The 55938-nt window shown below is 73.0% G+C and carries 51 protein-coding genes and 1 pseudogene (1 of these 52 running past the window's edge); 29 read left to right on the top strand and 23 right to left on the bottom strand.

Features of this window, described 5'->3' with window-relative positions:
- Positions 1-78: 78 nt before the first annotated feature.
- Complete coding sequence (locus ACZ4FH_RS11120) at positions 79-1503, bottom strand: SWIM zinc finger family protein (protein WP_467303915.1); 1425 nt, start codon at positions 1501-1503, stop codon at positions 79-81.
- Positions 1500-4403 carry a DEAD/DEAH box helicase gene (locus tag ACZ4FH_RS11125; RefSeq protein ID WP_467303916.1) on the bottom strand — a complete coding sequence of 968 codons (2904 nt, stop codon included), beginning with the start codon at positions 4401-4403 and terminating at the stop codon, positions 1500-1502. The genes ACZ4FH_RS11120 and ACZ4FH_RS11125 overlap by 4 nt, the downstream gene beginning before the upstream one ends.
- 253 nt (positions 4404-4656) lie before the next feature.
- Here ACZ4FH_RS11125 and ACZ4FH_RS11130 point away from each other — a divergent pair, with 253 nt between their 5' ends.
- The 3 genes from ACZ4FH_RS11130 (at position 4657) to ACZ4FH_RS11140 (ending at position 6580) form a co-directional block, all read left to right on the top strand.
- Positions 4657-5727 carry a fatty acid desaturase family protein gene (locus ACZ4FH_RS11130; RefSeq protein ID WP_467303918.1) on the top strand — a complete coding sequence of 357 codons (1071 nt, stop codon included), beginning with the start codon at positions 4657-4659 and terminating at the stop codon, positions 5725-5727.
- A 110-nt stretch (positions 5728-5837) separates the two neighbouring features.
- Positions 5838-6020 (top strand): hypothetical protein, encoded by a 183-nt coding sequence (locus ACZ4FH_RS11135; RefSeq protein ID WP_467304029.1) that lies wholly within the window; start codon positions 5838-5840, stop codon positions 6018-6020.
- 17 nt (positions 6021-6037) lie between these two features.
- Positions 6038-6580 carry an MOSC domain-containing protein gene (locus ACZ4FH_RS11140; RefSeq protein WP_467303919.1) on the top strand — a complete coding sequence of 181 codons (543 nt, stop codon included), beginning with the start codon at positions 6038-6040 and terminating at the stop codon, positions 6578-6580.
- 67 nt (positions 6581-6647) lie between these two features.
- Here ACZ4FH_RS11140 and ACZ4FH_RS11145 read toward each other — a convergent pair whose 3' ends face one another.
- Both ACZ4FH_RS11145 and ACZ4FH_RS11150 read right to left on the bottom strand, forming a co-directional pair.
- Complete coding sequence (locus tag ACZ4FH_RS11145) at positions 6648-7514, bottom strand: hypothetical protein (protein ID WP_467303920.1); 867 nt, start codon at positions 7512-7514, stop codon at positions 6648-6650.
- A gap of 119 nt (positions 7515-7633) precedes the next feature.
- Positions 7634-7930 (bottom strand): hypothetical protein, encoded by a 297-nt coding sequence (locus ACZ4FH_RS11150; protein ID WP_467303921.1) that lies wholly within the window; start codon positions 7928-7930, stop codon positions 7634-7636.
- A 92-nt stretch (positions 7931-8022) separates the two neighbouring features.
- Here ACZ4FH_RS11150 and ACZ4FH_RS11155 point away from each other — a divergent pair, with 92 nt between their 5' ends.
- Positions 8023-8925 (top strand): oxygenase MpaB family protein, encoded by a 903-nt coding sequence (locus ACZ4FH_RS11155; RefSeq protein WP_467303922.1) that lies wholly within the window; start codon positions 8023-8025, stop codon positions 8923-8925.
- Positions 8926-8964: 39 nt separating this feature from the next.
- Here ACZ4FH_RS11155 and ACZ4FH_RS11160 read toward each other — a convergent pair whose 3' ends face one another.
- Positions 8965-9564: a class I SAM-dependent methyltransferase gene (locus ACZ4FH_RS11160; RefSeq protein ID WP_467303923.1), complete on the bottom strand. Its 600-nt coding sequence runs from the start codon at positions 9562-9564 to the stop codon at positions 8965-8967.
- 159 nt (positions 9565-9723) lie between these two features.
- Between ACZ4FH_RS11160 and ACZ4FH_RS11165 the strand changes: the two genes are divergently transcribed.
- From ACZ4FH_RS11165 to ACZ4FH_RS11180, 4 genes are all read left to right on the top strand, one after another.
- Positions 9724-10572, top strand: coding sequence for an MHYT domain-containing protein (locus tag ACZ4FH_RS11165; protein WP_467303924.1), 849 nt, complete (start codon positions 9724-9726; stop codon positions 10570-10572).
- Between the two features lie 101 nt (positions 10573-10673).
- Positions 10674-13223, top strand: a complete 2550-nt coding sequence (locus ACZ4FH_RS11170) for a sensor histidine kinase (RefSeq protein WP_467303925.1) — start codon at positions 10674-10676, stop codon at positions 13221-13223.
- Entirely contained in the window at positions 13220-13657 is a 438-nt protein-coding gene (locus ACZ4FH_RS11175) for a roadblock/LC7 domain-containing protein (protein ID WP_467303927.1), read from the top strand. Before ACZ4FH_RS11170 ends, ACZ4FH_RS11175 begins: the two co-directional genes overlap by 4 nt.
- A gap of 16 nt (positions 13658-13673) precedes the next feature.
- Entirely contained in the window at positions 13674-14087 is a 414-nt protein-coding gene (locus ACZ4FH_RS11180; RefSeq protein ID WP_467303928.1) for a DUF742 domain-containing protein, read from the top strand.
- A gap of 20 nt (positions 14088-14107) precedes the next feature.
- On the opposite strand, the gene ACZ4FH_RS11185 is transcribed toward ACZ4FH_RS11180, so the two are convergent.
- Positions 14108-14617 carry a MarR family winged helix-turn-helix transcriptional regulator gene (locus ACZ4FH_RS11185; RefSeq protein WP_467303929.1) on the bottom strand — a complete coding sequence of 170 codons (510 nt, stop codon included), beginning with the start codon at positions 14615-14617 and terminating at the stop codon, positions 14108-14110.
- An 81-nt stretch (positions 14618-14698) separates the two neighbouring features.
- On the opposite strand from ACZ4FH_RS11185, the gene ACZ4FH_RS11190 reads away from it, so the two are divergent.
- Positions 14699-16813 carry an MMPL family transporter gene (locus tag ACZ4FH_RS11190; protein WP_467303931.1) on the top strand — a complete coding sequence of 705 codons (2115 nt, stop codon included), beginning with the start codon at positions 14699-14701 and terminating at the stop codon, positions 16811-16813.
- Between the two features lie 63 nt (positions 16814-16876).
- Here the strand turns inward: ACZ4FH_RS11190 and ACZ4FH_RS11195 are convergent, their stop codons facing one another.
- Both ACZ4FH_RS11195 and tatA read right to left on the bottom strand, forming a co-directional pair.
- Positions 16877-17452 (bottom strand): TerD family protein, encoded by a 576-nt coding sequence (locus tag ACZ4FH_RS11195; protein ID WP_467303933.1) that lies wholly within the window; start codon positions 17450-17452, stop codon positions 16877-16879.
- Between the two features lie 102 nt (positions 17453-17554).
- Positions 17555-17818, bottom strand: a complete 264-nt coding sequence (gene tatA, locus ACZ4FH_RS11200; protein WP_467304031.1) for a Sec-independent protein translocase subunit TatA — start codon at positions 17816-17818, stop codon at positions 17555-17557.
- 194 nt (positions 17819-18012) lie between these two features.
- On the opposite strand from tatA, the gene ACZ4FH_RS11205 reads away from it, so the two are divergent.
- A complete protein-coding gene (locus ACZ4FH_RS11205) occupies positions 18013-19488 on the top strand; it encodes an LCP family protein (protein ID WP_467303934.1) in 1476 nt (491 codons plus the stop codon).
- A gap of 22 nt (positions 19489-19510) precedes the next feature.
- Here ACZ4FH_RS11205 and ACZ4FH_RS11210 read toward each other — a convergent pair whose 3' ends face one another.
- The 3 genes from ACZ4FH_RS11210 to ACZ4FH_RS11220 are packed head-to-tail and all read right to left on the bottom strand — an operon-like array spanning position 19511 to position 23119.
- Positions 19511-20053: a GNAT family N-acetyltransferase gene (locus tag ACZ4FH_RS11210; protein WP_467303935.1), complete on the bottom strand. Its 543-nt coding sequence runs from the start codon at positions 20051-20053 to the stop codon at positions 19511-19513.
- On the bottom strand, positions 20050-22770 hold the full coding sequence (gene mgtA, locus ACZ4FH_RS11215) for a magnesium-translocating P-type ATPase (protein WP_467303936.1): 2721 nt from the start codon (positions 22768-22770) through the stop codon (positions 20050-20052). The genes ACZ4FH_RS11210 and mgtA overlap by 4 nt, the downstream gene beginning before the upstream one ends.
- A complete protein-coding gene (locus tag ACZ4FH_RS11220; RefSeq protein WP_467303937.1) occupies positions 22754-23119 on the bottom strand; it encodes an ArsR/SmtB family transcription factor in 366 nt (121 codons plus the stop codon). The genes mgtA and ACZ4FH_RS11220 overlap by 17 nt, the downstream gene beginning before the upstream one ends.
- Positions 23120-23511: 392 nt before the next feature.
- Here ACZ4FH_RS11220 and ACZ4FH_RS11225 point away from each other — a divergent pair, with 392 nt between their 5' ends.
- The 5 genes from ACZ4FH_RS11225 to ACZ4FH_RS11245 all read left to right on the top strand — a co-directional run bounded on the left by ACZ4FH_RS11225 (position 23512) and on the right by ACZ4FH_RS11245 (position 27203).
- Positions 23512-24135: a GTP-binding protein gene (locus ACZ4FH_RS11225; protein ID WP_467303939.1), complete on the top strand. Its 624-nt coding sequence runs from the start codon at positions 23512-23514 to the stop codon at positions 24133-24135.
- Between the two features lie 117 nt (positions 24136-24252).
- Positions 24253-24663 (top strand): roadblock/LC7 domain-containing protein, encoded by a 411-nt coding sequence (locus ACZ4FH_RS11230; protein ID WP_383636232.1) that lies wholly within the window; start codon positions 24253-24255, stop codon positions 24661-24663.
- A gap of 122 nt (positions 24664-24785) precedes the next feature.
- Positions 24786-25898, top strand: a complete 1113-nt coding sequence (locus tag ACZ4FH_RS11235) for a DUF6397 family protein (RefSeq protein WP_467303940.1) — start codon at positions 24786-24788, stop codon at positions 25896-25898.
- Positions 25873-26361 carry a GNAT family N-acetyltransferase gene (locus tag ACZ4FH_RS11240; protein ID WP_467303942.1) on the top strand — a complete coding sequence of 163 codons (489 nt, stop codon included), beginning with the start codon at positions 25873-25875 and terminating at the stop codon, positions 26359-26361. Before ACZ4FH_RS11235 ends, ACZ4FH_RS11240 begins: the two co-directional genes overlap by 26 nt.
- Positions 26362-26573: 212 nt before the next feature.
- Positions 26574-27203 (top strand): LAETG motif-containing sortase-dependent surface protein, encoded by a 630-nt coding sequence (locus ACZ4FH_RS11245; RefSeq protein ID WP_467303944.1) that lies wholly within the window; start codon positions 26574-26576, stop codon positions 27201-27203.
- An 83-nt stretch (positions 27204-27286) separates the two neighbouring features.
- On the opposite strand, the gene ACZ4FH_RS11250 is transcribed toward ACZ4FH_RS11245, so the two are convergent.
- Positions 27287-29518: a SpoIIE family protein phosphatase gene (locus tag ACZ4FH_RS11250; protein ID WP_467303946.1), complete on the bottom strand. Its 2232-nt coding sequence runs from the start codon at positions 29516-29518 to the stop codon at positions 27287-27289.
- Between the two features lie 218 nt (positions 29519-29736).
- On the opposite strand from ACZ4FH_RS11250, the gene ACZ4FH_RS11255 reads away from it, so the two are divergent.
- Positions 29737-30804 carry an enoyl-CoA hydratase/isomerase family protein gene (locus ACZ4FH_RS11255; RefSeq protein WP_467303947.1) on the top strand — a complete coding sequence of 356 codons (1068 nt, stop codon included), beginning with the start codon at positions 29737-29739 and terminating at the stop codon, positions 30802-30804.
- Between the two features lie 48 nt (positions 30805-30852).
- On the opposite strand, the gene ACZ4FH_RS11260 is transcribed toward ACZ4FH_RS11255, so the two are convergent.
- The 6 genes from ACZ4FH_RS11260 to ACZ4FH_RS11285 all read right to left on the bottom strand — a co-directional run bounded on the left by ACZ4FH_RS11260 (position 30853) and on the right by ACZ4FH_RS11285 (position 38224).
- The gene (locus ACZ4FH_RS11260) at positions 30853-32397 is read right to left on the bottom strand and encodes a rhamnulokinase (RefSeq protein ID WP_467303949.1); all 1545 of its coding nucleotides are present in this window, start codon (positions 32395-32397) and stop codon (positions 30853-30855) included.
- Between the two features lie 16 nt (positions 32398-32413).
- Positions 32414-34459, bottom strand: coding sequence for a bifunctional aldolase/short-chain dehydrogenase (locus ACZ4FH_RS11265; protein WP_467303950.1), 2046 nt, complete (start codon positions 34457-34459; stop codon positions 32414-32416).
- A 125-nt stretch (positions 34460-34584) separates the two neighbouring features.
- The gene (gene rhaI, locus ACZ4FH_RS11270) at positions 34585-35751 is read right to left on the bottom strand and encodes an L-rhamnose isomerase (RefSeq protein ID WP_467303952.1); all 1167 of its coding nucleotides are present in this window, start codon (positions 35749-35751) and stop codon (positions 34585-34587) included.
- A gap of 188 nt (positions 35752-35939) precedes the next feature.
- Positions 35940-36167 (bottom strand): hypothetical protein, encoded by a 228-nt coding sequence (locus ACZ4FH_RS11275; protein WP_467303953.1) that lies wholly within the window; start codon positions 36165-36167, stop codon positions 35940-35942.
- 123 nt (positions 36168-36290) lie between these two features.
- Entirely contained in the window at positions 36291-36770 is a 480-nt protein-coding gene (locus tag ACZ4FH_RS11280; RefSeq protein ID WP_467303955.1) for a hypothetical protein, read from the bottom strand.
- An 86-nt stretch (positions 36771-36856) separates the two neighbouring features.
- Complete coding sequence (locus ACZ4FH_RS11285; RefSeq protein WP_467303956.1) at positions 36857-38224, bottom strand: FAD-binding oxidoreductase; 1368 nt, start codon at positions 38222-38224, stop codon at positions 36857-36859.
- A gap of 306 nt (positions 38225-38530) precedes the next feature.
- Between ACZ4FH_RS11285 and ACZ4FH_RS11290 the strand changes: the two genes are divergently transcribed.
- Positions 38531-39325, top strand: a complete 795-nt coding sequence (locus ACZ4FH_RS11290) for a pentapeptide repeat-containing protein (protein WP_467304033.1) — start codon at positions 38531-38533, stop codon at positions 39323-39325.
- A gap of 100 nt (positions 39326-39425) precedes the next feature.
- Complete coding sequence (locus ACZ4FH_RS11295) at positions 39426-40790, top strand: radical SAM protein (RefSeq protein ID WP_467303958.1); 1365 nt, start codon at positions 39426-39428, stop codon at positions 40788-40790.
- A gap of 33 nt (positions 40791-40823) precedes the next feature.
- On the opposite strand, the gene ACZ4FH_RS11300 is transcribed toward ACZ4FH_RS11295, so the two are convergent.
- Positions 40824-41741: a LysR family transcriptional regulator gene (locus ACZ4FH_RS11300; protein ID WP_467303959.1), complete on the bottom strand. Its 918-nt coding sequence runs from the start codon at positions 41739-41741 to the stop codon at positions 40824-40826.
- 115 nt (positions 41742-41856) lie between these two features.
- Between ACZ4FH_RS11300 and ACZ4FH_RS11305 the strand changes: the two genes are divergently transcribed.
- Positions 41857-42729 (top strand): oxidoreductase, encoded by an 873-nt coding sequence (locus tag ACZ4FH_RS11305; protein ID WP_467303961.1) that lies wholly within the window; start codon positions 41857-41859, stop codon positions 42727-42729.
- A 93-nt stretch (positions 42730-42822) separates the two neighbouring features.
- Here ACZ4FH_RS11305 and ACZ4FH_RS11310 read toward each other — a convergent pair.
- A pseudogene (locus ACZ4FH_RS11310) lies at positions 42823-43503 on the bottom strand (NADPH-dependent F420 reductase); the annotation flags it as partial.
- 173 nt (positions 43504-43676) lie between these two features.
- Here ACZ4FH_RS11310 and ACZ4FH_RS11315 point away from each other — a divergent pair.
- The 8 genes from ACZ4FH_RS11315 (at position 43677) to ACZ4FH_RS11350 (ending at position 52087) form a co-directional block, all read left to right on the top strand.
- Entirely contained in the window at positions 43677-44231 is a 555-nt protein-coding gene (locus ACZ4FH_RS11315; protein ID WP_467303963.1) for a glycoside hydrolase family 25 protein, read from the top strand.
- Positions 44232-44392: 161 nt separating this feature from the next.
- The gene (gene adhP / locus ACZ4FH_RS11320) at positions 44393-45418 is read left to right on the top strand and encodes an alcohol dehydrogenase AdhP (protein WP_467303964.1); all 1026 of its coding nucleotides are present in this window, start codon (positions 44393-44395) and stop codon (positions 45416-45418) included.
- Positions 45419-45479: 61 nt separating this feature from the next.
- Positions 45480-45950, top strand: a complete 471-nt coding sequence (locus tag ACZ4FH_RS11325) for a MarR family winged helix-turn-helix transcriptional regulator (RefSeq protein WP_467303965.1) — start codon at positions 45480-45482, stop codon at positions 45948-45950.
- A gap of 35 nt (positions 45951-45985) precedes the next feature.
- A complete protein-coding gene (locus ACZ4FH_RS11330) occupies positions 45986-46255 on the top strand; it encodes a hypothetical protein (protein WP_383636287.1) in 270 nt (89 codons plus the stop codon).
- 253 nt (positions 46256-46508) lie between these two features.
- Positions 46509-47645: a multiple monosaccharide ABC transporter substrate-binding protein gene (gene chvE / locus ACZ4FH_RS11335; RefSeq protein WP_467303966.1), complete on the top strand. Its 1137-nt coding sequence runs from the start codon at positions 46509-46511 to the stop codon at positions 47643-47645.
- On the top strand, positions 47642-49210 hold the full coding sequence (gene mmsA, locus ACZ4FH_RS11340; RefSeq protein WP_467303967.1) for a multiple monosaccharide ABC transporter ATP-binding protein: 1569 nt from the start codon (positions 47642-47644) through the stop codon (positions 49208-49210). Before chvE ends, mmsA begins: the two co-directional genes overlap by 4 nt.
- Positions 49211-49216: 6 nt before the next feature.
- Positions 49217-50452, top strand: coding sequence for a multiple monosaccharide ABC transporter permease (gene mmsB / locus ACZ4FH_RS11345; RefSeq protein ID WP_467303969.1), 1236 nt, complete (start codon positions 49217-49219; stop codon positions 50450-50452).
- A gap of 84 nt (positions 50453-50536) precedes the next feature.
- A complete protein-coding gene (locus ACZ4FH_RS11350) occupies positions 50537-52087 on the top strand; it encodes a carboxylesterase/lipase family protein (protein ID WP_467303970.1) in 1551 nt (516 codons plus the stop codon).
- A gap of 22 nt (positions 52088-52109) precedes the next feature.
- Here ACZ4FH_RS11350 and ACZ4FH_RS11355 read toward each other — a convergent pair whose 3' ends face one another.
- On the bottom strand, positions 52110-53141 hold the full coding sequence (locus ACZ4FH_RS11355; RefSeq protein ID WP_467303971.1) for an SCO7460 family lipoprotein: 1032 nt from the start codon (positions 53139-53141) through the stop codon (positions 52110-52112).
- A 306-nt stretch (positions 53142-53447) separates the two neighbouring features.
- On the opposite strand from ACZ4FH_RS11355, the gene ACZ4FH_RS11360 reads away from it, so the two are divergent.
- Entirely contained in the window at positions 53448-54611 is a 1164-nt protein-coding gene (locus ACZ4FH_RS11360; RefSeq protein WP_467303972.1) for a S1 family peptidase, read from the top strand.
- Between the two features lie 83 nt (positions 54612-54694).
- Here ACZ4FH_RS11360 and ACZ4FH_RS11365 read toward each other — a convergent pair whose 3' ends face one another.
- Positions 54695-55144 (bottom strand): GNAT family N-acetyltransferase, encoded by a 450-nt coding sequence (locus tag ACZ4FH_RS11365; RefSeq protein ID WP_467303973.1) that lies wholly within the window; start codon positions 55142-55144, stop codon positions 54695-54697.
- A gap of 123 nt (positions 55145-55267) precedes the next feature.
- On the opposite strand from ACZ4FH_RS11365, the gene ACZ4FH_RS11370 reads away from it, so the two are divergent.
- On the top strand, positions 55268-55561 hold the full coding sequence (locus ACZ4FH_RS11370; protein ID WP_467303974.1) for a DUF2087 domain-containing protein: 294 nt from the start codon (positions 55268-55270) through the stop codon (positions 55559-55561).
- Positions 55562-55589: 28 nt separating this feature from the next.
- Here the strand turns inward: ACZ4FH_RS11370 and ACZ4FH_RS11375 are convergent, their stop codons facing one another.
- Positions 55590-55938: the 3' portion of a nitroreductase gene (locus tag ACZ4FH_RS11375; protein ID WP_467303975.1), read on the bottom strand. Its footprint extends 317 nt past the window's final position; only the last 349 of its 666 coding nucleotides appear in the window; its start codon lies off the right edge, out of view; the stop codon is at positions 55590-55592.

Consider the following 55938-nt stretch of genomic DNA (forward strand, 5'->3'; position numbering starts at 1 on the left):
TCCAGTTGAACTCCGGGGCGGAACGCGACGACGGGCGGGGGCCGCACCGCGCGGCCCCCGCCGTCGTCGTTCCTCCGCTCAGACGTCCACCGCGTCGGTGGCGGCCGCGTCCGCCCACGCCGCCGCCGGATCCTCGTCCGAGGGCCCCGCCGGAACCCAGCGGCCGTCCTCCTTGCGGAACGGGTACCAGCGTCCGTCCCGCCCGTAGCGCACCTGCACCCTGCCGTCCGCCGAGGTCCACCGGTTGCGCTCGGCGCGCAGCCGGGGCGCCTCGTCCTCGTCCCAGGCACCGGCGAGACCGGCCCTGGCCCGGACGAGCGCCGGGCCGTCCGGCGTCCACTCCTCGTCGAGCACGGCCAGCGCGGCCGCCCCGCCGTACCGCCAGGCCGCCACCGCCGCAGGCAGGGCGGCGCGCGGCCGGCCGGATCCGGTCGCCAGCCGGCCCGCGATCCACGGCTCCGGCCGGGCCTCGGCCGCCAGCCGCACCGCGTCCTCCCGCGCGTTCGGGGCCTGGGGCACCGGGTGCTGTCCGTGCCCCGCCGACAGCGCCTCCACGAGCATCCGGTGCGCGCGCGCCGCGGCGTCCCGGGCCAGCAGCTCCAACGCCGAGGGATCCACGCCCGGTTCGGGGTCGGTCTCCGTGTCCAGCGAGGGCGCCGGGCCCGGGGCGTCGGGAACCTCCGGCACCGGCGGGAGCGGCGGCAGGACCGCCGCGTCCGCGTACGCCTCCTCCGCCGGCACACCGGGCGCTCCGTCCCCGGCCTCCTCGCGGGCGTCCGGGATCCCTTCGGGGTCCGGCCCGGTGCGCCCGCCCGCCCGTGCGGCGATCCGCACCTGGAGCTCGTCCAGCAGCCGCCGCTCACCGCGCCCCCGCAGCAGCAGGAGGACGAACGGGTCCTGGTCCAGCAGCCGGGCCACCTGGTAGCAGAGCGCCGCGGTGTGCGGACAGTGGTCCCAGGCCTCGCAGGTGCACTCCGGATCCAGATCGCCGATCCCGGGCAGCAGTTCCACCCCGGCCGCCGCCGCGTCCTCGACCAGATGCGGCGGCATCTCCCGGTCCAGCAGGGCGGCGATGTGCCCGGCCCGGTCGACCGCCATGTCCAGGAAGCGGTCCCACTGTTCGTCGCTGAGCTCCTGGAGCAGGACGTCGCTGCGGTGGCCGCCCGTGTTCCGGTCCCGCACCACGGCGGTGATCCGGCCGGGCCGCACGGACACCGCGCCGACCCGGCCCTCGCGGGCGAACCGGCGGCCCGTCTTGAGCTGCTGGTTGTCCAGCGCCGTGTCCTCCAGCGCCTTCAGCCAGGCCCCGCCCCACCAGGACGTCGCGAAGCCGCGGCCCGGGGCGGGCGGCAGCGGGGCGAAGGTGCGCTCGGGACCCGAGGCCGCCCCGCCGGTCCCGTCGCCGGACCCGCCGTCCTCGCCGTCGCCGAACTCCTCGTCGTCGTAGCCCTCGTCCTCGAACGGATCGGGCTCGTAGTCGTCCTCCGGATATCCGTGTGTCATCGTGCGCCCCCTCGCAGCTCGACCAGATCGGCCAGTTCGGCATCGCTCAGCTCGGTCAGGGCGCTCTCGCCGGAGCCGAGCACGGCGTCGGCGAGCCCCTGTTTGCGGGCCAGCATGTCCGCGATGCGATCCTCGATCGTGCCCTCCGCGATCAGCCGGTGCACCTGGACGGGCTGGGTCTGGCCGATGCGGTAGGCCCGGTCGGTGGCCTGTGCCTCGACGGCCGGGTTCCACCAGCGGTCGAAGTGCACCACATGTCCGGCCCGGGTCAGGTTGAGCCCCGTCCCGGCCGCCTTGAGCGACAGCAGGAAGACCGGGGCCCCGCCCGACTGGAAGCGGTTGACCATCGCCTCGCGCTCCGCCACCGGCGTACCCCCGTGCAGGAACTGCGTGCTGATGCCGCGCGCCGTCAGATGCCGCTCCAGCAGCCGCGCCATCTGCACGTACTGGGTGAAGACCAGCACACCCGCGCCCTCCGCGAGCATGGTGTCCAGCAGTTCGTCCAGCAGCTCGACCTTGCCCGAGCGGTCCGCGATCCGGGGCTCCTCCTCCTTGAGGTACTGCGCGGGATGGTTGCAGATCTGCTTGAGCGCCGTCAGCAGCTTCACCACCAGACCGCGCCGCGCCATGCCGTCCGCCTCGGCGATGGCCGCCAGGGTCTCGCGCACCACCGCCTCGTACAGCCCGGCCTGTTCGGGCGTGAGCGAGACCGCCCGGTCCGTCTCGGTCTTCGGCGGCAGCTCCGGCGCGATGCCGGGATCGGACTTGCGGCGGCGCAGCAGGAAGGGCCGCACCAGCGCGCCGAGCCGTTCGGCGGCGGCCGGGTCCCCGCCCTCCGCCGCCCGCGCGTAGCGGGTGCGGAAGGTGCCGAGCCGGCCCAGCAGGCCCGGGGTGGTCCAGTCGAGGATCGCCCACAGCTCGGAGAGGTTGTTCTCCACGGGCGTGCCGGTGAGCGCGACCCGCGCCTGTGCGCCGATGGTGCGCAGCTGCCGGGCCGTCGCCGAGTACGGGTTCTTCACGTGCTGGGCCTCGTCCGCGACGACCATGCCCCAGCGCACCTCCGAGAGCCGGGGCGCGTCGAGCCGCATCGTGCCGTACGTGGTGAGGACGAACGCGTCGTCGGCCAGGTCCTCCAGGCTGCGCGAGCCGCCGTGGAAGCGGCGGACCGGGATGCCCGGGGCGAACTTCTCGATCTCCCGCTGCCAGTTGCCCATGAGCGAGGTCGGACAGACCACCAGGGTCGGTCCGGCCGCGCCCTCCAGGGCCCGGCGGTGCAGATGCAGGGCGATCAGGGTGATGGTCTTGCCGAGGCCCATGTCGTCGGCGAGGCAGCCGCCGAGCCCGAGCGAGGTCATCGTGTGCAGCCAGTTCAGTCCGCGCAGCTGGTAGTCGCGCAGGGTCGCGGCGAGCGCGGCGGGCTGTCCGACGGCCGTCTCGCCCTCGGGCCGGGACTCGGGGTCGGCGACCCGCTGCCGCAGACGCTCCAGCCACCCCGTCGCCGAGACCTCCACACGCCGGCCGTCGACCTCCGTGGAACCGGTCAGCACGGCGCCCAGGGCGTCGATGGGGGTGACCTTGCGGTCGTGGGTCTCGCGGGCCCGGCGGGCCTGCTCGGGGTCGATGAGCACCCACTGGTCGCGCAGCCGCACCAGCGGCCTGCCCGCCTCGGCGAGCCGGTCCAGTTCCTCGCGTCCGAGGCGCTGCCCGCCGAGCGTGAACGACCAGGTGAACGAGAGAAGGGCGTCGGAGGAGAGCAGCGGAACGGCGTCCGAGGCATGGAACGCGCGTCCCCCGGTGCGGCGTTCGCCGTCCTCGGGGTCGGCATCCGCGTCCGCCGGACCGATCACGGCACGGGCCGTGAGGGTGCGGGCGAGCTCCCGGGGCCAGTGCACCTGGACCCCGGTGGCGGCGAGCGCGGCCGACGCCGGGCCGAGCAGTCCGGCGATCTCCTCGTCCGCGGGCTCCACGGCGTCCGGCACGGCGGCCGACAGCAGGGGGGCCAGCGGCGGCCAGGCCCGCGCGGCCCGGCGCAGCATGAGGAGTGCGTCCATCCGGGCCCGCGGTCCGAAGGCGGCGGCGGCCGGACCCGAACCGGCCCAGATCTCGGCCGCGTCGGCGACCAGCGTGGGATCGCCGACGCCGTGGATCTGCGGTACCACGCGGAACGAGGGGCCTTGCGCGCCGTCGGCCTCCGGCACCGCCCGGTCGAGCCCCGCCACCTCGACGCGCAGGGAGAGGCGGACGCCCGCGTCGTGCACGGCGGCCACATCGGCGAGCCAGGCCCGTTGACCCGGCACGTGCTGCGGCTCCTCGGCGGCGAACGCCGGACCGCCCGCGGCCTGCGGGGCCGCCGGGGTGCGCGGCAGACCGTCCACCACCGCGTCGAGGAACGCCCGCAGGAGCCGCTCCGGTTCGGGCAGGAGCAGGGGCTGCGCCAGGGCGTCGACCGGGACCGCGTGCGCGGTCGGGGGCATGGACGCGGCCAGGGAGCGGATCCGGGTCTGCTCGTCGGCCGTCAGCGGGCCGGCCCGCCAGCTGTCGTGGTCGGTCGCGCTGAGCCCCGGCAACAGCAGTCCGCGCGCCGCGAACTGAAGAGCGAGCAGCCCGGCCGCGCCCCAGAACAGCGCGGCGGGCGAGGCGTGGGAGGCCGTCCGGGCGCGGGTGAGGACGGCGAGGGCGTCGCGGACGGGGAGGATCCGGGCCGGTACGAGCCGGGGCGTCGCGTCGGGACCGGCCACGGTCAGCTCCTCGACCGTGCCCGGCGCCTCCGGCGGACTGCTGCCGTCCGGATACCAGAAGGCGACCCGGCCGGTACGGGAGGGATCCGCCGGCAGGAAGACCACGGAACAGCCGGCCAGAGCGGAGATCTCGGAGAGCGATGCTGCGGGGAGGCGGTGCACAGCGATGGCAGAGTCCTCAAATTTGACTAGTGGAAGGTCGCCGAGGATAGCCCACCGATGAGCCAGAGGGAAGAGCGTCTGGCGTGATCTGCGTCACTTGTAAATGTCCTCTATGTCTGCCCGGTGGTGCCAGCACCCCCATGGGGCGAGGGGGCTGGCACCAGGGAACCCCGGGTGGTGACTCCATGGCTCCGCGACTCCCGCGAATCGTACGTTTTTTCAGGTCAGACAGGCCCAGAAGACCGGAGACGCCATGCCTCAGGCCGCGACCATCGCCGTCGTACCACCCCGTGAGGGCGCCGCGCGCACCACGAACCCCACCGGGGGCCCGGGTGCGGGCAGCGACTTCGCACCGCTGCTGCGGACCGTCAAAGAACAGGGCCTCCTCGACCGGCGCACCGGCTGGTACGCCGCCGGCATCACCGTCAACCTGCTGGCCCTGGGCGCGGTGCTCACCGGCGTCGTCCTCCTCGGCAACACCTGGTGGACCCTGCTGCTGGCGCTTCCCCTGGCCGTCCTCTGGTCCCGCACCGCCTTCTTCGGCCACGACGCCGGACACGCCCAGATCACCGGCGACCGGCGGGTGAGCCGCGTCATCGGCCTGTTCCACGCCAATCTGCTGCTCGGGATGAACGAGGCGTGGTGGAACGACAAGCACGTACGTCACCACGCCCACCCGAACCACGTGGACAAGGACCCGGACGTCGGGGTCGGCGCCCTCGTCTGGACCGCGAAGCAGGCGGCCCAGCGCGAGGGGTTCGCCCGCTGGCTCACCCGTAACCAGGCCCGGCTGTTCTTCCCGATGCTGCTGCTCGAAGGCATCGCGCTCAAGATCTCCGGATTCCAGTACCTGCGACGCCAGCCCGTTCGCGAACGCGCCCTCTCCGCCCTGCTGCTCACCGCGCACCTCGGACTGTACGCCGCCCTGCTGCTGACGGTCCTGTCCCCGGGCAAGGCCGTCGTCTTCGCCCTCGTGCACCACGCGCTCTTCGGCCTGCACCTCGGGATGTCCTTCGCGCCGAACCACAAGGGCATGGAGATGCCCGACCCCCACGGGGACCGCTGGGGCCACCTCCAGCGACAGGTCCTGACCTCGCGCAACGTCCGGGGCGCGGTCCTCACCGACTGGTTCCTCGGCGGACTCAACTACCAGATCGAGCACCACCTCTTCCCGAGCATGCCGCGCCCCCACCTCAAGCGGGCCCAGCCGCTCGTCCGGGCCCACTGCGAAGCGCTCGGCATGCCCTACACGGAGACCGGGCTCATCGAGTCCTACCGGCAGGCCCTGGAGCACATGCACGAGGTCGGCGCCCCGCTGCGCTGACGGGCGGGCGGGACGCCTCGCCCAGGGTTTCCCGCCCGTGAGGAACCGTGGAGCACGCACAGGCGTTCTTCCATCAGAAGCGGCCACGGGCCGCGGAGGAGGCGTGGACGATGTCGAACACAGCGAAGATCGCCATCGGAGGAGTTGTCGTCGCGGTCGTCCTGATGCCGTTCATCGGCTTCTGGCTGTCCCTGCTGGTCCTCGTCGGGGTCCCCGCGATCGCCTACCTGGCCCTGGACCCCGGCCAGCGGCGCAGGCTCCGTAGGATCACTCGTAAGGAAATAGGCCGCTGAGCAAGGGGACCCGCACCGTGAGTGGCACCGTCACCGCCGTGAGCCGGAACGAGACGTACAGCTTCACCAAGCCCAACCGGGACAGCGTGACCCTGCTGACCGGTCTGGGAGTGGAGGGCGACGTCCATGCGGGCGTGACCGTCAAACACCGCTCCAGGATCGCCCAGGACCCCACCCAGCCCAATCTGCGCCAGGTCCACCTCATCCACGCGGAGCTGTTCGACGAGCTGCGCGAGGCGGGCTACGAGATCACCCCCGGGGATCTCGGGGAGAACGTCACCACCCGGGGCATCGACCTGCTGGCGCTGCCGGTCGGCACCCGCCTCCACCTCGGGGACGAGGCCGTCGTCGAGGTCACCGGGCTGCGCAACCCCTGCCTCCAGATCGACACCTTCCGGACGGGACTGCTCAAGCGGGTCGTCGGCCGGGACGAGACCGGTGCCGTCGTCCGCAAGGCCGGGATCATGAGCGTGGTCGCCGTCGGCGGTGTCGTCCGGCCCGGCGACCGGATCGAGGTCCGGCTGCCGGCCGAGCCGCACCGCCCGCTGGAGCGCGTCTGACACACCCGCACGCGTGGTGCCCCGGACCGCCGGTCCGCGGCACCACGCGTGTACGGGGCGGCCGGGGTCAGGACGGCCGCACGGCCATCGCGTCCAGCGCCGTGAGCAGCTCGGGCAGCTCCGTGCCGCGCTTCACGGTCATGATCTCGCCGGGCACCTCGTCCAGCAGCAGGAAGGCGATGTCGTCGGTCCGGGCGACCATGGACCAGCCGGGGCCGTCGGCGCGGATCATCCGCGCGTCCCCCGGGGCGAACGAGGAGCGCACCCGGCCGGGCGGCGGCGGACTCGTCCGGTACGCGTCGGCCTCGGCCAGCGCCCGCCGCACCCCGGGATGCCCGCCGCCGGTGGCGGACGCGTCCGCGCCGTCGCCCTCCTCGGCCCGGGAGGCGTCCGGCCGCCCGCCGTCTCCGCCCTCGGCCCCGTCCTCCGTGTCCTCGTCGTCGACCTGCTCCCGCCAGACCGCCCACTGCGAGGCGATCGCGTCCGCCCCCAGCCGGCGCTGGGCGGGGCCCCAGGTGTCGGTGTCCGGCGGGGAGAGCGGTGCCAGGGGCTCGCCCTCCACCTCGGGGTCGGGCCCCGGATCGTGCGGCGCGGGCAGACCGGGGGCGGCGACGGCCACGGCGAGCGGCCAGCCGGGCAGCGCGCAGACCACCGAGCGGTCGTCCGGCGACAGGTCGTACTCCATCCCGCAGTCCCAGGACGCGATCGCCACGGCCACCAGGGACACGTCGTCCACGACCACCGTCCAGCGCGCCCCGTCGCCGTCCTGGCCCATGACCAGGCCGTACCCCTCCGCGTACGGTTCGAGGCCCAGGGCCGCGCAGGCCGCCGGATAGTCGTCCCCGAGCACGCTCGGGAACTGCGCGGGAGTCAGCAGGACCGCGGTCAGCACATACAGCGCGTCGTCGGCGACAGCGTCGTCCGTCCCGGCCACTGCACCCTCCTCTTCCGTCACGGTTGTCGTCGGCGCACCTTAACCAGTGGGTAACCCACCCGTCGAGGCCCTGACAAGGCCGGTCCCGCCGCTCCCGGTGGTGTGCCGCCGGGCCCGGGTCAGTCCTCGGAGAGACCCAGCAACGTCCGGGCGGCCTGTTCCGGTGTGACGCCGCGCTCCCGCGCGAGCGCGACGACGGCCCGGCAGGCCAGCTCGCTCACACCGAAGGACAGCGCCTCGGGCGACACCCAGCCGCTCGCCTCCTCCATCCGGTCCTGGTCGTTCTCCGCCGAAGCCCCCACATACGTGGCCGCCGCCTCGAACAGGTTGTGCTGCCGGCGCGCCGGAGCGGTGGACGCTCCGCCCGCGCGCAAGGGGGTCACGGCTCTGCGCCACAGGTGCTTCACGCCGGTCATGGGTACCGCCTTTCGGGTTGTGCGTACGTACTCACCGTCCTGCCCACACACGTAGGCTGGGACACTCGACCTGGACAGAGGGGGACGGTGCGGTGAAGCGCTACGACCGGCTGAAGGAGATCCAACGCCTCGATCCGGAACGGGACTTCCTGGAGATCTACCGGATCACCGCGACGTACGAGTTCCCCTGGGACATTACCCGCGCCCTGGAACTCGCCCTGTACCGCACCTATGCCGTGCCCTCGATCGGCAGACTCCTGGCCGAGACAGCCGAACTGACGGATCGTTCGCAGAAGCGGTACGACGACACCGCGCTGCTCCTGGACACGGTGGTCGAGCACGGCTTCGACAGCGATCCGGGACGCACCGCCATCCGCCGCATCAACCGGATGCACCGCAGCTACGACATCAGCAACGACGACATGCGCTATGTGCTCTGCACCTTCGTCGTCAGCCCGAAGCGCTGGCTGGACGCGTACGGCTGGCGCCGGCTGTCCGACCACGAACTGCGGGCGTGCGCGGCCTACTACCGGACCCTCGGCGCCCATATGGGCATCAAGGACCTGCCCGCCACGTACGAGGAGTTCGAGCACACCCTCGACAGCTACGAGGCCGCGCACTTCGGCTGGGACGAGGGGGCGCGCGCCGTCTCGGACGCGACCCTGGCGCTGATGGCCTCCTGGTATCCGCGCCCGCTCGCGCCCCTCGTCCGGGGAGCGAGCCTCGCCCTCCTCGACGACGCTCTGCTGCGCGCCTTCCGCTATCCGGCCCCGGGGCCCGCCGCCCGCGCCGTCACCCGGGGCGCCCTGCGGCTCAGGGCGCGCGCGGTCCGGCTCCTCCCGCCGCGCCGCACCCCGCACTACGCCCGGCAGAACCCCGAGATCAAGGGGTATCCGAACGGCTACGAGGTGTCCGCGCTCGGCACCCACCCGGTCCCCGGCACCGGCGGCTGCCCGGTCCGCCACCTCCGGGACGCCGAGACCGAAACGGCGTGACGCGCGGGCCGGCGGACCGGCCCGCGGGTGCGCCCCGACTCAGCCGGAGCGCTCGGCCAGCGCGAGATAGCGGGCGTCCTCGTCCGCGTACGAGACGAGGCGCCAGCCCGAACGGGCCAGCAGCGGGCGGAGGTTCGGTTCGGCCCGCAGATCGCCGTCGGTGATCCGGCGGCCCTGGCGGGCCGCGAGCGCCGCGCGCCCCACGGGGTGGAACAGCGCCAGCAGCCCGCCCGGCCGTACCACCCGGGCGAGTTCCGCGAGATCCGGCCCAGGCCGCGACAGATGGGAGATCAGCCCCGCCGCGAACACCGCGTCCAGCGCGCCCGGACGCACCGGCAGCCGCGCGACATCGGCCAGGACCAGCCGGCCGTCCCGGTCCCGCCCCGCCCGGACGGCCGCCTCCAGCATGGCGGGCGTGAGGTCCGCGCCCAGCACGGTCCCCTCCGGCCCGACCGCCTCCCGCAGCGCGGGCAGGGCCCGTCCCGTGCCGCACCCCGCGTCCAGCACGGCGTCCCCGGGCCGCAGCCCCAGCGACGCGACGGCCGCCGCGTAGGCCGGACCGTCGTCGGGGAAACGGGCGTCCCAGCCCGCGGCCCGCGCCCCGAAGAACTCCTGGACATGTGTGTGGTCATCGGTCATACGGACATGATCGCGCAGCCCCGCGGCGAACGAAACGCCATAAAGCGGCGTACACGTTCGACCACGGTGCGATCGTTCGGGAACATCTCTCTGTCATATACCGGCAGCTTTCGAATGCGCCGGGGGTGCGCGCCCCGGCGCGACTAGCGTCCCCGAGTCATGGGACACCTGGACCACGCCAGCTTCGGCTGGCTCACCCCCGTGCTGTCGTACGCGATGGCCTGCATCGGCGCCGCGCTCGGTCTGAGCTGCACCGTGCGCGCCCTCGACACGACCGGACGCTCCCGGCGCAACTGGCTGATCACGGCCGCCTCCGCCATCGGCTCGGGCATATGGACGATGCACTTCGTCGCGATGCTCGGCTTCGGTGTCTACGGCACCGACATCCGCTACGACGTGCCGCTCACCCTCGTCAGCCTGCTCGGCGCCATGGTCGTGGTCGGCGGAGGCGTCTTCGCCGTCGGCTACAGCCGCGACCGCACCGGGGCGCTGCTGCTCGGCGGTCTCGCCACCGGACTCGGCGTCGCCAGCATGCACTACCTCGGCATGGCGGCCCTGCGACTGCACGGCACGGTCCACTACGACCCGCTGCGCGTCGTCCTCTCCGTCGTCATCGCGGTCATCGCCGCGACGGCCGCGCTCTGGGCCGCCCTCAACATCCGCTCGACCCGGGCCGTCGCGCTCGCCTCGCTCGTCATGGGCGCGGCGGTCAGCAGCATGCACTACACCGGCATGCTGGCCGTGAGCGTACGGGTCACCCCCTCGGCCGAGCCGCTGCCCGGCGCCACCGCCATGCAGTTCATCTTCCCGCTCGCGGTCGGCCTCGGCTCCTACCTCTTCCTCACCTCCGCGTTCGTGGCGCTCTCGCCCACCGCGCCGGAACGGGCCGCCTACGCCCGCGCCGGACGCGACGAGCCGGCCCCGGTCACCCCGCCCGCCCCGGAACCGGCCCCCGCCCCGTGGAACACCTCCCGCCGCCCGGGAACCGCCCCCGCCGGAAGGCGCTGACCGGCCGGCCCGATCCCCGCCCCCTCACCGGCGCCACCGCCCCCCCCGACTCACCGCCCCCCCGTCCCCACCACCCACACCCGACCCGGAACGAGGAGGCCATGCGCCCATCCCGCACGACCCCGGAGACCGGTGCCTCCGGCGCCCGGCCAAGCACCCCGCCGGCCCGAGGCCGCCGCGCCCACGCCGGACCCCCGGCCGACGAGAGCGCCGAACGCGCCGCCGTACGGCCGGAGCCCGGACCGGCTCCCCGGGGAGCCCTGCGCCTGCGCCCCAGGACCGTCCGAGCGAAGATCATCTCGCTGCTCATGGTGCCGGTCGTGTCGCTGCTCGCGCTGTGGGGGTTCGCGACCGTGTCCACGGCCCAGGACATGGCCCGGCTGCGCCAGTTGCAGCGGGTCGACGACGAGGTCAGGGCGCCCGTGGCCGCGGCGGTCGCCGCGCTCCAGGCCGAACGCGGGGCGGCCATGCTCCAGAAGGCCGACCCGGACGCCGCCCACGCCGCGGCCCTCCGGGCCCGCGCCGCCCGCACCGACACCGCGCTCGACGCCCTGCGCCTGGACGACGGCCACACCGTCGCCGACACCGGCAAGCTGCCCGGGGGCGTGGCCGGGCGACTCGACCGGTTCCTCGCCGGCGTCGCGGCCCTCCGGGCCGGGGACGGCGCCCGGGACGGCGTGGACACGGTCTACGACCGCTACACCTCGGTGGTGACCGCGGCCTTCGCCGTGTCGGGTGCCGTCACCGGCATCCAGGACGACGCCCTCGGCTCCGACGCCCGGGTCCTGCTCGAACTGGCCCGCGCCGACGAGATGCTGGCCCGCGAGGACGCGCTGCTCACCACCGCCTTCCGCACCGGCCGGCTGGAGGGGCGTCCGCGGCGCCTGTTCACCGGGGCCGTCGAGACCCGCCGCGAACTGATCGCGACGGCCGGCGCCGATCTGCCCGCCGCCGAACGGGCCGCCTGGCACGCGCTCACCGCCCGGCCCGCCACCCGCGCCGTCGGCGCGGCCGAGGACGCCGTGCTCGCCGCCGAGCCCGGCCGGGCCGCCGCCCGTGCCGTGCCCGCCGCCGACTGGCGGCACGCCTCCGACGAGGTCCGCACCGGACTGAACGGCATCGCCGCCGGGGCGGGGGAACGCGCGGCCGACCGCGCCGACCCGCTCGCCCACGCGGTGTTCAGCCCCTCCGGGGCCGCCGTCGTCTTCGGCTTCGTCGCGGTCGCCGCCTCGCTCGTGGTCTCCGTACGCATCGGGCGCGCCCTCGTCGTGGAGCTGGTCAGCCTCCGCAACAGTGCCCTGGAGATCGCGCGGCGCAAGCTCCCGCTGGCCATGCGCCGGCTGCGGGCCGGCGAGGAACTGGACATCCGGGCCGAGGCGCCGCCCGGCCTCGCCTCCCACGACGAGATCGGCCAGGTCGGCGAGGCCCTGGGCACCGTGCACCGGGCCGCGCTCAGTGCCGCCGTGGAACGCGCCGAACTCGCCGACGGGATCTCCGGCGTCTTCGTCAACCTCGCCCGCCGCAGCCAGGTGCTGGTGCACCGCCAGCTCAATCTGCTCGACAGCATGGAGCGGCGCGCCGACGACCCGGACGAGCTGAGCGACCTCTTCCGCCTCGACCACCTCACCACCCGCATGCGCCGCCACGCCGAGAGCCTGATCATCCTGTCCGGCGCCGCGCCCGGCCGGGCCTGGCGGATGCCGGTCTCCCTCACCAACGTCGTCCGCGCGGCCGTCTCCGAGATCGAGGACTACGCACGGGTCGAGGTGAGCCGGCTCCCCGAGGGCGCGGTCAAGGGTGCCGCCGTGGCCGACCTCACCCATCTGCTGGCCGAACTGGTCGAGAACGCCGCCCAGTTCTCGCCCCCGCACACCAAGGTGCGCATCACCGGCGAACCCGTGGGCAACGGCTACGCCCTGGAGATCGAGGACCGGGGCCTGGGCATGGGCCCCGAACTGCTCGGCGAGGCCAACCGCCGCATCGAGCAGGCCGAGGCCCTCGACCTCTTCGACAGCGACCGGCTCGGGCTCTTCGTCGTGAGCCGGCTCGCCGTCCGCCACCGCATCAGGGTCCATCTGCGCACCTCCGCCTACGGCGGCACCACCGCGGTGGTCCTGCTGCCGACGGCCCTCCTGCAGGGCGCGCTCCCGCCGGGCGAGGAACCGCCCGCGCCCGCACCGGACGCGGCGCCCCGGCGTGAGGAACCCGACCGCGCCGGCCTCGGACCGGCCCACCGGGCCGCCCGGCCCCGCACCACGTCGTTCCCCGCCCCCGTCGCCGTTCCGGCCCTGGACAGCGGAACCGGACCCACCGCCCAGGTCACCTCCCTGCGCCCGCGCCGGACCGCGCACCGGGCGGAGAGCCCCGCCCCGGCGCCGTCCCCGGGCACGGACGGGGACGAGGGCGAGCTGCCCCGCCGGGTCAGGCAGGCGAGTCTCGCCCCGCAACTGCGCGAGCGGCCCCGCCCCGAACCGCCGCCCGCCGCCGCACCGGCCGACGGCCCCGCCCCGCGCACCCCCGAAGAGGCCAGGGACCGGATGTCCGCCTACCGCGCCGGCTGGCTGCGCGGCGGCGGCTCCGCCCCCGGCGCCCCGGTGCCCGCCCCCCGTGTCCCCGCACCACGCCCGCTCAGCGAAGGAGACCCCGCATGATCGCGAACGAGAGGACCGGGGTGCCCCGCCGATCCGGCGAACTCGACTGGCTGCTGGACGATCTGGTGACCCGTGTCGGCGAGGTCCGGCACACGGTCGTGCTCTCCGGCGACGGACTCGCGGTCGGCGCCTCAAGCGCCCTGAGCCGCGAGGACGCCGATCACCTCGCGGCGGTCGCCTCCGGCTTCCACAGCCTCGCCAAGGGCGCCGGGCGCCACTTCGGGGCCGGCGACGTGCGCCAGACGATGGTCGAGATGGACGACGGCTTCCTGTTCGTCGCCGCGGCGGGGGAGGGCTCGTGCCTCGCCGTGCTCAGTACGGCCTTCGCCGATATCGGCCTGGTCGCCTACGAGATGGCCCGTCTGGTCAAACGCGTCGGCGAGCATCTGCGTACCCCGGCCCGGTTCGCCGCCCACCCCACGGCGACCGGCTGAGGGGAGGGAGAGCACCATGTCCACGACGGACACCGACCCGTACGAGCTGCCGGGCAGCCAGTGGTACGACGCCGAGGCCGGTCCGCTGGTCCGGCCGTACGCCATGACGGGAGGACGCACCGACCCGGGGCCGGGCGCCGCGCACTTCGACCTGATCGCGCTCGTCACGTACGACGACACGGCGTCCGGCAGCGGAGAGGACGCGCTGCTCGGCCCGGAGCACCACACGCTGCTGGAGCTGTGCCGCACCGAGACGCAGTCCGTCGCGGAACTCGCGGCGGACGCCGATCTGCCGGTCGGTGTCGTCCGGGTCCTCCTCGGCGACCTGCTGGAGTCCGGCTATGTGACGGTCAGCCGTCCGGTGCCCCCGGCCCAGCTCCCCGACGAACGCATCCTGCGCGAGGTGATCAACGGACTGCGCGCCCTGTGAACCGGACCGGGCGGCGTCCGCTACGGGCGGTTCCCGGCCCCGCGCAACAGCGTCAGCTCGTCGTTCATCGCCTCCAGGAAGCGCACCACGACGCGCAGTTCGGCCTCGTCGAACTGGCGCCGGGCCGCGTCGGTGCCGGCCGCCAGCGGCTGGAAGAAGTCGCGCGCGACGCGCTTGGCCGGCGCCGCGTAGTGCAGATGCACCACCCGCCGGTCCCCGGTGTCCCGGACCCGGCGGATGTGCCCCGCACGCTCCAGCCGGTCCAGACACGCCGTCACCGCGCCCGAGGTCAGATCCAGCTGGTCCCGCAGCCGGCCGGGCGTCATCGCGCCCTCCGCGCCGCCCCGCTCGGCGTCCAGGATGGCGATCAGGGCCTGGACGTCCGTGGCGTGCAGCCCCTGGGTCTGCGCGAACTCGTGCGTGATGCGGTTGAACTCGCTGTTCATCCGGCGCAGCAGCACCGCGAAGGACTGGAGCCCGGTGGGGTCGTCGCTCATGCCTCTGTCCGGGCCGGTGTCTGCGGTGTGCATCCCCCCAGAGTAATATCTCTCAATCATTGAGATAGTCGATGATCGAGAGATATCTGTCGTGTACCGACCTCAGGGGAAGCAATGAAGCCCGCCTCGCACCACCGCCTGCTCCGCTGGCTGGTGCCCGTGACTCTGCTCGTCGTCTGGCTCGGGATCGGAGGAGCCCTCGGACCGTACGCCGGAAAGCTCGGCGAGGTCGCCACGAACGACCAGGCCGCCTTCCTGCCGCGCAGCGCCGAATCCACCCGGGTGTCCGAGGAGCAGAAGGCCTTCCAGACCTCGCAGACCGTGCCCGCGATCGTCGTGTGGACGGGCCGGGACGGCGCGCTTCCCGACGGCGGGCAGCGGTCCGCGACCCGCGCCCTGGCCGCGCTGGAGGGTCAGCCCGGCGTCGTGGGCGCGCCCTCGCCCGCACTCCCCTCCGACGACGGCCTGGCCCTGTCCGGCGTCGTCCAGCTCCGCTCGGACCTCGGGGACGCCCTGCCCGACACCCTCGACCGGGTGCGCGCCGCGGCCGCGGTGCCCGGGACCGCGGTCGGCATCGCCGGACCCGCGGCGGCGCAGGCCGATCTCAAGGACGCCTTCGCCGGCATCGACGGACTGCTCCTCGGTGTGGCCCTGGCGGCCGTCCTGGTGATCCTGCTGCTCGTCTACCGCTCCCTGCTGCTGCCCTTCCTGATCATCATCGGCGCGGTCCTCGCCCTCGGTCTCGCCTGCGCCGTCGTCTACGTCCTCGCCGACCACGACGTCGTCCGCGTGGACGGGCAGGTGCAGGGCATCCTGTCCATCCTGGTGATCGGCGCGGCCACCGACTACGCGCTGCTGCTGACCGCCCGCTTCCGCGAGGAACTGGCCCGCCACGACGACCGGGGCGCCGCCGCCCTCGCCGCGATCCGCCGCTCCTTCGGGGCGATCACCGCGAGCGCCGCGACCGTCGCCCTCGGCCTGCTCGCGCTGCTGCTCAGCGATCTGACGAACAATCGCGCCCTCGGCCCGGTCGGTGCCATCGGCATCGTCTGCGCGGTCCTCAGCACCCTCACCTTCCTGCCCGCCGTACTGGTGCTGTGCGGCCGCGCCGCCTACTGGCCCGCCGCCCCGCGCCCGGCGGACGACGCGGCCCAGGGGCACGGCGTGTGGCGCCGGGTCGCCGCCCGCGTCGACCGTGCCCCGCGCACGGTCTGGGTCTCCACCACGCTGGTCCTCGTCGCCTGCGCGGCCTTCGCCCCCACCCTCAGCTCCAAGGGCGTGCCGCTGGACGAGATCTTCGTCAACGACGCCCCCTCCGTCTCGGCCCAGGCCACCCTGGGCAAGCACTTCCCGGGCGGCTCGGGCAACCCGGCCGTGATCCTCGCGGACGCGGACCGGGCGGACCGCGTGACCGCCGCGGCGGCGGGCACCGAGGGCGTGGCATCGGCGGCGCCCGTCACCGCGTCGGGCCGCCCCGGCGGCGGACCGCCGCTGGTGGTCGACGGGCGGGTCCGGATCGACGCGACGCTGGACGACGCCGCGGACAGCGACGCGGCCAAGGCCACCGTGCAGCGGCTGCGCGCCTCGGTGCACGCGGTCGACGGGGCCGACGCCCTCGTCGGCGGCTACACCGCCCAGCAGGACGACACCCAGCGCACCGCCGCGCACGACCGGGGCATCATCGTGCCGGTGGTCCTGGCGATCATTCTGCTGATCCTGATGGGGCTGCTGCGCTCCGTCCTCGTCCCGGTACTCCTGGTGGCGACCGTGGGCCTCAACTTCCTGGCGACGCTGGGGGTCTCGTCGCTGGTCTTCACCCATGTGCTGGGCTTCAGCGGCACGGACGCCTCCGTTCCGCTGTACGGCTTCGTCTTCCTGGTGGCGCTGGGCGTCGACTACAACATCTTCCTGATGTCGCGGGTCCGCGAGGAGGCGGAGGTGCACGGCGCCCGGCAGGGCGTGCTGCGGGGGCTGGTCAGCACGGGCGGGGTCATCACCTCGGCGGGTGTGGTGCTGGCCGCCACCTTCGCCGCGCTGATCGTGATCCCGCTGGCGTTCCTCGCCCAGATCGCGTTCATCGTCGCCTTCGGCGTCCTGCTGGACACCCTGGTGGTGCGGTCGCTGCTGGTGCCCGCCCTGGTGGTGGACATCGGCGCGCGGGCCTGGTGGCCGGGCCGGATCAGCCGGACGGGTCGCGGCGAGGCGGTGTCTGCGGGGAAGGACGGATGACGTGCGAGGGCCCCGGCCCGCACCGCTGAACGGTGCGGGCCGGGGCCCCCTGCTGCCGGTCCGTCAGACGTTCACGCCGTAGTCCGAGGCGATGCCGGCCAGGCCGGACGCGTAACCCTGGCCCACCGCGCGGAACTTCCACTCCGCCCCGTGCCGGTACAGCTCGCCGAAGACCATCGCGGTCTCGGTGGAGGCGTCCTCGCTCAGGTCGTAACGGGCCAGCTCGACGTTGTTCGCCCGGTTCACCACGCGGATGAACGCGTTGCGCACCTGGCCGAAACTCTGCCCCCGGGCCTGGGCGTCATGGATGGACACGGGGAAGACGATCTTCGCCACGTCCGCCGGCACGGTCGCCAGGTCCACGTTGATGGACTCGTCGTCGCCCTCGCCCTCACCGGTCAGGTTGTCGCCGGTGTGCTGGACCGATCCGTCCGGGCTGTTGAGGTTGTTGTAGAAGACGAAGTGGAGGTCGGAGAGGACCTTGCCGGTCGCCGAGCACAGCAGCGCGCTGGCGTCCAGGTCGTGATCGGCCCCCGTCGTCGTCCGTACGTCCCAGCCCAGGCCCACGGTCACCGCGGTCAGGCCGGGCGCCTCCTTGGACAGGGAGACGTTGCCGCCCTTGGCCAGGCTCACACCCATGAACTTCCTCCAAATGATCCGGTGATCGCGTCGATCAGCGTGTCTTCGGCCGCCATCGAGGAGGACGGCGGCCCCGTGCCTACGGTTCCCAGCTTGCGCAGGTCATGAAGTGGCGGCGGTGCCGCCGTTGGCGGGTGCCGCCTCCGGGGCGGACCCGGCGGCCGTGCCCGTGCCGGTGGACCCGGTCCCGCCGGAGACGATCCCGGGGGCCGCCTCCTCCTTCATGGCCTTGGTCTCACTCTTCAGGATCCGCATGGACTTGCCCAGGGCGCGGGCGGTGTCCGGCAGCTTCTTCGAGCCGAACAGCATCACCACGACGATCACCACGATCAACAGGTGCCAGGGTTCGAGGCCGTTGCGCAGCATGCGCGTCACGCCCCTTTCTTCGGGTCCGTTCCGGTCAATGTGTGCGGCAGGGGCTCGCGGACGCCGGTTGGGGCCCAGGATGGACGGGGCCGTTGATCCAGGCGGACACGGACACTTGCTACATTGCGCAACTGTACAACCATGGGGGACCGGGCTCACGGCCTCCTCCGTGGCAGCGAGGAACGGGGAGTTCGATGGCAGGGAGCCACAAGGGCGCGGCGGCCCGGGGGAGGGGAGGCCGGCTGCGGCGTACCGCACTGGTCGGATGCTCGTTCCTCGTCCTGCTGGTGGCGGGGGTCGGCTGGGGCTACCTCAAACTCACCGGCAGCATCGACACCTTCGGCGCCGACGGCATCTCCGGCGACCGCCCGGACGGCTCCGGCGGGCAGAACGTCCTGGTCATCGGGTCCGACTCGCGCTCGGGCGCCAACAGCGGACTCGGCGGCGGCACGGGTGCGGTCGGCCGCTCGGACACGGCCTTCCTGCTGCACGTCTACGCCGACCGCCGGCACGCCGTGGGCGTGTCCATCCCGCGCGACTCCCTCGTGACCATCCCCGCCTGCAAGAAACCCGACGGCACGTGGACGGCTCCGCAGCGCAACACCATGTTCAACGCGGCGTTCTCCGTCGGCGAGACCGCCGAGGGCAACCCGGCGTGCACCCAGAACACCGTCGAACACCTGACCGGACTCCGGGTCGACCACACGGTCGTCGTGGACTTCGCCGGCTTCTCGGCCCTGACCTCCGCCGTCGGCGGCGTCCCCGTCTGCCTCCCGCAGGACATCTACCAGAAGGACCTCAACCCCAAGCGCGCCACCCGGGGCGAGCGGGTCTTCGCGAAGGGCCCCCAGAAGGTCTCCGGCCAGCGTGCCCTCGACTACGTACGCATCCGGCACGGCATCGGCGACGGGTCCGACATAGGGCGTATCAAGCGGCAGCAGGCCTTCATCGGCTCGCTCGTCAAGACGGTCAAGTCCCGCGGGCTGAACCCGACCACGCTGCTGCCCCTCGCCAACGCGGCCACCGACGCGATGACCGTCGACCCGGGCCTCGGCTCCGCCGACAAACTCCTCAGGTTCGCCCTGTCGATGAAGAACATCGACCTGCACAACACCAAGTTCGTCACCGTGCCCTGGCGGTACGAGGGCGCCCGCGTCGCCCTCGTGGAGTCCGAGGCGAACGCCCTCTGGGCCGCGCTGAAGGCCGACCGCACCATCGACGGCAAGAACGCGAACGGCAAGGGCGACGCGAAGGACGCCCCCGCTGCTCCCGCGCCCACCGCACCCGTCTCCGGCACCGGCATCCAGGTCGCCGTCTACAACGGCACCACCGTGACCGGCCTCGCCGCCCAGGCCGCCGGCCTCCTGCGCGACCACGGCTTCACCGTCACCGGGGCCGCCACCGCCAACGCCCAGGACCAGGCCACCACCGTCGTCACCTACGGACCCGGGAAGCAGAGCGAGGCCGAGACGACCGCCCGGCTGTTCGGCGGCGTACGGATCAGCGCCTCCACCACCGCCGGGGTCCAGGTGATCGTGGGACGCGACTACGCCACCGACCCCTCACCCGCCCCCGGACCCGTCCGCAGCGCCTCCACCGTCCCGGCCGACATCGCCGACGGGGCCCGCTCCGCCGACGACGACGTGTGCAGCGACCTCTCGTACGGCTGAGACGCGGCCGGGGGAAGGCGGCTCAGCCCGCGGGAGGGGCCTCCCGTTCCGGCCTGAACTGGAGGTACGGGAAGCGGGGCGGGGCGAAGCCGAAGGCCTCGTACAGCGCCGAGCCGTCCCCCGTCGCGTTCAGCCCCACCACCGGGACCGGGGTCTCGTCCCGGAACCAGGCGAGCAACGCGTCCATACAGGCGCGGGCATGACCCCGCCTGCGCCGCCGGGGATCGGTGCACACATTGGAGACATGGCCGTACAGCCCGCTCGGCCCGGCCGGACCGGGCGCGTGCGCGTCGCACGCCCCCACCGCGCAGGCCACGACACCCAGCTCCGGATCGTCGACGACGAACGCGGCGAACTCGTCGCCCCGGACCATCCGCTCCGCGAACCAGTCCGCCGCGGCCGAACGCCACACGGCGTCCTCGTCCCCCACGTCCACGCCCATGTCGGTCAGCATCAGCGCCCGCAGCCGGACCAGCGCTCCGATGTCATCGGCGGTCGCCCTGCGCACCCGCCCCCGCCCGGCCCCCTCGGCCGCACCCCGTTCCCCGCCCACCGCGGTCGTCATGCGTTCCTCCGTCCACGCTCGTAGCGCCTGCGCGCCCAGCTGAGACCGCATGCGTACAACGCGAGGACCGAGCCGAGCAACAGGTAATAGAGCGGCGGCAGGGCGCTCATCCCCAGCAGCGGGCCCGCCGGGGAGAGCGGCAGCAGCACACCGACCGCGGCGAGACCGGCCGCGGCCGCCCGCAGCGGACCCCCGCCGCGTCCCTCGGCCGCGCTCCGGCCGCTGCGCAGGAGCACCATCACCAGGGCCTGGGTGAGCAGGTTCTCGGTGAACCAGCCGGAGTGGAAGCCCGTCGGACCGTCCGGCGCCGCACCGTGCAGGGCCAGGGCGAGGGCCCCGAAGGTCGCGAGGTCGGCCGCCGCGTTCAGCAGTCCGAATCCGGTGATGAACCGGAGGAAGTCCCGGGGCCGCAGCACCGCGGGGCGCCGCAGCACGGACGGCGAGGGCCGGTCGAAGGCGAACGCCAGCTGCGCCGCGTCGAAGCACAGGTTCTGCACCAGCACCTGCCCCGGCAGCATGGGCAGGAACGGCAGCAGCAGACCCGCGGCGAGCATCGCGAGGACGTTGCCGAGGTTGGACGAGAGCGTGATCCGCAGATACGTGGCGATCGTGCCGCTGCTGAGCCGGCCCGCGCCGATCGCATGGGAGATCGCCCCCAGGTCCTTGTCGGCCAGCACCACATCGGCGGTCTCCCGCACCACGTCCACCGCGTTGCGCGGACAGAGCCCGACGTCCGCCGCGTGGAGCGCGGGCAGGTCGTTGACGCCGTCGCCGAGGAACCCCGTCGTGTAGCCCGCGGTCCGCAGCGCGTCCACGATCCGCGCCTTGTGCGCGGGCGTGCACCGGGCGAAGACCGCGGTGCCCCCGGCCGTCGCGGCCAGCCGCTCGTCGGAGAGCGCGTCGACCTCCTCGGCGGTCATCACCCGACCCGGGGCGAGCCCGAGATCCCGGCAGGCCCGTGCCGCGGTGCCGGGATGGTCCCCGGTCAGCAGCTTCACCGAGACGCCCCGGTGCGCCAGGACGGTGAGCGCGTCGGCGGCACTGGGCGCGAGCGCGTCGCGCAGGGCGACGAAGCCGAGGAAGACCAGCCCGCGCTCGTCGGCCGGGGTGTACGGACCGAACCCTGCCCTTCGTTCACGGCGCGCGACCGCGAGCAGCCGCAGACCGTCCGCCGCCTCGCGCGCCGCCAGGGCGTCCAGCCGGGCCCGCTCCCCGGGCTCCAGCGCGCACCGGTCGAGAACGGCCTCGACCGCCCCCTTCACGACCAGGACATGGGTGCCCGGCCGTCGGGGATGGCGCACCACGGCCGTGGCCAGCCGGCGTTGCGGGTCGAAGGGCAGCACCGCCACGGCGTCGTACTCCTCGATCGGAAGGTACGACTCCGGTTGCGGCCCGGGGAGCGGTTCCCAGGCGTCGAGGACCGCCTCGTCGAGCGCGTCCGGCTCGGGCAGCTCCGCCAGCTGGAGCGTCCACAGGGCGTTGACCGCGGCCCAGTGCAGCGCCTCGGGGCCAGGGTCCCCGTCCGGTCCGTACGTCCGGTGCACGACCGGCCGGTCCTGGGTGAGGGTGCCCGTCTTGTCCAGGCAGAGCACGTCCACCGCGCCCAGATCGTGCAGCGCGGGCAGCCGCTTCACGATCACCGCGCGCTCCCGGGCCAGCCGGGCGGCGCCCCGGGCCAGCGCCGTGGTGACGATGACGGGCAGCATCTCCGGCGTCAGACCGACCGCGACCGCCACCGCGAACGGCAGCGTCTCCAGCCCGCGCCCGCGCAGCGCCGCGTTGGCCATCAGGACCAGCGGCGGGGTGAGGAGCATGAACCGGATCAGCGTCCAGGAGATCCCCTGGACGGACCGGTCGAAGGCGCTCGCGCCCCGCCGGCGCGCCGAACGGTCGTAGGCGGCGGCGAACCGGGTCGCGCCCCCGGTCGCCACGACCACCCCGGTGCCGCTCCCCGTGGCGACGCTGCTGCCCTGGAAGCAGGCCTGGGGCCGGTCGAACACCCCGTCCCCCTCGCCGGACACGGGACGCGGTCCGGGGAGCGCCCCGTGCGCGGGGCCGGCACCGTCGGGATGCTTGGGGACGGGTACGGACTCACCCGTCAGCGCGGACTGGTGCACGGTGAGGCCGCTGGCCCGCAGCAGATGGACGTCGGCCGGGACGAGATCGCCCGGCGCCAGCCGGATCACATCGCCCGGGACGAGCTCCCCTACGGGTATCTCGCGGACCCGGGGCGCGTCGTCCGGCCCGTCCCGGCGCAGCACCGTCGCGGTCGTCGCCACCAGCTCGCGCAGCGCGGCCGTGGCCCGGTCCGCCCGGTGCTCCTGGGTGGACCGCAGCAGACAGCTGACGACGACCAGCACCGCGATCACGGCGGACGTGCCCCAGGAACTGACCAGCGCGGAGACCAGCCCCAGGCAGAGCAGCACCGAGGTGAAAGGATCCCGCAGCGTACGCAGGAAGCGCGTGGGCCGGGCGACGGGGCGCCGGGCGGGCAGCGTGTTCTCGCCGAACCGGGCCAGCCGCTCCTGTGCCTGCGACTCCAGCAGCCCGCGCGGACCGCTGTCCAGCGAGCGGAGCGCCTGGAGCGCGGTCGGTGAGGACGGCGGCCGTACGGACGGGGGAGCGGACGCGGCGCCGGGCAGCTCGATCACCACGGCCGACCGCTCGCCGGGGGCCTCGGACCCCTCCGCCGCAGCGCTCTCAGGCACCGAGTTCATGGAGGCGCGCGGGCGGCTCGGACGGATGCCCGGCCCGCTCGGCGAGCTGCCCCACGATCAGCCGCACCACGGTCACGACACCGGGGTCGTCGACCAGATAGACCTGGCGGCGGCCCTCACGGCGGGACCGGACGAGCCCGGCCAGTTTCAGTTTCGTCAGATGCTGGCTCACCGCGGGAAGCGTGCCGCCGACCCGCTCGGCCAGACCGGTCACATCGCTCTCGCCCTGGGCCAGCGCCCAGACGATGTGCAGACGCGCGGGCGCCGCCAGTAGACCGAACGCGGCAGCCGCCTCGGCCAGCACGTCCGCGGGCGGATCCTGGAACCCGCCGCCGGCACCTGTCGACACTTCTCCGCTCCCGTCCGCGTGCACCGCATCGCACTCGGGCCGGGACCGGAGAGGACGTGGTCCGTCCTCCTCCGTTCGACCGGGTCCGGTTCCCGCACCCGAGGCGACCAGTGTAGGCGGCGTTCCCGGGGCCCCGGGATGCGCCGGGTCGGGGCCGACGCCGAGAAGGAGCCACGGAATGGCTGACAATCACACCGCGTTCGGTCCCGTTCCTGGCATCGAACGGACCCAAACAGTCACATCCTCAAAATAGCGATCGCGTCGCCCGGGGCGGGTTCCGCTTTGCCATGCTGTCGCCGTACGCGCGCCGACGACCCCCGGATCCGATCCCCGAAGACACCACTGACCTGCGTCGTCGACGTCCCGAGACCCACTGGTGAGAGAAGTGATCGATGCCGACCGACCACGCGGACAGCACACGGGAGACGACCGGAACCACCGCCCCGGCCGACGCCCTGGCCCTGAAGATCCTCGTCGCGGGCGGGTTCGGGGTCGGCAAGACGACCCTGGTCGGCGCGGTGAGCGAGATCCGGCCGCTGCGTACGGAGGAACTGCTCAGCGAGGCGGGGCAGACGGTCGACGACACCGACGGTGTCGCCCACAAGACCACGACCACCGTGGCGATGGACTTCGGGCGCATCACCATCCGCTCCGGGCTCTCCCTCTACCTCTTCGGGACGCCGGGCCAGGACAGGTTCTGGTTCCTCTGGGACGAGCTGTCCCAAGGGGCGCTGGGCGCCGTCGTGCTGGCCGACACCCGCCGGCTGGAGGACTGCTTCCCGGCCGTCGACTACTTCGAGCACCGGCGGATCCCCTTCGTCGTCGCCGTGAACTGCTTCGCCGGCGCCCGCGCGTACGGGGAGGGCGACGTCTCACGGGCCCTCGATCTCGATCCGGGGACCCCCGTGGTGCTGTGCGACGCCAGGGACCGCGACTCCGGCAAGGAGGTCCTGATCCGCATGGTCGAGTACGCGGGCCGGATGCACACCGCCCGCATGCTCGACACCGTCGGCTGAGCCAGGTGGCCTGATCCCGCCCGCTCTTGCGCAGAGGAGTGCTTGCCCCCGCGTGACCGGTACGCAAGGCTTGCGCACAAGCGGGGCACGGGGAACGTATGAGCGGGGAGGAACAGAATGGCGCTGGACAGGGGACTCGACTGGCTGCTCGACGATCTCACCAGCCGGGTGGAGCACATCCGGCACGCTCTGGTGCTGTCGAACGACGGCCTGGTCACGGGGGCGAGTACGGGCCTGGCCCGCGAGGACGCGGAGCATCTGGCCGCGGTCTCGTCCGGGCTGCACAGTCTCGCGCGGGGTTCGGGGCGGCACTTCCGGGCGGGCCGGGCCCGTCAGACGATGGTGGAGTTCGACGAGGCCCTGCTGTTCGTCACCGCCGCGGGCGACGGCAGCTGCCTGTGCGTGCTGAGCGAGGCCGATGCCGATGTGGGGCAGGTGGCGTACGAGATGACGCTGCTCGTCAACCGGGTCGGCGAGCACCTCGCGGTGGCCGCGCGGCAGGACGGCGGTGTGGCGCACCGGATCTGACCCGGTGCGAAGGACGCGCACGCCGCCCGGCCCGGGAGTTATCCACAGGGCCGGGCGGCGTTCTGTCGCTCCGGGTTACCGTGATCACGGAGAGTATTCGTGTCTCACGGGGGAGAACCATCATGTCGATGACGGACGCGGTGCGCGACGGCGGCGTGCCCACACTCGCGGCAAGCCGTGCGGCGGCCGAACTGGAGCTGCGACGCGGCGAGTTCGATCTGGCGGTCCATCTGGGGATCGTCCGGCCGGACGCGCCCGGACCGGGCAGGCTCCGCTTCCGCCGCACCGAGATCGAACGCCTGCGGGAGCAGCCCGGCTTCCCGGAAGCATTGCGGGAGCAGGTGCGGACCGTGGGGACGGCGGAAGGGGCCCGGCTGCTCGGGATCACCCCCGTGCGGTTCGCGCGACTGGCCAGGGCCGGCTGCGTCACCCCGATCGCCTTCTACCTGAACCGCTACCGGGCGGTGGTCTGGCTCTACCTCGCCCGGGAGCTGCGCGCACTGGCCGAGCGCTCGCCCGAGCTGCTGACGGGGGTGAGCCCGGCGTGGATCCGCCACCGGGTGGAGGAGGGCGACGACTTCCGCGCGCGGAACTGGCGGTCGCGCCGTATCGAGCGCCTGCTCGCGCTCACCGAGGAGCCGTGGGCGCGCGCGGCCGTGGTGGCGCAGGCGCTCGACCCGCTCCAGCTCGCGGAGGTGGTCGACGATCCGTACGAGCGCGCCCATCTCGCGCGCTCCCGCCCCGGATCCGCCCTCGGGCACCCCGGCTCACCCGCCGGCCGCGACGCGTTCGCCCGTCTGATGCTCGCGGACGACCCGGACGAGATCCTCTGGCGGCGGATCGCCCTGCTGATGGAGCTGGATCACGCGCGCGAGCGGTGCCCGGCGCCGCGCCCCGGGGACGCGGCGGGGCCCGCACCGCGAGAGGAGGGTCCGGTTCGGGGTGCGGAGCCATGCCCGCCGGAGGCCGTGGAGCCGAGTCCGCCGCCGGGACCGGTGGAGGAAGCCGAGCCGTCGTGCGCGCCGGAGCCCCGGAGGACGGAGCCGGGCCCGTCCGGAGCGCGGCGCAGGGGAGCGGGGCGCGGGCGTTCCGGCATCCTCGCGCGGCTGTGGCCGAGGGCGGCGCGTTCCGGCAGGCGCCCTCGCGGGAGCGGCCCGGGGCGACGCAAAGAGTTCGCTTCGGCCGCCCGGACCAGGCATTCTGACCGCCATGTTGATCAGGGAAGCAACTTCTGAGGACTGGCCCGCCATCTGGCCCTTCTTCCACGAGATCGTCGCCGCGGGCGAGACGTTCACCTACCCGCTCGACCTGGGCAGGGAACAGGCGGCCGGCTGGTGGCTGCTGGAGCCGCCGCATCGCACGGTGGTCGCCGTGGCCGACGACGGGACCGTGCTGGGCACGGCCAAGATGAACGCCAACCACATGGGCAACGGCGCGCACATCGCCAGCGCCAGCTACATGGTCGACCCCCGTCACTCCGGCAAGGGCGTGGGGCGTGCCCTCTGTACGTACACGATCGACTGGGCCCGGGCGGCGGGGTTCCGGGCCATGCAGTTCAACGCCGTGGTGGAGACCAACACCGCCGCGGTCGGGCTCTACCGTTCGCTGGGTTTCGAGGTGCTGGGGACCCTGCCGGAGGGCTTCGAGCACCCCGAGAAGGGGTTCGTCGGGCTGCACATCATGTACCGGCCGCTCTGAACCGGGCGGGCCGTCCCGGACGGTCACTTCACGCCAGTGAACGAACGGACCGGGCCGGGCGGGATGTGTCCGGGTTGCCCCAACCGGCTATGAAGTGCGGCCGGTTGTGACGTCACAAGGTCTGTGGGGCGGGTGCACGCACGGGGGAGTGGAGCAGTACTGTGCGCCCCACCGCCATTCAGGCGTTGAAACCTTTGCGGAGGAAGAATCCCATGACCATACCCAGGAGATCGCGGCGCGCGGCGGGGACCCTCGCCGCCGCCGCGATTGCCGGCCTGACCGGAGTGGTTCTCACCGCCGGTCCGGCCGCAGCTCACACCCCCACCTGGGACGTGACCTGTAACGAAGTGAGCCTGCACCTGACCGCGTACAACAGCGGTGTGACCAACCAGGTGACCGTCACCGTCGACGGAAAGGACCTCCTGCCCACGGAGTCGTTCGGCAAGAGCTTCGACAAGAAGCTCGCCCTGCCGGACCACGACAAGGAGCTGACGGTCCGTCTGGTCGTCAAGGCGGGCGACGGCGACCAGTACTCGCGCGACGAGACCAAGCAGGCGCCGGTCTGCGAGGGCCGCACGCCGACCCCGACTCCGAGCGAGACGAAGCCCTCCGGGACGCCCACCACGGCGACTCCCTCCCCGGAGAAGCCCGCCCCGAGCGAGACGCCCAGTGAGTCGTCGCCCGCGCCCGCCGCTCCGGCGCCGAGCCCCAGCTCGCCGGATCTGGCCGAGACCGGTTCGTCGTCCGCGACGCCGATCATCGCGGGTGCGGCCGTCGCCGTGCTGCTCGCCGGTGGCGGCATCATGTGGTCCGTGCGCAAGCGCCGTACCGCGCAGCAGTAGTCGAGCGGGCCGGTGACCGGGCGCTTCGGCGCTCCGATCGCGGGCCGGGGGTGTGCCGTGCCCGGGTGGGCGCGGCACACCCCTCAGCTTTTCGGCGTCCTGCCGTTCCTGCCGTTCGTGCCGTACGGCGTTCCGCGCTCGGGCACCGGGGATTCCGGGAGCTTCGAGGATTCCGGCGGGTCCGGGTCCGGGGCGGTATCGGGGTCAGATGGCGCCGTCGTCGGCGGGACCGCCGGGCCGATCTCGCACCAGACGGCCTTGCCCTCGCCGCGGGGCTCGATCCCCCAGCGGGTGGCGACGGCGTCCAGGAGCAGCAGGCCGCGCCCCGAGGTCGCGGTCTCGCCCGGCGTTCTGCGGCGCGGCCAGGCGCTGGAGCGGTCCTGCACCGACAGACGGACGCGGCGCACCGGCTCGGGCAGCACCTCCAGGGTGAGGACCGCGCCGCCCTCCGTGTGCAGGAGCACATTCACCAGCAGCTCGCCGGTCACCAGTTCGGCGTCGTCCGCGAGTTCGGCCATGTCCCAGTCGGTGAGCGCCTGGCGCACGATGGTCCGTGCTTCGGAGAGCCCCTCCGGGTCGGCCTGGTGGATGTACTGGTGCAGCCGGGGCGCGCGGGGCGAACCGGGGTCGGGGCTGCGCCGCAGGACCAGGAGGGCGACGTCGTCGCCCGAGCCCCAGCGTTCCCACAGCCGGTCCGAGAGATGGTCGGCCAGCGCCTCGGCGCCCGCGGGTCCCGCGCTGACCTCGGCGATCAGGGTGCGCACCCCGGCCTCGATATCGGCTCCGGGCTCCTCCACCAGCCCGTCCGTGTAGAGCACCAGGGTCTCGCCGGGGACCAAATCCAGCCGGGTCTCCGGATACTCCTCGTCCCCGAAGTCGGTCGAGATGCCCAGCGGGAGACCGCCGCGCACCTGCGGGGTGCCGACCCGGCCGTCCGTGTGCCGGATCAGCGGGCCGAAGTGCCCCGCCCGCACCACGCGCACGGTTCCGGTCCCCAGGTCGACCTGGGCGTACGCGCAGGTGGCGAACCGGTCGGTGTCGAGTTCGGAGAGGAAGCGGGAGGCGCGGGCCAGCACCGTGGACGGAGGATGCCCCTCGGCCGCGTACGCGCGCAGCGCGATGCGCAACTGGCCCATGATGGCCGCCGCGTGCGTGTCATGGCCCTGGACGTCGCCGACCACGATGCCGAAGCGGTCCTTGGGCAGGGCGATCACGTCGTACCAGTCACCGCCGACCTGGCGCCCGCTCCAGGCCGCGTGGTAGCGGACGGCGATCTCGCCGCCCTCGATGTCATGGATGCGGCGCGGCAGCATCGCCGACTGGAGCCCCGTGGCGAACTCGCGCTCCTCGTCGAAGAGCGTGGCCCGCTGGAGGGACTGGGCGATGATCGCGGCCAGCCCCAGGCAGAGATTGCGCTCATCGGGGTTGAAGGCCGTCCGCTCCCGGTAGAAGAGCGCCAGACCGCCCAGCGTGCGGGCCTGCGCGACGAGCGGCAGATACGCCGCGGCCTGGAACTTCAACTGCCCGACGAACGGCTCCAGCACCGGATAGCGGCGGGTGAGCGCGCCCAGCGAGCTGACGAACCTGGGACGGCCGCTCAGTACCGTGTCGGCCAGCGGGAACTTCGGGTCCAGCCGGCCCGAGCCCAGCTCGTCCACGACCTCCAGCGAGTCCCCGCTCAGCGCGATGACGTTCAGCGCCGTGTTGTCGAGCAGGCCGAGCGCGAGCCCGTCCGCCCCCAGGCGCGCCAGGCCGCCCGGACCGGTGAGCGCGGCCGTCACATCGTCCACGGTCACCGCGCGGGACAGAGCGCTCGTTGTGCGTTCAACGATGTCGGTCTGGCGTTGCCGGCGTTTTTCCAGAGCCAGGACGAAGGCCGAATGGGTGACCTCGGCCGTCGCGTCCCGCACCAGACCGATCACCCGGTGCGCCTGTCCGTCGTTGTGCCGCAGGATGCGCGCCTGGACGTGGGTCCACTGGTCGCCGCCCGCGACCGGCACCCGGACGTGCACGCTGTAGGAGGCGCTGCCGCTCTTGATGGCCTCGTCCACGGCCTCCTCCAGCCGCACCCGCTCCGGCGGCTCCAGCCGCTCCAGCAGCGTCTCCGGCCGGGAGTCGAACGTCTCCGGATCCAGGCCGAAGACCAGCAGCCCGGCCTCGTCGACGTCCACCGTCCGGGCGTCGAGGTCCCACTCGAAACTGCCCGTCCGGTTCAGGGCAAGCCGCTCGTCCGTCCCCGTCTCCCCGCCCTGCGCCTTGTCGATCAGCAGGCGGGGCGGGACGGGAACGCGCGGGGGCCGGTCGTGATCGGTCATTCCTGGCTCCGAGGATCGTCCGGCGGGCTGCCGTACGGCGTGACTCAATTGTCTGGCTGCTCCGGCACCCCTGCCACAACGGGAGACCGCCCCCACAGCGCTCCGAGCGGCCGGCGGCGACCCCTCGCGCCACGCCGCGCGACCGCCCGCGCACAATGGCTGCGGAAGATCGTCCGCCGCGGCGGACGGTAGGCACTGGGGCTGACCGGAGCGCACGCATGAACCACGAGGATCCCGTCCTGCTGCACACCGAGGGGCGCATCCGTCACCTCACGCTGAACCGGCCGCGCGCCCTGAACGCCCTGAACCACACCATGGTCCTGCGCCTGTCCGAAGCCCTGGACGAGGCCGAGGCCGACCCCTCCGTCGCCGCCGTCGTCCTCACGGGTGCGGGCGAGCGGGGCCTCTGCGCGGGCGGCGACATCCGCTCGGTCCGCGACGACGCCCTCGCCGGCGGCACCGCCTCCCTCGGCTTCTGGCGCGACGAGTACCGGCTCAACGCCCGGATCGCCCGCTTCCCCAAGCCGTACGTCGCCCTCATGGACGGCATCGTCATGGGCGGCGGCGTCGGCGTGTCCGCCCACGGCTCGACGCGGATCGTCACCGAGCGCTCCCGGGTCGCCATGCCCGAGACCGGGATCGGCTTCGTCCCCGACGTCGGCGGCACCCGCCTGCTCGGCGCCGCCCCCGGCGAACTGGGCACCCACCTCGCGCTGACCGGCGACGCGGTCGGCGCGGCCGACGCCCTCCTGTGCGGACTGGCCGACCACTACGTCCCCTCCGCCGACCTCCCCGCGCTGCTCGCCGCCCTGAACGCCTCCACCACCGCCGAGCAGGTCCGTGCTGCCGTGGAACGGTTCGCCGCCACCGCCCCCGGTGGCACGCTGGCCGTACAGCGGGAGTGGATCGACGCCTGCTACCCGGCGGACACCGTCGAGGACATCGTCGAACGCCTCGACGCCCACGGGACCCCGGCCGCCAAGCAGGCCGCCGCCACGATCCTCGCCAAATCGCCCACCGCCCTCAAGGTGACCCTCGAAGCGGTCCGGCGCGCCCGCCGTCTGGACAGCCTGGAGGCCGTCCTGGACCAGGAGTTCCGGGTGTCCTCCGTGGCCTTCACCGGACCCGACCTCGTCGAGGGCGTACGCGCCCAGATCATCGACAAGGACCGCGACCCCCACTGGACCCCGGCCACCCTGGCCGAGGTCACCGACGCCGAGGTCGAACGGCACTTCGCGTCGCTGGGCGACCAGGAACTCGGACTCGCGGCGGCGCCCCGCGCCTAGGACGACGGCGGGTGGGTACGGGCCGCGCCCGGCCCGTACCCACCCCCCTCAGATCCCTCGCCCGTCCCCTTCCGCGTCCGCCGGGGCGACGACCGCTCCGGGCCGTTCCGCGGTCAGGCGGGCCTCCGCCCGGTCCCAGTGGCGGGGGTCGCCGCGCGGCGTGTAGTGCCGGAGCGGCTGGGTGGCGGCGATCAGCCGGCGCAGGGCCGGGAGATCGCCGACCGGGCCCCGGGCGCGGGCCTGGAGCAGCACGTTGCCGAGGGCCGTCGCCTCGGCGGGCCCCGCCGTGACCGGGAGTCCGCTCGCGTCGGCCGTCCACTGGCAGAGCAGGGCGTTGCGGGAGCCCCCGCCGACGAGATGGATACGGGTCGGAGCGCGCCCGGCGAGGGCGGCCGCGGCGCGCACGGTGCGGCGGTGGGCCAGCGCCAGGCTCTCCAGCACGCACCGGACGACCGCGCCCGGATCCGAGACCGGCTGCTGACCGGTGCGCCGCAGAAAGGCGCCGATGCGGGACGGCATGTCGCCGGGGGCGAGAAAGGAGGGGTCGTCCGGATCGATCACCGCGGCGAAGGGACGGGAGGCCGCGGCCCGGGACAGCAGCCCGTCCAGGCCCGGGGCCGCACCCGAGCGCTCCCACACCCGGCGGCACTCCTCCAGCAGCCACATCCCCATGATGTTGCGCAGGTAGCGGACCGTACCGTCCACCCCGCGCTCATTGGTGAAGTTGGCCGCCCTGGACTCCTCCGACAGGACGGGAGCGTCCAGCTCCAGCCCCGCGAGCGACCAGGTGCCGCAGGAGATGTACGCGAAGTCCTCCTCCGTGGCCGGGACGGCCGCGACCGCCGACGCCGTGTCGTGCGAGGCGACCGTCGTCACCGGTGTCGACGCCGGCAGCCCGGTGGACTCGGCGACATGCGGCAGCAGCCGCCCGGCCGGTGCGCCCGGCTCCCGCAACGGCGGGAAGAGCGAACGCTCCAGGCCCAGCCGCCCGATGAGGGCGTCGGACCAGGTGCCCGCGCGCGCGTCGAACAGCCCGGTCGTGGAGGCGTTGGTGACCTCCGCGCCCACCGAACCCGTCAGCCAGTGCACCAGCAGATCCGGCATCAGCAGCAGCGTGCGCGCCGTCTCCCACTGCGCCGTCTCCCGGTGGGCCAGCAGCTGGAACACCGTGTTGAACGGCAGACGCTGCAAGCCTCCGACCGCATACAGCTCGGCCGGACCGCAGCCCTCGGGCAAACGGCCGGCGACGCCCGCCGTGCGTGCGTCCCGGTAGTGGAACGGCAGCCCCAGCAAGGCACCGTCGGCATCGAGCAGCCCGTAGTCCACCGCCCAGGTGTCGACGCCCACGGAGACGACGGGACCGTTCCGCCCCGCCGCTCGCAGACCCTCCAGCATGCCCCGGTAGAGCCCCGCCACGTCCCAGCGCAGACCGTCCGGGAGCCGCACCGGGGTGTTGGCGAACCGGTGGACCTCGGTCAGGTCGAGCGTTCCGGGCCCGACCCGGCCGGTGATGACCCGGCCGCTCGTCGCACCGAGATCGACGGCGGCGAAGACGTCCCGGCCGGCCCCGTCCGCGTACCCGTTCACAGCCATGGGAACCGTGTCCCCGTCACCGCAGGAAGGCGGCGGCCACGCCGGCGTCGACCGGGACGTGCAGCCCCGTCGTGTGGGTGAGGTCGCCGCCCGTCAGCGCGAACACCGCATTGGCCACGTGCTCCGGCAGCACCTCGCGCTTGAGCAGGGTCCGCTGCGCGTAGAACTCGCCCAGCCGCTCCTCCTCGATGCCGTACGTCGCCGCCCGCTGGGCCCCCCAGCCCGCGGCGAAGATGCCCGAACCCCGCACCACACCGTCCGGGTTGACGCCGTTGACACGGATCCCGTGCTCACCCAGCTCCGCCGCCAGCAGCCGGACCTGATGGGCCTGGTCCGCCTTGGTCGCCGAGTAGGCGATGTTGTTCGGACCCGCGAACACCGCGTTCTTCGAGGCGATGTACACGATGTCCCCGCCCAGGTCCTGCTCCCGCATGATCCGGGCGGACTCGCGCGCCACCAGGAACGAGCCGCGCGCCATGATGGCGTGCTGGAGGTCCCAGTCGCCGACGGTGGTCTCCAGCAGCGGCTTGGAGATGGAGATCCCCGCGTTGTTCACCACGAGGTCCACCCCGCCGAACGCCAATACGGCCTCCCGGAACGCCTCCTGGATCTGCTCCTCGCTGGTCACGTCGACCGTCACGGCCACGGCCCGGTCGCCGCCGCCCAGTTCCTCCGCCACCCCGGCCGCCTTCGCCGCGTCGACGTCCGCGACCACCACGCACGCCCCCTCCGCGACCAGCCGGTGCGCCACGGCCCGCCCGATCCCCGAACCCGCCCCCGTCACCAGCGCGATCCGGGCCGCCAGCGGTTTGGGCGCCGGCATCCGCCGCAGCTTCGCCTCCTCCAGCTCCCAGTACTCGATCCGGAACTTCTCGGACTCCTCGATCGGTGTGTACGCCGAGACCGCCTCGGCACCCCGCATCACCTGGATCGCGTTGAGGTAGAACTCCCCGGCCACCCGCGCCGTCTGCTTGTCCCTGCCGAAGGAGAACATCCCCACTCCCGGCACGAGGACGATCGCCGGATCGGCGCCGCGCATCGCGGGGGAGCCGGGCACGGCGTGCCGTTCGTAGTACGCGCGGTACGCCTCGCGGTACTCCGCGTGCAGCTCCTTCAGCCGCTCCACCGCCTCGGTGAGGGGCGCGCCCGGCGGAAGGTCGAGCACCAGAGGGCGGACCTTGGTGCGCAGGAAGTGGTCGGGACACGAGGTGCCCAGCGCGGCGAGGCGGGGGTGATCCTCCCGGGAGAGGAAGTCCAGCACCGGTCCGGCGTCGGTGAAGTGGCCGACCTGGGGGCGGTCGGTGGAGGCCAGACCGCGGATCACGGGGGCCAGGGCGGCCGCCCGCGCACGGCGCTCCTCGTCGGGCAGCGGCGTGCGGTCCGGCAGTACGGCCCCGAAGGGCTCGGGCCGGCCGTGCTCCCGCAGGAAGGCCTCCGCCGTGCGGATCATCCACAGCGCGTTGCGCTCGCAGGCCTCCGAGGTGTCGCCCCAGGCGGTGATGCCGTGTCCGCCCAGCACCACGCCGACAGCCTGCGGGTTGGCCTCCTTGACGGCGGCGATGTCCAGCCCCAGCTGGAACCCCGGACGCCGCCAGCCCACCCAGGCCACCGTGTCGCCGAAGCACTCAGCGGTCAGCTTCTCGCCGTCGGCGGCGCAGGCCAGGGCGATGCCCGAGTCCGGGTGCAGATGGTCGACGTGGGCGGCCTCGACCAGGGCGTGCATCGCGGTGTCGATGGAGGGGGCGGCGCCGCCCTTCCCGTGCAGGCAGTAGTCGAACGCGGCGACCATCTCGTCCTCGCGCTCCACGCCCGGGTACACCTCCTTGAGGGCGCGGACCCGGTCGAGCCGCAGCACCGCGAGCCCGTCCTCCGTCAGGGTGCCGAGGTCGCCGCCGGAACCCTTCACCCACATCAGGGCGGTGTCGTCACCCGTGACCGGGTCGGGGCCGGTGGCCTTCACGGACGTGTTGCCGCCCGCGTAGTTGGTGTTGCGGGGGTCGGAACCGATCCGGTGGGCGCGCTCCAGGAGCGCGGCGACCTCGGGAGGGGTCGGGGACGTCATGGGCCTTCCTTCGGGACGAGGAGAACGGGACGGGGACAACGGGACGAGCGAGACGGATGGGGTGGGTGGTGCGGACCTCACCGCCGGGACGGCCGGGTGGCCGGGGGAGCGGGCGGAACGGGGCGTCAGGCTCCCCAGCCCGCCTGCGTGCCGCCCACGCGGGCGGCGGCGATGCGCTCCTGGTTGCCGGAGGCGAGGTAGGCGGCGAACGGATCGGCGGCCAGCCCCAGTTCCTCGCGGACCTCGGCCAGCAGCGGACGCACATCGGTGTTGTAGGCGTCCATCAGGACCGCGTTGGCGGCCAGCACGTCGCCTGCCGACTGCGCGGCGGCCAGCGCTCCGGTGTCCACCAGCAGGGCCTTGGCCGTCGCCTCCTGCACATTGGCGACCGAGCGGATCACGGCGGGGATCTTCGCCTCGATGTTGTGGCACTGGTCGAGCATGAAGTTGACGTTCGTCTCGGGCCGCAGGCCGCCGTTCTTCACGACCTCGTGCATGATCCGGAAGAGCTGGAACGGGTCGGCCGCCCCGACCATGAGGTCGTCGTCCGCGTAGAACCGCGAGTTGAAGTCGAAGGCGCCGAGCCGCCCTTCGCGCAGCAGCAGGGCCACGATGAACTCGATGTTGGTGCCCGGCGCGTGGTGCCCGGTGTCCACCACGACCTGCGCCTTCGGGCCGAGCTTGAGACAGTGCGCGTACGCCGTGCCCCAGTCGGGGACGTCCGTCGTGTAGAAGGCCGGCTCGAACAGCTTGTACTCCAGGAGCATCCGCTGATCGGCGCCCAGTCGCGCGTACACCTCCGCCAGCGCCTCGGCCAGCCGGTCCTGACGGGCAACGATGTCATCCTGCCCGGGGTAGTTCGTGCCGTCGGAGAACCACAGCTTGAGATCGGGCGAACCGGTCTCGTCCATGATGTCGACGCACTCCAGCAGATGGCCGACGGCCTTGCGCCGGACCGCCGCGTCGGGATGGGTGACCGAGCCGAGCTTGTAGTCGTCGTCCTGGAAGACATTGGAGTTGATGGCGCCGATGCGCACCCCCAGCGCCTCGGCGTGGCGGCCCAGGGCGGCGTAGTCCGCGACCTTGTCCCAGGGAATGTGCAGCGACACCTTCGGTGCGACTCCGGTGAACGCGTGGACCTGCGCGGCGTCCTCCATCTTCTCGAACGGGTCGCGCGGCACCCCGGGCTGCGCGAACACCTTGAAGCGCGTCCCGGAATTCCCGTACCCCCACGACGGGGTCTCGATCACCTGGGACTTCAGGGCTGCCTTGACGGCCGACACCTCAGACATGAACACCTCGTAGGCAGGTCATCCCGACGATCATGACCGTCGACATGATGTGAATCGTTTCATCGCAACGTACGCTAGGTAGGGCCACGCTCACTAGTCAAGAAGTGGACGGGTCTTCATGCCGGTTGAATCAATTCACCCCGAAACGGGGCCGAAGGGCCGCTGAACGGCCCCGGCACCCGGGCCGTTCAGCGCTCCGCGTCGGGAACGCCGGACCGCACCGCGCTCACGAGCGCGAAGAAATGGGCCTCGTTGCCCGAGAGCCCCGCCCGGCGCAGCGCGCCGTCGGCCTCCTCGATGGGAGAGGCGAGCAGGGGCATGTAGAGCGGGGCCTCGTCGGGATCGGCGAGCGCCGCCCTCGTCGCCTCCAGTAAACGGACGTAGGCCTGCGCCGCGGCGCGTTCGTGGTTGCGCATCTCAGCATCTCCCCGTCAGAGGTGTCGGACCCACCAGCATCCCCCACGGGTCTGACAACGGTCCCCGACCCGCGCCGCGACGCGCCTCCTGTCGGCTGTCCGGCGCACGGTCCGGCGGGCGGATCAGCGCCGAGGGGGGCCGGCCGGCTCCACCTCCAGGAAGCGCCGCCGGCGCGGCCCCCGGTACAGCAGCGCGGTCCAGCCGCACTCCCGCAGCGCCGCCACGCACCGGGCCAGTTCGGCCTCCTCCTCATGGGCGGCGCCACTGCCCGGCGGGCCCAGCCACTCCACCCGCGCGGTGCCCGGTGACGGACCGTCCGTCACCTGACAGCCCGTCGCGGTCCGCCGCCCCGAGGCGTCGACGGCCGACGCGGGAAGCCCCGACGCCTCCAGCGCGAGGGCGACGGCCCGCACCGGGCGGTGCCGCTCCCAGTCGGCCGGCACCGACTCCGCCGCCCCGCCCGGACCGTTCGTCAGGCGCCGGATCTGGAGCAGCCCGGCCCACGCGGCGCGCACCGAGGCCGCGCGCGCCTCCGCCGGCTCCTCGGGCGGCGCGCCCGCCCCGGTGGCGGGCTCGAAACCGCCGGCCTCCTCGCCGTTCATCCCTGTTCCCCTTCCCCGGGCGGCACTGCCGCCAGTGTGCGCCGCACCACTGACAAGCGGGCCCGGAACGGCCTCGGGAGACCGGGTCAGACGCCCAGGACCTTGCCGGGGTTGAGGATGCCGTGCGGATCGAGTGCCGCCTTCACCGCGTGGTGCATCGCCAGCACGGCCGGGCCCAGTTCCTTGTCCATGCCGCGCATCTTGAGCAGTCCCACGCCGTGTTCGCCGGTGACCGTGCCGCCCAGTGAGATCGCGTCGTCCAGGATGTCCTCGAAGGCCGCCTGCGCGCGGGTGCGGGCCGCCTCGTCACCCGGCGGGGTGATGATCAGCGGATGAAGGTTGCCGTCGCCCGCGTGCGCGATGTTGGCGACGAGGATGTCGTGGCGGGCGGCCGTCCGTTCGATGCGGGCCAGCATCTCCGGGACCGCGGTCATCGGGACGCAGACGTCCTCGGTGAGGACCGGACCGAGCCGTTCGAGTGCCGGGTAGGCCAGCCGGCGTGCCTGGAACAGGGCGTCCGCCTCCTGCTGGTCGGTGGAGACCGCCGCCCAGGTCGCCCCGGCACGCTCGAAGCAGGCGCGGACCTGCTCGGCCTCGGCGTCCCCCTCGGCCCCGGGGGTGTCCACGCGGCCCAGCAGCACCACGTCGGCATCGGCCGAGAGGCCCATCTTCTTCCAGGCGTCGACGGCGGCGAGGCAGTGCCGGTCGACCAGTTCGAGCGCCGAGGGGATCACCCCGGACGCCGTCACCGCGCCGACCGCCTCGCCCGCCGCCACCACCGAGGAGAAGTACCCCGCCACGGTGCGCTCCTGGAGCCGCGCGGGGCGGAGCCGTACGGTGATCTCCGTGATCACGCCGAGCGTGCCCTCGGAGCCCACCATCAGCCCCGCCAGGTCGTAGCCCGCCACGCCCTTCGCGGTGCGCCGGCCGAGCCGCACCACCTCGCCGAGCCCGTTGACGACCTCCAGACCGAGCACGTAGTCCCGGGTCACGCCGTACTTCACGCAGCACATGCCACCGGCGTTGGTCGCCACGTTCCCGCCGATGGTCGACCAGGGGGAACTGGCCGGATCCGGCGGGTACCAGAGCCCGTGCTCGCCGGCCGCCGCCCTCAGGTCGTCGTTGACGACACCGGGCTGGACCACGGCCAGCCGCTCGGCGCGGTCGACCGTGAGGATCCGGTCCATGTCCTCGAAGGACAGCACGACCGCCCCGTCCACGGCGTTGGCCCCGCCGGACAGTCCGGTCCCGGCCCCGCGCGGCACCACCGGGATGCGGTGCGCGAGGCAGTGGCGCACCACGTCCCGCACCTCCTCGGTGCTCTGCGGTCGCACCACCGCAGCCGGAGTCCCGTAGGGGGCCCACTCGGCCTCGTCGTGCTGGTAGCGGACCAGCCCCGCCGGATCGGTGAGGACCCGACGGGCCGGAAGGGTGTCGACCGGTGTGTTCGCCACGGGGTGGCCACCTCCAAAAAGATGTACGTACCATCATTATGCTGCGCGTCCATGGGCCACGACGACGGCGGCGGTCCGGTCGGGGACCCCTCCCGGCGCCTGTGCCCACCCGACCCGCGCCGCGGGCCGCCCCGCCGGTCGTGGGTAGGCTCGGCCCAGCAGTGTTCCCGGACAGCTGAGGACTTCCACACCGTGCCCCATGACGCCCGCACCCCCGCCGCCGGCCGCACGGACACCGCCGGCCGCACGGACACCGCCGGCCGCACGGACACCGCCGGCCGCACGGCGACCGTCGACCGGTCCGCCCTGCGGGCGGACTGCGCGAACTGCTTCGCCCTGTGCTGCGTCGCCCTCACCCTCACCCGCTCCGCGGACTTCGCCGTCGACAAGGACGCCGGGACCCCCTGCCGCAACCTCCAGGACGACTTCCGCTGCTCCGTCCACACCCGGCTGCGCGGCGAGGGCTTCGCCGGCTGCACCGTGTACGACTGCTTCGGCGCAGGACAGAAGACCTCCCGGGAGACCTTCGGCGGACACGACTGGCGCGCCCGTCCCGAGACCGCCGGTGCGATGTTCAAGGTGTTCCCGGTGATGCGCCGGCTCCACGAACTCCTGTGGTACCTCACGGAGGCCGCCGAACTGGCCCCGGCCCGCCCGCTGCGCCGCGAGATCCGCGACGCGCTCGACGCCACGGAACGCCTCACCCGCCTCGACGCGGACGCCCTCGCGGACCTGGACGTGGACGCGCACCGGGACGGCGTCGCCGCCCTGCTGGCCCGAGCCGGGGACCTCGTCCGCGCCACCGCCCCGGGCAGGAAGAAGCGCGCCCTGCGCGGCGCCGACCTCATCGGTGCCCGGATGAAGGGCGCGGACCTGCGCGGCGCCGATCTGCGCGGTGCCTACCTCATCGCGGCGGACCTCTCCGGCGCCGATCTCCGGCTCTCCGTCGTCATCGGCGCCGACCTCAGGGACGCGGACCTGTCCGGCGCCGACCTGACCGGAGCGGTCTTCCTGACACAGTCCCAGCTCAACGCCGCACGCGGCGACCGGGCCACGCGACTTGCCGACGCGCTCGACCGCCCCGCCCACTGGACGGGCTGACGAGGCGCCGGCCGCCCGGGAACGCGGCGCGTCCGCCGTTCGTCGGACAGGACGGCGCACCCGGAACACCTTTCGACGAACGGACCGAGGAGCCCCGCACATGCCCACCCCAGCCGACGCCTCCCGCACCGCCCCCGGCGGCGGTGACACGAGCCGCACCCGCCTGGTCGAGCGGCTCATGGAGCAGTTCCCGCACGTGCCGCGCGAGGCCGTCATCAAGGAGGACCTGCTGCGCGGCGGCCTCGCCTTCGACGAGTCCGCGCTCAGCGACAACGAGGACGGCGACGTCAAGCCCAAGTCCTACTTCATCTTCTCCTTCGACCACGGCACCCTGCCCGAGCTGGGCGCGGCGGCGCTGCGCCGCCCGCCCGAGGAGATCGTGCTCACCGGCGGCCCCTACGAGCTGCGGCGCACCGTCGTCTCCGTGCGCGTCAACCCGGCGTCTCCGTACCGGGTCGCCGCCGACGCCGAGGGCAGGCTCGGGCTCTACCTCGACGGCCGCCGGATCTCCGACGTCGGCCTGCCGCCCATGCCGGACTACTACCGGCACACCCTGGAGAACGGCAAGTCCGTGATGGAGGTCGCGCCCACCATCCAGTGGGGCTACCTGGTCTATCTGACGGTCTTCCGCGTCTGCCAGTACTTCGGCGCCAAGGAGGAGTGCCAGTACTGCGACATCAACCACAACTGGCGCCAGCACAAGGCGGCGGGCCGTCCCTACACCGGTGTGAAGCCCGTAGAGGAGGTCCTGGAGGCGCTGGCCATCATCGACCGCTACGACACGGCGAAGACGTCCACCGCCTACACGCTCACCGGCGGAGCGATCACCTCCCACATCGGCGGACGCGACGAAGCCGATTTCTACGGCCAGTACGCCAAGGCCATCGAGGAGCGCTTCCCCGGCCGCTGGATCGGCAAGGTCGTCGCCCAGGCCCTGCCCAAGGCGGACGTCCAGCGCTTCCACGACTACGGCGTGCAGATCTACCACCCCAACTACGAGGTGTGGGACCGCAGGCTCTTCGAGCTGTACTGCCCCGGCAAGGAGCGCTACGTCGGCCGTGACGAATGGCACCGCCGCATCCTGGACTCCGCCGACGTCTTCGGCGCCCGCAACGTCATCCCCAACTTCGTCGCCGGCGTGGAGATGGCCGAGCCCTTCGGCTTCACCACGGTGAAGGAGGCCATCGACTCCACCACCGAGGGTCTGCGGTTCTTCATGTCGCACGGAATCACCCCGCGCTTCACGACCTGGTGCCCGGAGCCGACGACCCCGCTCGGGAAGACCAATCCGGACGGCGCGCCGCTGGAGTACCACATCCGCCTGCTGGACGCCTACCGCGCCACGATGGAGGAGTTCGGCCTCAGCTCGCCCCCCGGCTACGGGCCGCCCGGAGCGGGCCGCGCGGTGTTCTCCGTCAGCTCCTTCATGGACAGCCTCCCGCCGGCTCCCGACGGCACGGACTAGTGCCCCTCCCGACCGGATTCGCCGGTCGCGGCACTAGCGTCCGAAGGTGCCGGCCTCCCCGGCCGGCACCGCCGCCGCGGCCAGTTCCCGCACCACCCGGGCGAACCCACGGACCAGCGGGTCGTCCGTGCCCTCCGCCCAGGCCAGGACCACACGCAGCGGCTCCACATCGGTCAGTGGCACCCAGGTGAGGTCGGGGCGCGCGTAGTACCGGGTCATGCTCAGCGGGGCGAAGCAGATCGCGGCTCCCTCCGCGACCTGCTCCAGCATCTCCTCCACGTTGTCGTTGGTCGGCCCCCAGACCGGACTCGACCCGTCCGGCCGGGGGTTGACGGCCCACCAGTCCACCCACTCGCGCGGTGCCCGGCGCGTCCACAGCAGCGGCTCGTCGCCGACCTCCAGGACCGAGACACCGGTACGGGAGGCCAGGGCGTGTCCCGAGGGCAGGCCCACCACACGCGGTTCGGTGTGCACCGGCTCGGTGTGGAGGCCGGTCAGATCGTTGGGGAGCCAGACGAACGCGACGTCGACCCCGCCGTCGCGCACCGCCTCGGCCTCCTGGCCCCAGTCGTATCGCCTGGGCACCACCCGCACTCCCGGATGGAGCCGGGCGAACTCCGCCCGCGCCCGCGTGGTCAGCTCGCCCGCGCCGCTCGCCTCGAAGCCGACCCGCAGCTCGCCCGTCTCGCCCCGGACATGGCGCCGCGCCGCCTCCGTCACCCGCTCGGACTGCCGCAGTGTGAGCAGCGCCTCGGCGGTCACCTCGCGCCCCGCGGCCGTCGCCGTCACCCCGCCGGCGTGACGGTCGAAGAGCCGCACGCCGAGCTCCGTCTCCAGGCTCTTGAGCGCGTACGACAGGGCGGGCTGGCTCACGAAGAGGCGCCGGGCCGCCCGGCCGAGGTTCCCCTCCTCGGCGATCACCGTCAGATAGTGCAACTGGCGCAGCTCCATCCAGCGATCATAAGGCGCGTTTATCGCTTGTGCGGGTCCTTGTCTTGGACCGCTCCGGAGTCCGGATGACATAACTGAGTCATCGCAACCGCCAAGACGATCAATGGAGTTGGACATGAACAACGCATCCGCCACCCCCGCCCGCGACCACGCCACGGGCAGGGTCTGGCTGATCACCGGAGCCTCGTCCGGCTTCGGACGGGCCATCGCCGAGGCCGCGCTCGCGGCGGGCGACACCGTCGTCGCCACGGCGCGCAGGCCGGACGTCCTGGAGGACCTGGTGGCCGCGCATCCCGACCGCGCCGTCGCCGTACAGCTCGACGTCACGGACACCGCGCGCATCGCGGCGGTCGTCGCGGACACCGTGCTCTGGTACGGCCGGATCGACGTGGTCGTCAACAACGCCGGCATGGGGCTGGTCGGCGCCGTGGAGGAGACGAGCGACCGCGAGCTGCGCGAACTGATGGACCTGCACTTCTTCGGCCCCGCCGCGCTGGTGCGCGCCGTGCTGCCGCACATGCGGCGGGCCGGATCCGGCGCCGTGGTCCAGATGAGCAGCATGGGCGGCCGGTTCACCTTCCCGGGCGTCGGCGGCTATTCGGCCACCAAGTTCGCCCTGGAGGGCCTGTCGGAGGCGCTGGCCGCCGAGGTGGCCCCGCACGGGATCAAGGTCCTGATCGTCGAGCCCGGTTCGTTCCGTACGGGCTTCGCCGGGGGCGGCGCCCTCCGGCAGTCGCCGGCCCTTCCGGCGTACGAGCAGACCGTGGGCCCGGTCCGCACCGGCCTCCCGGACTCCGACGGGAAGCAGGACGGCGACCCGGACAAGGCGGCCGCCGCGATCCTGACCGCGCTCGCCGCCGAGGACACCCCGCTCCGGCTGCCGCTCGGGAACGACGCCACCGACGCGGTCCTCGCGAGCCTGGAGTCCTCCCGCAACGAGGTACTGGCCTGGGAGAAGGTCAGCCGCGGCACCGGCTTCGACGACTGAGCGGCGGCGCGTCGGACACGAGGGCGCCCGGGGACCCCGTCCCGGGCCCCGTGGGCGGCGGGGGAGATCCGCCGCCCACGAGCCCGACGCGGGTCAGGCCCGCCAGTCGGCGGTGCGCTCGGGGGACGCGGAGGCCAGGGCCTTCTCGATCGTGGCGGCATCGCCCCGGTTGCCGTACACCGGCGTCCCCGGCTGCTGGCGCCACGACGTGTCGAGCCCGCCCGCGTCGACCGTGTCGAAGCCCAGCTCGTCGATCAGCTCGCGCACCCTGCGCTTGGCCGCCGCGTCGTCCCCCGCCACGGGCAGCGCCTGCCTGCCGGGGGTGCCGCCGGGCGTACCGTTGTCGAGGATGTCCTGCGCGTACGTCCCGTTGAACGCCTTGACGACCGGGTGCCCGATCTGCTGCTGCGTCCACAGGCTCTCCGGCAGCCCGTCCTCGATCGCCCCGATGCGCCCGTCGCGCTCGCGCGGATAGTAGTTCCCGGTGTCGATCACCGCGACGTCGCCGGCCGCTTCGTCGAGGAATCCGGAAGGCAGCGCGGGGACCGCCTTGAGGGGCACGGTCACGACGACGACCTGGGCGCCCCGCGCGGCCTCGGACGCGGGAACCGCCCTGGCCCCGGTCTCCTCGGCCAGGGCCGCGAGCGTCTCGGGACCGCGCGAGTTGGCGACGGACACCTCATGGCCGAGCGCCGTGAGACGGCGCGTGAGATTGCCGCCGATATTCCCTGCCCCGATGATGCCGATCTTCATGGATCCGACCTTTCGATGGTGCGAAGCGGTACGTGAACGGGTCTCGACGGTTCACCAACTGATGTCCGTCGAAAGCTATTCCGAAGGGCGCCGGCCGATTTCCCGGCGCGCCGCACGGATGGGCTCCCCGCCCGGCGGGCACGTAACAGGACAGGGAAACGGAACCAGGTGAACCAACTGTGAAGGAGGTCCCCATGCTGCACGGAGTCGATGTCAGCGCGTATCAGTCGTCCTTCGACGGGGACGGCGTGGACTTCGTCCTCATCAAGGCCACCGAGGGGCGCTCGTACGTGAACCCCCGGCTTGCCGAGCAGACGAAACGGGCCCGTGACGCCGAATGCGTGGTCGGCTTCTACCATTTCCTGTGGCCCGGGAATATCACCGCGCAGGCGGAATACTTCCTGAGCAAGGCCCCGGAGAAGGAGGGGGAACTCCTCGCCGTCGACTGGGAGGAGAACGGCGAGGGGACGCGTGCGAGCAACGCCGAGAAGGACAGCTTCATCCGGACGGTGAAACGTCTGCGGCCGGGCCACCGGGTCCTTCTGTACTGCAATCGCTATTTCTGGCTGAATCACGACACCACCTCGTACGCCGGTGACGGCCTCTGGATCGCCGACTACGTCACGCCTGGCGAGCCGCGCATCAAGGCGCCGTGGCGGATCCACCAGTACACCGATCAACCGCTGGACAAGGATGTCGCGGACTTCTCCTCCCGCGAGGCGATGCGGGTCTGGGCCTCCCGGGGATAGGGGAGGGGGCCGACCGGCCGGACGGCGGTGGGGGCCGGCCGGTTCCGGGAGAAGGGGCAGGAACCGGCCATCCGAAATAGTCTGTTTCGAGGCTTGTGCGCCCCACTGCCGTGAGCGGCGGGCCGGACCGGGCGCGCGCATCGAAGCGGAGGAGAATCCCCATGAGAGCCGCCGTTGTCCGCAGCTTCACCGAACCGGTGGTCGTCGAGGACCGGCCGGTCCCCACCCCCGCCGGGCACCAGGTCCTCGTCCGGATGGAGGCCTCCGGGCTGTGCCACACGGACATCCACGCGGCGCACGGCGACTGGCCGGTCAAGCCGTCCCCGCCGTTCGTCCCCGGCCACGAGGGCATCGGCATCGTGGAGGCGGCCGGCGACCAGGTCGCCCATCTCGCGGTGGGGGACCGGGTGGCCATTCCCTGGCTCGGTGAGGCGTGCGGGCACTGCGACCACTGCGTGTCCGGCTGGGAGACGCTCTGCCTCCAGCAGCAGAACAGCGGCTACTCGGTCGACGGAAGCCATGCCGAGTACGCCCTCGCCCACGGGACGTACGTGGTGCCGGTGCCCGACGGCATCGACCCGCTGGACGCGGCACCGCTGACCTGCGCGGGCGTCACCACGTACAAGGCGGTCAAGCTCTCTGGGGCGCGCCCCGGGACCAGGGCGCTGGTCTCCGGCATCGGCGGTCTGGGGCATCTGGCCCTGCAGTACGCGCGGATCTTCGGTGCCGAGACCATCGCGGTCGACGTCACCGACGAGAAGCTGGCCCTCGCCCGGGAGCTGGGCGCCGACCACGTCATCGACGCCCGCGTCCAGGACGTGGCGGAGGAGACCCGGCGGCTCGGCGGGGCCGACGCGGCGATCTCGCTCGCGGTGAGCAACGCGTCCTTCGAGGCCGCGTACGCCTCGCTGCGACGCGGCGGCACCCTCGTCCTCGTGGCGCTGCCCGCCGAGGGCAAGCTGGAGATCCCGGTCTTCGACACCGTGCTGAACGGCACGAAGATCCTCGGCTCCATCGTCGGTACCCGCGAGGACCTGGCCGAGGTCTTCCGCCTGCACAGCCTGGGCCGCACCCGCGTGGTGCGCGAGAGCCGCGACCTCTCCGACATCAACGCCTCGATCGACGAGGTGCTCGGCGGCAAGGTGCCGGGCCGCCTCGTCTTCGACCTGCGCGGCGCCCCGGCGTGAGCGGCCCACCGCCCGTGTACCGGGCGTCTCTCCCGTACGGGCGTACGCCTACGATCGACGGGTGAACGACGACGCGACGCCGCCCAGCCTTCTGGAGCACACCACCTATCTGATGTCCCGGACCGGAAGGGCGGCCCGGACCCGGCTCGCGAAGCGGCTGGCCGAACGGGGGCTGCGGCTGCGGCACATGGCGGTGCTGGCCGCGCTCTGCGACTTCGGGCCGCACGCGCAACGGGAGCTGGCGTCGCGGCTGTCGATCGACCGGGGCGACATGGTGAGCCTCGTCGACGACCTCGGCGCGCACGGGCTGGTGGAGCGGGCGCGGGACACCGCCGACCGGCGACGGATGACCGTCACCGTGAGCCCGGCGGGCCGGGAGGTGCTCGAACACCTCCTGGCCGAGGCCTCGGAGATCCAGGAGGACGTCCTCGCCCCGCTGAACGCCCGTGAACGGACGCAGCTGGCCCGCCTGTTGAAGCGCGTCCACGACCACGTCCAGCGGGGCGAGGCGGTGCGACGGGCAGGTCGCTGACGGTATCCGGCCGTTCGGTGCGGGAGACTTCTGCGATGACCAGTCCCTCGGCCCAGCCGTCCCGTGACCGCGCCCTCGGGCGCGGGATCACCACCCTCATCCCGCAGTCGGCGTCCGCGACCCCCGCCGAGCAGGCCGCGGCCGTGCTGACCGCCATGCAGAGCGTTCCGGTCCGGGTGGGAGTGCTCCAGGCGGCCGTCGTGCTGCTGGAGGAGCGGGTGCGGGCCACCGACGATCCGGCGGAGCGCGCCGCGGCCGCGACCACCGTCGCGATGCTGCGCGGCGCGATCGGCCAGGCCGGCTGAGCACGCGCTCCGCGCCCGCCCCATTGACAGTCTCCCCGGCCGCTCACTACCGTCACGCCCACATTTCGAACGCATGACGAAATCTCGAACAGCACCGCTTCGCAGTCCTGGTGCGCAGGGGTGATGCCGTCGATGGGGCGGCCTCCCGCATGCCTCCGTGCGCCACGTTTCCCGAACCGTGTCCGATATACCGAACCATCGATGAGGGCAGCGCGGTCCGACCGGCCGCCGCCCCCGCACCGGAGGATCGACCATGCGCAGCTCCTCACGTACCGTCCCCACCGCGCTCCCCGCACGGACCGCCACGGTCCTCACCGCCCTCGCCCTCTGCGCGTCCCTCGCCGCCTGCGGCCAGAACAGCGACGGCGGCAGCAAGGCGGAGAAGTCCGGGGGCAAGGGCTCCACCATCGGGATCGCCATGCCGACCAAGTCCTCGGAACGCTGGATAGCCGACGGCCGCAACATGGCCGCCGAATTCCACAAGCTCGGGTACAAGACCGATCTGCAGTACGGCGAGGACGACGTCGACCAGCAGGTCTCCCAGATCGAGAACATGATCACCAAGGGCGTGGACGTCCTGGTGATCGCCGCCATCGACGGACGCGCCCTCGGCGACGTCCTGCGCCAGGCGGGGGAGCAGGGCATCAGGGTCATCGCCTACGACCGCCTCATCCTCGGCAGCCCCGACGTCGACTACTACGCCTCCTTCGACAACGAGAAGGTCGGCGAGCTCCAGGCCGGCTACATCCTCGACCGGCTCGGACTCGAATCCGGCACCGCGAAGGGCCCGTTCAACATCGAGCTGTTCGCCGGCTCCCCGGACGACAACAACACGCGCTACTTCTTCGAGGGCGCCTGGAAGACCCTCAAGCCCTACCTCGACAAGAAGCAGCTGGTCGTCCGCAGCAAGCAGACGAAGCTCGACCAGATCACCACCCTGCGCTGGGACGGCGGCACCGCCCAGAAGCGCATGGACGACCTGCTGACGAGTGCCTACTCCTCGGCGGACGTCGACGCGGTGCTCTCGCCGTACGACGGCATCTCGATCGGCGTCATCTCGGCCCTCAAGTCGGACGGCTACGGCACCGCGGCCAAGCCGTACCCCGTCGTCACCGGCCAGGACGCCGAGATCGCATCCGTGAAGTCGATCATCGCGGGGCAGCAGACGCAGACCGTCTACAAGGACACCCGGGCCCTGGCCAAACAGGCGGTCCAGATGGCCGACGCCGTACTCAACGACAAGAAGCCCGAGGTCAACGACACCACCACGTACGACAACGAGAAGAAGGTCGTCCCCTCGTTCCTGCTCGACCCGGTGAGCGTCGACAAGAGCAACTACCGCGCCGAACTCGTCGATTCCGGCTACCTCAAGGAGAGCGACCTGCGATGACCGCCACGACGGCCGAACCGGTGGCCGCCGCGCCGATCCTGGAGATGCGGTCCATCGTCAAGACCTTCCCCGGCGTGACCGCCCTCGCCGACGTCTCGCTGACCGTCGCCCGGGGCGAGATCCACGCCGTCTGCGGGGAGAACGGCGCCGGGAAGTCGACCCTGATGAAGATCCTCAGCGGCGTGCACCCGCACGGCAGCTACGAGGGCGAGATCCGCTTCGACGGCGAGGACTGCGCCTTCCGCGACATCCGGGCGAGCGAGGCGCGCGGCATCGTGATCATCCATCAGGAACTCGCCCTGATCCCCTACCTCTCCCTCGCCGAGAACATCTTCCTCGGCAACGAGCACGCCTCCCGCGGCTTCGTCGACTGGAACGAGACCCTGCGCCACGCCGCCGCCCTGCTGAAGCGCGTCGGCCTCAGGGAGCACCCGCAGACCAGGGTCGCGGACATCGGCGTCGGCAAACAGCAGCTCGTCGAGATCGCCAAGGCCCTGTCCAAGAAGGTGGAACTGCTCATCCTCGACGAGCCGACCGCCGCCCTCAACGACGAGGACAGCGCCCATCTCCTCGCCCTCATCCGCGAACTGAAGGACCAGGGCATCTCCTCGATCATCATCTCGCACAAGCTCGGCGAGATCACCGCCGTCGCCGACTCGGTCACCGTGCTGCGCGACGGCCGGACCGTCGAGACGCTCGACGCCCACGCCGGCGCGGCGACCGAGGACCGCATCATCCGGGGCATGGTCGGCCGCGACCTCGACCACCGCTTCCCGCCGCGCACCCCGTACGAGGGCGACCCCGACGCCCACCCCGCCCTGGAGATCCGCGACTGGACCGTCCACCACCCGATCGACCGGCACCGCAAGGTCGTCGACGGGGTGTCGCTGCGGGCCGGCCGGGGCGAGATCGTCGGCATCGCCGGACTGATGGGCGCCGGACGCACCGAACTCGCCATGAGCGTCTTCGGCCGCAGCTACGGCACGGACATCAGCGGAACGGTCCTCAAGGACGGCCGCGAGATCCGCACCCGCACCGTGGCCGAGGCCGTCCGCCACAAGATCGCGTACGTCACCGAGGACCGCAAGCACTACGGCCTGAACCTCATCGACACCATCAGCCGCAACATCAGCCTCGGCGCCCTCGGCAAGGTCGCCCGCCGCGGAATCGTCGACGAGCACGAGGAGACCCGCGTCGCCGAGTCCTACCGGACCGCGATGAACATCAAGACGCCCAGTGTCTTCGAACAGACCGGGCGCCTCTCCGGCGGGAACCAGCAGAAGGTCGTGCTCAGCCGGTGGATCTTCGCGGGCCCCGACGTCCTCCTGCTCGACGAACCCACCCGCGGCATCGACATCGGCGCCAAGTACGAGATCTACACCGTCATCGACCGGCTCGCCGCCGAGGGCCGGGCCGTCGTCCTCATCTCCTCCGAGCTGCCCGAACTCCTCGGCATGTGCGACCGGATCTACACCATGGCGGCCGGCCGGCTCACCGGCGAAGTCCCGCGCGCCCAGGCCACCCAGGAGGTCCTGATGCGCCATATGACCAGTGACAAGAGGTAGCAGGACATGGCCCAGGCCCCCACCGGCACCCGACGGCCCGCCCTCGGCAAGGACGCCCCCGCCGCGCTCACCACCGGCGCGATCCTGCGCGAGGCGGCCCGCCGCAACATCCGCCAGTACGGCATGCTCATCGCCCTCGGACTGATCGTGGTCCTCTTCGGCATATGGACCGACGGCGTCCTCCTCAAGCCGAACAACGTCACCAATCTCGTCCTGCAGAACAGCTACATCCTGGTTCTCGCCATCGGCATGATGATCGTCATCATCGCCGGGCACATCGACCTCTCCGTCGGCTCGCTCGCCGCCTTCGTCTCCGCCGCCTGCGCCGTCATGATGGTCGAACACGACGTCCCCTGGGTCCTCGCCCTCGTCCTCGCCCTCCTCCTCGGCGCGGTCGCGGGCGCCTGGCAGGGCTTCTGGATCGCGTACGTCGGCATCCCCTCGTTCATCGTCACCCTCGCCGGGATGCTGCTCTTCCGGGGCGGTACGCAGATCCTGCTCGGCAGCCGCTCACTGGGCCCCTTCCCCGAGGGATTCCAGAAGATCTCCACCGGCTATCTGCCCGAGGTCGGACCGGTCACCAACTACCACAACCTCACCCTGTTCCTCGGCGCGGCCCTGCTCGCCCTCGCCCTGCTCCAGGAGGCGCGCGACCGCCGCCGCCAGCGGCGCCACGGACTCGACGTCCTGCCCCGCAACCTCTTCCTGCTGAAGTGCGCGGCCCTGGCCGCCGCCGTCCTCGCCTTCACCCTGACCCTGGCCAGCTACCGGGGCGTCCCCGTCGTCCTGCTGCTGCTCGCCGCCCTCCTCATCGGCTTCGGCTACGTCATGCGCAACGCCGTGATCGGACGCCATGTGTACGCCCTCGGCGGCAACGCGGCCGCGGCCAAGCTCTCCGGCGTCAAGGACCGCCGCGTCACCTTCCTGGTCTTCGTCAACATGGGCGTCCTCGCGGCGCTCGCCGGCATCGTCTACGCCGCCCGCCTCAACGCCGGGGTTCCCCAGGCCGGCACCAACTTCGAACTGGAGGCCATCGCCGCCGCGTTCATCGGAGGCGCCTCGATGAGCGGGGGCGTCGGCACCGTCCTCGGCGCCCTCATCGGCGGACTGGTGCTCGGCGTCCTCAACAACGGGATGTCCCTCGTCGGCATCGGCACCGACTACCAGCAGGTCATCAAGGGCCTGGTCCTGCTCGCTGCGGTCGGCTTCGACGTCTACAACAAGCGCAGGGTCGGCTCCTGACACCCGCCCGCCCGGTCAATCCGCTCGCGTGCGCGTACGTCCTCCTGTCACTCTGATCATGGGGCCGCCCGGCCGGGCGGCCCCATGACGAGGGACGGTGGAGCGGCGTTGACCGAGGTGTTCGAGACGGTGGCGGGGCGGGTGCGCGGGCGGGCCCCGCACCGGGGAGCGGTCGCCGTGCTGGGGATCCCGTACGCGCAACCCCCGTTCGGCGACGACCGGTTCACGGCGCCGCGCGCCCGCCGCCCCTGGACGGGCGTGCGCGACTGCACGCGGTACGGCCCCGTGCCCCCGCAGTCGGCGGAGCTTCCGGGCGCACCCGTCTGGTCGCCCGGCGACGAGGACGTGCTCAGCCTCAACGTCTGGACGCCCGAGCCCGCCGGCCGGGCCGGGTCCGGGCCGCTGCCCGTGCTGGTGTGGATCCACGGCGGCGCCTACACCTTCGGATCGAGCGCCCAGCCCGACTTCGACGGCACGGCCCTGGCCCGCGCCGGAACCGTCGTCGTCACCCTCAACTACCGCCTCGGCTTCGAGGGGTTCGGCCATGTCCCCGACGACGGCGACGGCCTCCACCCGCCCAACCGGGGTCTGCTCGACCAGATCGCCGCACTGGAATGGGTCCGCGACAACATCGCCGCCTTCGGCGGGGCGCCGGACCGCGTCACCGTGGCCGGACAGTCCGCCGGGGCCACCTCGGTGGCCTGCCTGATGGTCATGGACGGCGCGCGCGGACTGTTCCGCCGCGCCGTCGCGCACAGTGCGGTGGGCCCCGTCTTCGCCCCCGGAACGGCCGAGGAGCTGACCCGGCGGATCGCCGGGGCGGCCGGTGTCCCCGCCACGGCGGCCGGACTCGTGGCCGCCTCCCCGCGGACGCTGGTCCGCGCGGCCGACGCCGTCGTGGACGGCTTCCGTGCCGCCCCGGGAACGGGACCGCTCTCCTGGGACCCGGTCGTCTTCGGCCCGGTCGCCGACGGCCGCGTCCTGCGCGCCGACCCGGTGGAGCTGATCGGCTCCGGCGCGGCCCCGGACATCGACCTCCTCGTCTGCCACACCACGCAGGAGTACTGGCTGTTCGACGCCGTGAACAGCCTCGCCCCCGTGGCCGACCACGGGGAACTGGCCGGCTTCGCCCAGGACCTCGGCCTCCCCGGCTCCCTGGTGGAGGGGTACCGCCGGCTGCTCCCCGCCGCATCGCCGCGCGAACTCCAGCTCGCCCTGTACGGGGACCTCTCCTTCGGCGAGTACGGCAACCGCCTCGCCGACGCGCACGCACGGGCCGGCGGGCGGACGTTCCTGTCCCGATTCGCCCGGCAGCGCGGGGGAGAGGCGCCGGTGTACGCCTGGCACTGTGCGGACGTGCCCTTCGTCTTCGGGACCCTGGACGAGGAGAGCGTCCACTTCCTGATCGGCGGCCCGCCCACGGAGGACGACCGCCGGCTGTCCGAGCGGATGCGCGCCGCCTGGGCCGCCTTCGCGACGGACGGCGACCCCGGCTGGCGTCCGAAGGGGGACCCGGAGGAGACGGTGAGGATCTGGGGGACGCCGGACCCGGCGGCCGGCCCCGATCCCTGGCGGGACGGCGACCGGGTGCGCGGCCTGTGGAGTTCCTACGCGTACGGCCCCGCCGCCCCCTGAGGGGAAGCCGTGCGACGGACCGTCACCGGGCGGGGAGCCGCAGCGGCCCCCGCCCCTCACGCACGGAGCCGACGGGGCGCAGGTCGCCCACCGGCGTCCCCCGCACATCGGTCGTGACCTCCACGGCCATGTCACCGAGGCAGGTCAGGTCGCCGTCCGGCTCCTCGCAGTACAGCACGTATCCGGTGAGCCGGTCGACGGTCCCCGGCTCCAGACGCCACACCCCCTGGTACGTGCTCATCTGCACCCGGGGGTGGTCGGCGCGGAGGCGTTCGCGCACGGACGTCCGGACGTTCGCGCCGAACTTCTCCTGGACCTCGAAGGGGCGGACGATCCGGGCCTGTCCCGTCGTGTCGAGCCTGCCCTCCGGGGCGGCGTAGCCCAGCGCGTAGTAGGGGTGCGACTGGAGGGAGGCGCGCAGCCGGGTGTCGGTGAGCCGTACGGCGGTCGGATCGGACGCCTTGCCGGCCGGGCGCTTCGCGGCGACGGAGGGCGACGCCAGATTGACGGCGGCCCCGCGGGCGCCCGCGGCCGCGTCGGTCCTCGCCTCGGCCTGCCGCCAGGTGCGGACGCAGGAGCCGATGTCCGCGAGGGTGGCCCGCACGGTGGCGTTGGTGAGCGATCCCACGATCCAGGGCGCCCCGGAGGCGGGTTCGTAGGCGATCACCTCGTACCCGCACGTCTTGAACGTACGGATCATCAGCCTCATGTCCTCCGCCTCGGCCCGGCCGCGCGTCACCGCTTCGTCGAGGACTCCCCGGCAGGGATGGGAGTTGCACGTGCCCTTGCCGGCGTCGACGCGGAGGCGGACGACCGCGTCGGGGTCGTCCTTCACGGCGAAGGAGATCTCGGAGCCCTCGGACTGCGGGAACAGCGTCCGCGCGCCGATCACCCGGAGCATGCCCGGGTAGTGCTCGTCGGCGAGCTTCTCGGCGTACCGCCGGTCGTCCTTCGTGCTGAGCACCCCGCATCCGGAGAGCAGCAGGGCGACGGAACACAACAGCGCGCCGGCCATTCCCGCCCTGATCCCGTGTCTGCCGCGCACCGCGCCCATGTCCGTTCCCCTCCCGCCCGTCGGGCCGCGCGCTCCTCGGCACGGCCCCGCTCCGGTCATCCGATGCGACAGTAGGACGAGTTCGGCCCCGCCGGATGAGTACATCTACTCAGCCGGGGGCGCCCGGTCACCCGGTCGTGGGGGAGTCCGGCGGCGGGGTCCACGTTCGGCATTGGCATGGACCTGCCTACAACTCTCCGCTACAGTCCGGAACGGCACACTCTGAGAGCGCTCTCAAAAGGAGGAGCCTCCCGGACGCCTGCTGTTCCTCCCCCACATCAGCGGAACAACAGAAGGGCCACTGCCTTGAGACGCACCACGGCATTACGCACCGCACTGTCCGCCGTGCTCCTCGTCGGAGCCTGGGCGGGCGCCGGATTCCCGTCCGCCACGGCCGCCGACACCCCCGCCGCAGCACCCCGGTCCACCGCCGCGGAACCGGCCTCCTCCGGTCTGCTGGCCGCCATGCAGCGGGACTTCGGCCTCACCGAGACCCAGGCGCGGACCCGGCTCGCCGCCGAGAAGTCCGCCACCGCACTCGAACCCCGGGCCCGGCACGCCGCCGGAAACTCGTACGGCGGTTCGTGGTTCGACCCGTCGACGGGCTCGCTCACCGTCGCCGTCACCGGCACGGAGCAGGCCGCCGCCGTCCGGGCGACGGGCGCCACCGTCCGCCTCGTCACGCACAGCGCGCGCACCCTCGACGCGGTCAAGGCGAAGCTCGACCGCCTCGACGCGCCCGCGGGCGTGAGCAGTTGGCACGTCGACCCCAAGGCCAACACGGTCGTCGTGAACGTCGTCCCGTCCGCGCGTGCTGACAACGATGTCCGGGCGTTCGTGGCCCGCGCCCGCGCGGCCGGGCCCGTGACCGTCGAGCAGACGGCCGGGACCCCGCAGACCCTCGCCGCGGGAACCGTGGGAGGCGACCCCTACTACACCGGCAACGTCCGCTGCTCCATCGGCTTCTCCGTCTACGGAGGCTTCGTCACCGCGGGCCACTGCGGCCAGGCGGGCGCCTCGGTGCGCGGCTGGGACGGCTCGGGGATCGGCAACTTCCAGGGCTCGTCGTTCCCGGGGGACGACTACGCCTGGGTGAACGTCGGCAGCGGCTGGTGGACGGTCCCCGTGGTCCTGGGCTGGGGAACCGTCTCCGACCAGCTGGTCCGCGGTTCGGCCGTGGCACCGGTCGGCTCCTCGGTCTGCCGTTCCGGCTCCACCACGCACTGGCACTGCGGCACCGTCCTCGCCACCAACGAGACGGTCAACTACAGCCAGGGCGCGGTCTACCAGATGACCAAGACGAACGTGTGCGCGGAGGGCGGCGACTCGGGCGGCTCCTTCATCAGCGGCGACCAGGCCCAGGGTGTCACCTCGGGCGGCTGGGGCAACTGCTCCTCGGGCGGTGAGACCTGGTTCCAGCCGATCAACGAGATCCTCAACCGGTACGGGCTGACCCTGCACACGGCCTGACGGCCTGACGGCCTGACGGCCTGACGGCCGGACCACGCGCGGGACGGGCTGCCACCGTGAGGGGTGGCAGCCCTGTCGCGGCCTCACACGCGGGGCTCCAGCCGCAGATCGATGAACGGAACGGTGTCGCCGGGCAGGACGTAGCGCTCGATCTCGACGAACCCGCGGTCCAGCGCGAAGCGCAGCCCCTCCGGATTGGACTCCAGGACACAGGTCTCGATGACCTCGGCCCCGAGCCCGCGCGCCTGGGCCAGACCGTGCCCGTACAACTCCTTGCCGTACCCCCGGCCCCGGTGATCCGGCAGCACCCGGGCGATGACCGTGGCCGTCGCGGTGTCCCCGGCCGGGGGGCGTACGGTCGTGCAGCCCACGGTGGTATTGCCGAGGTACGCGACGGAGAGCCGGTTGCGCCCGGCGCGCTCACGGACCTCGTCGAGCGAGAGCACGGCGGTCGGGATGATCGTGTTGTGAACCCGCTGCCAGTCCAGCAGGGCGGCGTCGTCGGCCACCGGTTCGATACGAAGTGCGGTCATCGCAGTAGGCAACCGTGGGCGCGGACGCACGTCAACCCGGATCCGCGGCGACGCGCCGTCCGGGCACCGGGGCGCCCCGGAATTGTGTTGCCGCCCCGGCGCGGGCTTGAGAGGCTGCGCCCCATGTCCGACTCACTCGCAACGGCAGCCCCCACCCGCGGGGTCGCCGACCTCTTCTCCCACGGCCGGCTCACGGCGATCCCGCGCAAGGCCGCCCGCCGTCAGCAGCTCCTCGACCACCTCGCGGAGACCCTGTTCGCCTCCGGGCGCACCTATTCCGAGCGCGAGGTCAACGACGCGCTGCTCACCGTGCACGAGGACTGTGCCGCGCTCCGCCGCTATCTGATCATCGGCGGACAGCTCAACCGCACCAAGGACGGCGTCAGCTACCGGCGGGCGGAGCCCCGCCCCGAGTGAGCGCGTGCCCGGCCGCCGGTCCGGCGGATCACGCCCCGACGAAGCTGACGGTCTCCGCCAGATCCGCCCGCCCGGTGCGCAGCCTCGGCACACCCTCCTTCTCGAAGCCGACCGCGACCCCGCAGAGCAGCACGAGCCCGTCGTCGGCACCCACCGCCCGGCCGACGGTCTCGTGGAACATCGTCCACATCACCTGCGGGCAGCTGTGCAGTCCCTCGGCCCTCAGCAGCAGCATGACCGTCTGCAGGTACATGCCCGCGTCCGCCCACTGTCCCGGCCCCATCGTCCGGTCGAGGTAGCAGAACAGCACGACCGGCGCACCGAACGCGTCCGAGTTCAACGCGGCGATCCTCACGGGCCGTTCGGGGTCGGCCCGT

This window comes from Streptomyces sp. NPDC024555 (assembly GCF_055559335.1).

Excerpts from the sequence above, each read along its gene's own strand:
- ACZ4FH_RS11180 (WP_467303928.1), top strand. The coding sequence starts at position 13,674 with ATGTCCACGACGGACACCGACCCGTACGAGCTGCCGGGCAGCCAGTGG.
- ACZ4FH_RS11355 (WP_467303971.1), bottom strand. The coding sequence starts at position 53,141 with ATGGGCGCGGTGCGCGGCAGACACGGGATCAGGGCGGGAATGGCCGGC.
- ACZ4FH_RS11370 (WP_467303974.1), top strand. The coding sequence starts at position 55,268 with ATGTCCGACTCACTCGCAACGGCAGCCCCCACCCGCGGGGTCGCCGAC.
- ACZ4FH_RS11350 (WP_467303970.1), top strand. The coding sequence starts at position 50,537 with ATGACGAGGGACGGTGGAGCGGCGTTGACCGAGGTGTTCGAGACGGTG.
- mmsB (WP_467303969.1), top strand. The coding sequence starts at position 49,217 with ATGGCCCAGGCCCCCACCGGCACCCGACGGCCCGCCCTCGGCAAGGAC.
- ACZ4FH_RS11305 (WP_467303961.1), top strand. The coding sequence starts at position 41,857 with ATGAACAACGCATCCGCCACCCCCGCCCGCGACCACGCCACGGGCAGG.
- ACZ4FH_RS11230 (WP_383636232.1), top strand. The coding sequence starts at position 24,253 with ATGGCGCTGGACAGGGGACTCGACTGGCTGCTCGACGATCTCACCAGC.
- mgtA (WP_467303936.1), bottom strand. The coding sequence starts at position 22,770 with ATGAACTCGGTGCCTGAGAGCGCTGCGGCGGAGGGGTCCGAGGCCCCC.
- ACZ4FH_RS11330 (WP_383636287.1), top strand. The coding sequence starts at position 45,986 with ATGACCAGTCCCTCGGCCCAGCCGTCCCGTGACCGCGCCCTCGGGCGC.
- ACZ4FH_RS11210 (WP_467303935.1), bottom strand. The coding sequence starts at position 20,053 with ATGACGACCGCGGTGGGCGGGGAACGGGGTGCGGCCGAGGGGGCCGGG.
- ACZ4FH_RS11135 (WP_467304029.1), top strand. The coding sequence starts at position 5,838 with ATGTCGAACACAGCGAAGATCGCCATCGGAGGAGTTGTCGTCGCGGTC.
- mmsA (WP_467303967.1), top strand. The coding sequence starts at position 47,642 with ATGACCGCCACGACGGCCGAACCGGTGGCCGCCGCGCCGATCCTGGAG.
- ACZ4FH_RS11260 (WP_467303949.1), bottom strand. The coding sequence starts at position 32,397 with ATGGCTGTGAACGGGTACGCGGACGGGGCCGGCCGGGACGTCTTCGCC.
- adhP (WP_467303964.1), top strand. The coding sequence starts at position 44,393 with ATGAGAGCCGCCGTTGTCCGCAGCTTCACCGAACCGGTGGTCGTCGAG.
- ACZ4FH_RS11365 (WP_467303973.1), bottom strand. The coding sequence starts at position 55,144 with ATGACCGCACTTCGTATCGAACCGGTGGCCGACGACGCCGCCCTGCTG.
- ACZ4FH_RS11190 (WP_467303931.1), top strand. The coding sequence starts at position 14,699 with ATGAAGCCCGCCTCGCACCACCGCCTGCTCCGCTGGCTGGTGCCCGTG.
- ACZ4FH_RS11250 (WP_467303946.1), bottom strand. The coding sequence starts at position 29,518 with ATGACCGATCACGACCGGCCCCCGCGCGTTCCCGTCCCGCCCCGCCTG.
- ACZ4FH_RS11235 (WP_467303940.1), top strand. The coding sequence starts at position 24,786 with ATGTCGATGACGGACGCGGTGCGCGACGGCGGCGTGCCCACACTCGCG.
- ACZ4FH_RS11185 (WP_467303929.1), bottom strand. The coding sequence starts at position 14,617 with ATGCACACCGCAGACACCGGCCCGGACAGAGGCATGAGCGACGACCCC.
- ACZ4FH_RS11170 (WP_467303925.1), top strand. The coding sequence starts at position 10,674 with ATGCGCCCATCCCGCACGACCCCGGAGACCGGTGCCTCCGGCGCCCGG.
- ACZ4FH_RS11160 (WP_467303923.1), bottom strand. The coding sequence starts at position 9,564 with ATGACCGATGACCACACACATGTCCAGGAGTTCTTCGGGGCGCGGGCC.
- chvE (WP_467303966.1), top strand. The coding sequence starts at position 46,509 with ATGCGCAGCTCCTCACGTACCGTCCCCACCGCGCTCCCCGCACGGACC.
- ACZ4FH_RS11205 (WP_467303934.1), top strand. The coding sequence starts at position 18,013 with ATGGCAGGGAGCCACAAGGGCGCGGCGGCCCGGGGGAGGGGAGGCCGG.
- ACZ4FH_RS11150 (WP_467303921.1), bottom strand. The coding sequence starts at position 7,930 with ATGACCGGCGTGAAGCACCTGTGGCGCAGAGCCGTGACCCCCTTGCGC.
- ACZ4FH_RS11315 (WP_467303963.1), top strand. The coding sequence starts at position 43,677 with ATGCTGCACGGAGTCGATGTCAGCGCGTATCAGTCGTCCTTCGACGGG.
- ACZ4FH_RS11120 (WP_467303915.1), bottom strand. The coding sequence starts at position 1,503 with ATGACACACGGATATCCGGAGGACGACTACGAGCCCGATCCGTTCGAG.
- ACZ4FH_RS11225 (WP_467303939.1), top strand. The coding sequence starts at position 23,512 with ATGCCGACCGACCACGCGGACAGCACACGGGAGACGACCGGAACCACC.
- ACZ4FH_RS11280 (WP_467303955.1), bottom strand. The coding sequence starts at position 36,770 with ATGAACGGCGAGGAGGCCGGCGGTTTCGAGCCCGCCACCGGGGCGGGC.
- ACZ4FH_RS11165 (WP_467303924.1), top strand. The coding sequence starts at position 9,724 with ATGGGACACCTGGACCACGCCAGCTTCGGCTGGCTCACCCCCGTGCTG.
- ACZ4FH_RS11265 (WP_467303950.1), bottom strand. The coding sequence starts at position 34,459 with ATGACGTCCCCGACCCCTCCCGAGGTCGCCGCGCTCCTGGAGCGCGCC.
- ACZ4FH_RS11175 (WP_467303927.1), top strand. The coding sequence starts at position 13,220 with ATGATCGCGAACGAGAGGACCGGGGTGCCCCGCCGATCCGGCGAACTC.
- ACZ4FH_RS11195 (WP_467303933.1), bottom strand. The coding sequence starts at position 17,452 with ATGGGTGTGAGCCTGGCCAAGGGCGGCAACGTCTCCCTGTCCAAGGAG.
- rhaI (WP_467303952.1), bottom strand. The coding sequence starts at position 35,751 with ATGTCTGAGGTGTCGGCCGTCAAGGCAGCCCTGAAGTCCCAGGTGATC.
- ACZ4FH_RS11240 (WP_467303942.1), top strand. The coding sequence starts at position 25,873 with ATGTTGATCAGGGAAGCAACTTCTGAGGACTGGCCCGCCATCTGGCCC.
- ACZ4FH_RS11130 (WP_467303918.1), top strand. The coding sequence starts at position 4,657 with ATGCCTCAGGCCGCGACCATCGCCGTCGTACCACCCCGTGAGGGCGCC.
- ACZ4FH_RS11255 (WP_467303947.1), top strand. The coding sequence starts at position 29,737 with ATGAACCACGAGGATCCCGTCCTGCTGCACACCGAGGGGCGCATCCGT.
- ACZ4FH_RS11300 (WP_467303959.1), bottom strand. The coding sequence starts at position 41,741 with ATGGAGCTGCGCCAGTTGCACTATCTGACGGTGATCGCCGAGGAGGGG.
- ACZ4FH_RS11245 (WP_467303944.1), top strand. The coding sequence starts at position 26,574 with ATGACCATACCCAGGAGATCGCGGCGCGCGGCGGGGACCCTCGCCGCC.
- ACZ4FH_RS11295 (WP_467303958.1), top strand. The coding sequence starts at position 39,426 with ATGCCCACCCCAGCCGACGCCTCCCGCACCGCCCCCGGCGGCGGTGAC.
- ACZ4FH_RS11275 (WP_467303953.1), bottom strand. The coding sequence starts at position 36,167 with ATGCGCAACCACGAACGCGCCGCGGCGCAGGCCTACGTCCGTTTACTG.
- tatA (WP_467304031.1), bottom strand. The coding sequence starts at position 17,818 with ATGCTGCGCAACGGCCTCGAACCCTGGCACCTGTTGATCGTGGTGATC.